Below are 57,671 nucleotides of genomic sequence, written 5' to 3'. Positions count from 1 at the left end.
GGCATTCTCTACAGCATAAGTTTCTAAAGATTGATTCTGCGTCTTTGAATTTCCTTCTGTTCCATTAATGTGTTTATAACGCGTGAGAATACCTTGACTTTTATCCCAATGTTTGCCACGATAATAATCATAATCATCGCTCGCTGGATCTCTCTCTATTTTTTCAAAAGCTTCAGGGCTCAAAACATTTCTCATATGATTTAAGAACGTGTTATGAAATTGAGCTTCCTCGACATTAGAAAGCCCATCCAAACCGACATCTTGGTATACACGGCTTTCATCTGTATTTTCAAATACTGCATTGATTGGTTGTAATCGACTCACATATCCCCAGACAGTTCTGTCTAAAACAGTTTTATCACCATTTGCAGGTATGGCATTTTCTAAAAATTTACGTCCATCTTTGAGAATGTCTTCCGAAAGATTACCCAAATTTATATACAGATCTCCTCCTTCACTATTAGGATTTGTAAGTGTGGGATCCATCATCCAAAGTTCTAAATATTCTATATTATTTGTTTCAAAATCGGTTTGTTCTAGCTTTCTAAATATTCCAGCCCACCGTTGTCTTGGTTGTGATAATGTTCCATCAGTATTAGTCCCTGAAACACTAAAATTATAAGGTCCTCGAATCATTGGATAAAATGCCAGATCTAAAGTCGGTAAAAAAGCATCTGTGCCAGTTTTAATTTCTTTGAAAGGGAAAACTTCTTGTTCAGTAATGCGTCGTGTTCGGTGATCAGCCAAGAATTTTGCTTCAATATTGGGGTTTAAAGAAGAAGATTGGTAGAAAATAGGATCAATATTATAAAAAGCGAGGTGTGCCCTATTGTATCCGTATGCAAGGTCATTACTGAATGTATGTTCGGGAAAATGTTGAGGTGTTGATGAAATTTGCCAGCCTTGCTGGCTTTTGATTGGAATAAAACTGAAGTTATTTTCGAAATCGTCAATATATGCAATTCCCTTTCGATCACTCTCTGCGTTTAAAGCTTTTGCATAACCTGGTCTTGAGTGTGCTACCTCAGCCGAAAAGCTGATCATTGATTCTTCATTCGTCTTATAGAATGGCAATTTATCCACGACTGTGGTTAACCAACTAGATTTTGTGGAATACTGAATGTCTGCACCAACCATTGTATTTGAAATAGATTCAGCACCTATTTGAACTTTTTCTGAATAAGGTCGTTCGCCTAAGTGCATGAATGTCGCTCCAAACGCAAGGTTTTCATTTACATTGTAGTCTAATCTAGCACCTAAAAATGTTTTTTGTTGAGATCCAAAAATCGCACTATCTTCAATCTTAACTCGCAAAGTACTTCCACTCAGCAATAATGCTTGATTTAGCACACTAAGGCTTCCTATTTCATAGTCTACAGTATAATCCACATCTTCCTGAAGTAATAAACTACCAGAATACACTTTTACTGAGTTTGGCTTTAAGTCAAATACGCCTAATTGAAATTCCGAACTGCTATTTGACTGCATAGATCCAGCCAGTCGATACCTATCCTTATTCGGATAGCGTTGAATAGCATCTACTTGAGTCAATTGATACAATTCTGGAAACGTATAATTTTCCTTTAATGAAGATTCAGAAGATTCAAAAAGGTTTTCTAAGTCTTTACCAAAAGGCTCAATTGACGGAAATATCAGTTTGCCTCTAGTATTATCTATTGTTATACCAGGGAAAAAATCTAATATACCGTCTGGCCCACTATTATTGTTGGCGGTTAGTTTATCTAAACCTGTTAAATCCAACCATGACTTATTACGTGTATTGACGCCTTCATACATTATAGGATTTTCAGTTGCATTTTTAGTGTCATTACGAACAATTTGCAGTTGCAAATCTTGCTCACCAAAATTATTTCCACCTAAAGCATAAATGTTTTTCATCATCAGATCCCAGGTAGGAAGATCGGTTTTAAGCACTTCATTTTTCAAAAGTTTCGTGTACAGAGCTTTTGAATTTACCGCATCAAATGCAATATCTGTAGACAAGTCTCCTACTTGATATTCTTTACCATTTGCAATATAACGATACGCCACTGCCAACACTTGATCATCATTTAATGGAAACTGAAGGGAGATATAGCCTAACTGCCTATTGACATGAAAATCTTGACCTTCGATTAGTTTCTGAGCAGCACTCAATTTCGCATAGTTTTCTGTTGAACCGGTACCAGCAAAAAAGGAAGACAAAAAGTTATTGTTTGGATTTCGTCCATTTTCACCTAATAAATCAAGGAGATTGTTTGAAATGTCGTTGGCACGCTGAGTAAAGAATCCTGAATTGGGAAAAGTAGAACTATTATTCCCTGATATAACGGCATTAAAAGGCTTTTTTTCGCCCAAATCCAATAACGCTACGATATCTCGAATTCCTTCTGTCCTATTAGCTCTATTGCTTATCCAAACTTCTATGGTTGTAATTTGAATCGGTGAATTAATAATGGGTGCCGTACGCAAGCTTCTATTGTAATTTTCTCTGAAATAATGTGCCAAAAAATAATGTTGATTTGCTTCATAATTACTTAACGGAAGATTGATTTGGCGCCTGGCTTGACCATTTGAGATAATTATTTCATGGTTCTCAGAGCGCTTTTGTGAAAGAACACTTGTGAGATTCACTTTCCCTATTTGCAATTGCGTTTTGATTCCAAAAAGAGCTTCCGCATTACCCAAGAGTTGTGATCTTGTCACGAAATTGACATTGCCAATTTCAAGTCTTTGCAAAATATCATCGGGTTTACCCACGTAATCAAATTTAATTTGATTTTCAAAATCAAATTCAGCGTCCGAACTGAAATTAGCTAGTACACGACCACGTTCACCGATTTTCCCTATTAGGTTTAAATTAAAATTCTGGTCAAAATCCACTCCCCATAAATTTCGATGGCGTTCATTAAGCAATGGATTTTCATTTCTATTTTTTTGTGCAAAAATAGAAAGATCAACGCTTCCCTTAGGAGTTATTTGAATAGTATTTCCTCCGAAAATTCGTTCGAAAGCAGGACTATTTACTAGTATAGGTTTTATTAATTTTGAAGATGTATCCCTTCTAATCGGACTATTAGATGTATTTGTCCAGTAATTCTGTATTGCAATCTTATTCGCTAACTCATTGGATACTTTGCGTGGAAGATAGTTCCGAAGTGAGTTACTATTTTTAGTGAATTGAAATTCATACAACTGAATATTGGGATTGTATATATAAGGTTCGTAATGAATATTATTAGGAAAAGAAGAAGAAAATTTAAAACTATCACCTAAAGACATAAGTGTTTGACCTTGACTAAAATGACATAGCAAGCAAAGGATAACAATTAGGTTAAAGAATCTAAGATTCGTCAAGGTTAGTGCCAGTTAAGGACTTTGTATCAGATTTATTTATACAATAAGTATACGATTTCTTTTAAAAATAACAAAGCCGCAAAAAATTACTTTTGCGGCTCCATACTATTTAATACTACAATTTGTCGTATTACAATTTTTTAAGTGCCAATTTAATAATTTGTTCGACGGTAAGTGCTTCATTCGTTTGTACGATAGAAGCTAATACTTTCTCCACTTGATTCTTTGCAAAACCCAACATCACCAATGCTGATAATGCCTCGTCAGGTACAGATTGTTTTGCAATAGGCAACGGTAATAAAGCATTATCACCTTGTTTTTTCAATTTGTCCTGCAATTCCAAAATAACACGTTGTGCAGTTTTTGGACCAATACCTTTGATCTTTTGAATTAAAGCCACTTGACCATTAACTATAGCCGATTGAATCTCTTCTGGTGTACTAGATGAAAGCATCATTCGTCCAGTATTTGGCCCTATACCTGAAACTGATATCAAGTGATTAAACAAATGTCTCTCCCCTTCAGTTGCAAAGCCATACAGCGTATGTGAATCTTCACGAACTTGAAAAGAAATAAACAATTTGCAATTTTCAAGATCTTTGATCTGCGAAAATGTTGTTAGAGAAATATGGATATGGTATCCAATACCTCCAACATCCACTATGACATGGGTAGGGGCTTTGAATACCAATTTACCGTTGAAATAATCGTACATTCTTTATTGTTTTTCGTGAGACTGTGCGTCCACAACCGCTATTGTTACCATATTCACTATTTCGCGTACAGAACTATCCAATTGTAATACGTGTACGGGCTTGTTCATTCCTAACAATATAGGTCCTACAGCTTCCGCATTACCAACTTCTTGCAACATTTTGTAAGCAATATTTCCTGACTCTAGATTCGGGAAGATAAGCGTATTGGCAGCTTCACCATTTAAAGAACTGAAAGGAAAGTTTGATTTTAACAAATCACTATTTAATGCAAAGTTGGCCTGTAATTCACCATCCACAACTAATGAAGGGTGATTTTGGTGTAATAATTTTACAGCTTCACGCACTTTTATAGAAGTTGGACCATCATTCGAACCGAAATTAGAGTACGACAATAAAGCTACACGAGGCTTCACATTGAAACGACGGACTGTTTTCTCTATTAAAACTGTAAGGTCTGCTAATTCTTCTGCTGTTGGGTTTTCATTTACGGTAGTATCACCGAAGAATAAAGGACCCTTTTCTGTTAGCATCATATACATACCCGCTATGCGGCTACCTGGTTTTGCGCCGATTACTTGCAAAGCTGGTTTGATGGTAGATGCATAATTACGAGTTAAACCTGAAATCAATGTATCTGCATCACCAAACTCTACCATACTAGCTGCATAGTAATTGCGGTTTGTAATTAATTGAGTAGCATCAAATTTTGACAAACCACGACGTTGACGCTTTTTATATAGATTGTCAACATACTCACCAAAACGGGCTGTTTTTACTTCTTCACGTGGATCAATAATAGTTACATTTCCAAGTTCAAAAGCATATTCTTCAATCAGATTGTTGATCTTTTCTTTATTACCTAATAAAATAGGAATAGCAATACCTTCTTCTTTTACGATTTGAGCCGCACGAAGAGTTTTATAGTTATCAGCTTCTGCAAATACTACACGTTTTGGATTATTCTTCGCAACAGCTGAAAGGTGACGCATAATGCCATCATCTTTTCCTAAGCGCTTACGTAATTCCTCTTTATATAAATCCCAATTTTCAATGGTTTTGCGTGCTATACCCGACTCTATTGCCGCTTTTGCGACAGCCATTGATACTTCTGTGATCAAACGTGGGTCTGTTGGCTTCGGAATCACATAATCTGTACCAAAGCGTAAATTACTTGTATTATACGCTTGATTTACTTCTTCAGGAACAGGTTCTTTGGCTAATTCAGCAATAGCTTTTACAGCAGCAATTTTCATCTCTTCATTTATTGCCGTAGCTCGCACATCTAATGCTCCACGGAATATATAAGGAAAACCTAAAACATTGTTAACTTGGTTAGGATAATCAGAACGTCCTGTACCCATAATAATATCATTACGCGTAGCTACAGCTAGATCGTAGGCAATTTCTGGATTAGGATTTGCCATAGCGAGTACAATAGGCTTTGGAGCCATCGTATTCAACATTTCTGCAGTCAATACATCAGCTGCTGATAAACCTATAAACACATCAGCATCTTTTACTGCATCCGCTAATGTATAAATATCTCTATCCGTCGCCCATTCCGCCTTAGTGGCGTCCAAATTATCTCTGTCTTTACGAATAACACCTTTGCTATCCAACATGACAATATTCTCTTTGCGCGCACCTACAGCCACATACATTGCTGTACATGATATTGCAGCAGCTCCAGCACCATTAACTACGATTTTTACATCAGCAATATTTTTTTCTTGAAGTTCACAAGCATTAATCAAAGCGGCACCTGAAATAATGGCTGTACCATGTTGATCATCGTGCATTACTGGGATATTCATTTCTGCTTTTAGACGTCTTTCGATTTCAAAACATTCTGGCGCTTTAATATCCTCTAAGTTGATCCCACCAAAAGTAGGCTCTAATGCTTTAACGATGTTGACGAATTCGTCAACATTCTTCGTATCTAATTCAATGTCAAATACATCAATGTCCGCAAAAATCTTGAATAAAAGACCTTTACCTTCCATTACTGGCTTGCCTGCCTGCGCGCCAATATCACCAAGACCTAAGACAGCTGTACCATTACTGATAACAGCCACAAGGTTTCCTTTGGCAGTATATTTATAAGCATCTTCTGGATTTTCAGCGATAGCTAAACAAGGCTCTGCTACACCAGGAGAATACGCTAAGGATAAATCTCTTTGAGAATTGTACGGTTTTGTTGGAACGACTGCAATTTTTCCAGGACGACCCATTGCATGATATTTTAGGGCATCCTTTTTTCTGTTTACATTGCTCATAATTGATATTTACTAATCTACTTAATCTACAAAAGTATTATTATATTATAATAAGGACGAAAATATTCACTATTATTTTAATGTATTAAGTAGAGTAAACATCCGTTGTCGCATTTGTGACCCAGATCCGTCATAATTGTATACTAATAGAGAGAATGTGTATTTTTTGCCGTCTTTCGCTGTATGATAGCCTGTATACCCTAATGTTCCATTGATAGTACCACTTTTCATGGTCATCTCATTATAAGTGGGCAGACTATTGTTGAATTCCGCAAACCAAGGTCTTTTGAGCGCATATTGCATGATTTGATTCATTGCTTTCGTAGTTACATTATTTTGAGGAGATAATCCAGAACCATCAACTACATCCAATTCACTACTTCTAATATTTAACTTTTGTTCCCAATATTTTTTCAAATATTTTGCTCCATCAGAAGTTGATATTTTCCCTCCACTGATATTAGCAATACTTCTTAATAACGCTTCGCCATAAAGATTGATGCTACGTCTATTGAACCAATATACAATTTCATGTAAAGCAGGAGATATATGGGTATTTAGGTCTTTAGTAGATTTTGGAACTTGTAACCCTTCTTCAAATAATCTTTGACCAGTCGTGATTCCTTGAGCTACGTCTATACTATCAATGGCTAATACCTTACTCAAATTGTATGCTAAATCGTAAGCAGGATCTGGTAGGGATATTTCAACAGTCTTTTTCAAATCTTGACCATACGTCCCCTTTATAATAATTTTTTCACTATAAGGACCAGAATATGCATATACGTTATCACCTGTACCTTTGCCTCCAACTGTCACATGATTTATCAGTTTTAAATAACTCAAATCTGAAGTGGTATTTTCTATAGGAGCAGGTTTTTGAATATCATTAACTTTGAAGTTTATACCCGAGCTATTTTCTCGCCAATTTAAAGAAGATATACCTGCGCCATAATAATTACCAATATCAGTCCACGGCCATCCTCCTGGAACATCAATACCATTATACATTCGATCGTCAGCAATGATTCTTCCGTTTATTGACTTAATTCCGTAATCCATAATCGCTTTTTTCCATTTTGCCAACACTACATCTTCTTTTGTGTGCTCATAGCGATTACTTCCTAAAGTTGGATCTCCCTCACCATGAATGACCACATCACCATGTAAAACACCAACAGAATCAATTTCACCGGCATAGTATAATTTAGTTTTGTAAGTATAGTCTTTGCCTAATATATCTAATGCGGTAATAGATGTGATCACTTTGAGTGTAGAGGCGGTAGGAAGACCAACAGCAGCATTTTTTTCAAATACTGTTTCTCCAGTCTCTGAATTTATGACATGTAAAGAAGCCATACCATTTGTTAAAGAAGTGTGATTGGAGAAGATCGTGTAATTTTGCTCTAGTTTTTGTTTGATATTTTGCGCTTGAGCTTGGAACATAATTCCCGCACTAAGAAAACTAACTAGTAATAAAGAATGTATTTTCATATTCATGGGTATATTAGCAAAGATAGTTTTTTTAAATATTTGGACACTGTACATAATTTGTAAAATTACCGACTTCTTTGCGTTGAAATTTCAAATTTGGGCTTATAAATGGTTAACTTGCATCACTTATTACATATAAAACTATGTCACATTTAGAAAGATTAGGAAAGATCAGATCGGCTATGAGTAGCCAAGGAATAGATGCATATATCATTCCATCTTCTGATCCTCATATTAGCGAATATCTTCCAGATAGGTATAAATGTATTGCGTGGGTTTCAGGTTTCACAGGATCTGCAGGCACCTTGGTTATTACTCCAGATTTTGCAGGTTTGTGGACTGATGCACGCTATTTTGTTCAAGCTAATGAACAATTAGAAGGAACAGGTTTTGAGTTGGTGAAATTAAAAACACAAGGCGCAGCTGAATATGCAGATTGGTTGGGCGAAAAGTTACCACAAGGTGCGCAAGTAGCTTTTGATGGCAATTTAGCTTCGCTTTTAGTGGCGCAAACAGTTAAAAACACATTGAAACCATTGGGCATTAATGTAAATGGACATGTAGATTTATTATCTGCTATATGGAATGATAGACCTGCCCTTCCACAAGTAAAAGCCTATTTGTTAGATGAAACAATTACTGGTCAATCTACCGAATCGAAATTGGCAGCAGTTCGTCAAATCTTAGCGAAAAGTCGTACAGAAAGTCATTTCATTTCTTCGTTAGATGATGTGGCTTGGCTATTGAATATTCGTGGGCAAGACGTGCCTTGCAATCCAGTAGTGCTGTCTTTTGTATATCTTTCTCAAGAAAAAGCTATTTTGTTTATTGCAGATGGAAAGCTAACTTCTGAAGATATCTTGACTTTAAATAATCAAGGTGTTGAAATCGCAGATTATAATGAAGCGTTTGAATTTGTTAAGAATATTAAGGCAAATTCTATCTTGATTGATCCAAAACGTACTTGCTTTGCAATTTATGACAGTATTCCTTCTGCCGTCAAGATTATAGAAAAAATTAATCCATCTACTTCACTAAAAGCTGTTAAAAATGACATAGAAATCGAACATATTCGTCAGACGATGGTGAATGATGGCGTGGCAATGACAAAGTTTTTCAAATGGTTAGAAGAAACTATCGGACAAGAAGAACTGTCCGAAATTTCGATTGCCAAAAAATTACAAGAATTCCGTGCCGAACAAGAAGGTTTTGTGGACATAAGTTTCAATACCATCGCTGGATACTTGGATCATGGAGCATTGCCACATTATTCCGCTACAGATGAAAGTAATTATACACTGAAACCTGAAGGATTGTTATTAGTGGATTCAGGTGGTCAGTATAAGACTGGCACTACTGATATTACGCGCGTAATTTCTTTAGGGAATATTACACAGGAAGAAAAGGACGATTATACGATTGTGCTGAAAGGTACAATAGAAGGTAGTCAAGCCATTTTTCCAGTAGGATCTAAAGGTTACCAAATTGACGCTATTACACGTAGACCGATGTGGGCAACGTTACGCAATTACGGCCATGGAACAGGTCATGGAATTGGTTTTTTCTTAAATGTGCACGAAGGACCGCATGTGTTTAATCCTACCCCAACAGATATTGCTATCGAAGAAGGCATGATTACTTCGATCGAACCAGGTCTGTATCGTGAAGGAAAACATGGAATTCGTATTGAAAACCTTGTTTTGGCAAAAAAACACGATAACAGTATTTTCGGGGATTTTATGCATTTTGAAACATTGACCATTTGTTATATTGACATTAATTTGGTAAATAAAGATTTATTAGGACAAGAACATATTGATTGGTTGAATGAATATAATCAGTTTGTTTTTGACAAATTAGCACCACTTTTAACTACTGCGGAAGCAAGTTGGTTAGCTAACAAAACAAAAGCAATTTAATTCAAATTACCTAAGTACAATTCATAAAAAAAAGTGCCGTACGAAGATACGGCACTTTTTTATGAATATCACCTCAGTAATGTCTTACTGATGTCTACTTTCTAAATTTTTAGCAATAGTTTCTAACGATAGTCCTTTTTCACGTAATAACACTATCAAGTGAAATAACAAATCCGAAGCCTCGTTAATCAAATCCGTTTCACTTTCTGCAAGCGCTGCGATAACTGTTTCCACACCTTCTTCACCTACTTTTTGTGCAATCTTATTCAGTCCTCTTTGACGCAAACGATTCACGTAAGACTCTTCCGAAGGATGCTCAAAACGATGGTTTACAATACGCTCTAACTCCAACAAAAAGTTTTGGTTGAATTCTGTATTAAAACAACTGCGTGAGCCTGTATGACAAGTAGGACCAACCGGCTCGGCTTTGATTAAAATCGTGTCTTTATCACAATCGATATGATAGCTTTTTACATGCAAAAAGTTACCACTCTCCTCGCCTTTTGTCCATAATCTATCCTTCGTTCTGGAGAAAAACGTAACTTTCTTTTCCTGTTGTGTCTTTTGCCAAGCTTCATCATTCATGTAGCCTAACATCAACACTTCTAATGTTTGAAAATCTTGGACAATTACTGGAACTAATCCATTTCCTTTTTCAAAATCTATCATAGCTTTATTTATTTTTTGTCCTTTATCTGATAAGGACTAAATCTATTTTAACGTAATTTCGACGTAAGGAGAAATCTGTTATTAGATTTCTCACTACACTACGTTGCATTCGCAATGACGTAGTAAACAACGTCTTTGCGAGGAACGAAGCAATCACTTTCTCATTCGACCAAATTGAAGAAATGACGAATATTATCTAACAACAATACCGTTTTTACGTAATGTTTCTTTCAAATCTGGAATCAATATTTCACCGTAATGAAATACCGAAGCCGCCAATGCAGCGTCCACGTTTGCTTGTTGGAATGTATTCACAAAATGTTGCTGATTTCCAGCTCCTCCCGACGCTATCAATGGAATATTGATTGTATCGTTAATTTTCTTTAACAATCCATTATCAAATCCATTCTTCGTGCCATCATGATCCATCGAAGTCAACAAGATTTCGCCAGCACCACGACTTTCAGCTTCTTTAATCCAATTTTCAGTTTCGATATCCGTTTTGTCACGACCACCACGCAGATGCACATAGTTTTTGCCATCTACTAAACGTGTATCTACCGCAACAACCACGAACTGCGTACCGAAAGCTTTCGCTAAATCATCAATCAATTGCGAATTGCGAACAGCCGCTGAATTAATCGAAATTTTGTCTGCACCACTATTCAACAAGATTTCAGCATCGCGCATTTCATTTATTCCACCACCAATGGTGAAAGGAATATTCACTTGACGTGCAACCGCTTTGACCAAATCAATAGTAGTTTTACGCTTTTCGTGTGTAGCCGTAATATCCAAAAACACCAATTCATCAGCGCCTTGTTCCGAATATTGCCAAGCCAACTCCACAGGATCACCCGCGTCACGCAAGTCCACAAAATTGACGCCTTTTACCGTGCGTCCATCTTTGACATCCAAACAAGGAATGATACGTTTTGCTAGCATCTTAGAATTTAATTAATGATTTCAAATTCCAATCTTTGATCTCTTCAATTGAAATTTTATTTTCATAAATCGCTTTTCCTACAACGACAGATTCAATACGACCTAAATCGTTCAAGTCTTCGATATCTTTCATTGAAGAAATACCACCTGAACCGATCAATTTGATAATTGGCGAGTGATCTAATAATTTTTTGTACAATTCCACACCAGCACCACCTAATTTTCCGTCTTTAGAAATATCAGTACACAAGAATCGGAAAAATCCTAGAGCTAGACATTTATCAATGTACTCTACTAATTTGATAGGTGAACTTTCTAACCAACCTGAATATTTGATAACCTCATCCAATACGTCAATCGCAATGACGATGTGGTCAGCATATTTCACAGGACCTTGGTTCAAGGTTGCTAATTCTTCCAAGAAAGAAGGATTAGTAATTGCTTGCGTACCCACGATAACGCGGTATACACCTGCATCCACCAATTCTTTTACTTTCTCAATACTGCGTACACCACCACCGTATTGTACCTTCATATCCGTTTTTTGGATAATTTCAAAGAGGTATTCTTGGTTGGAGAAATCGCCTTTAGCACCGTTCAAATCAATAATATGTACCATTTCAGTACCATTAGCATAGTAATTTTTGATTTGTTCTTGTAAAGATATATCGTAGGTCGTCACGTCTTGGTAATTTCCTTCTCTAAGACGTACTACCTTTTTGTCTAAAACATCAATCGCTGGAATGATATACATAGTAATATTTTTATTTAATTAAAATCTTGAAAAATTTAATAACAACTGCTCGCCAAACTTACCCGATTTCTCTGGGTGGAATTGGACACCATAGAAGTTATTTTTTTGAAATGCTGCCGCAAAATCCAAGTCATACGAACATGTTGCCGCAACCGTAGCTTCATCGCGCTCAATAAAATACGAGTGCACGAAGTAAAAGTAGCTATTATCTGGAATATCTGTAAAAAGTGGACTGTTATTTTCAATTTTGATACTATTCCAACCCATATGAGGCACTTTTGAGCTTATTCTCTTGTCAAAATGTAACGTTTTAACTGGAAAAATGTTCAGCATATCCGCATTTCCTTCTTCCGAGAAAGAAGTCATCAGTTGCATGCCCACACAAATGCCCAATACAGGTTTTTGTAATGCCAAAATGGTATCCACCAAACCCGTATCCTGCAACTTTTTCATCGCAGCACCACCATGTCCCACACCTGGAATAATAACGTGACTATATTTATCGAAGTCTTCTTGGGTATTTATCATGCCATGCGCCACTTGGATTCTATCCAATGCCGCCGTCAATGAAAATATATTCCCCGCTCCGTAATTTACAATTCCAATCATATTATAAAGATATTAGATATTAGTACTTAGTAGTTAGTAGTTAGATTCCCAAAGTCTAAATACTAATATCTAAATAATGAAATACTATTATAACACTCCCTTCGTACTTGGCAACTGCATATTGTCTGCGTCACGGCGTATAGCTTTTTTGATTGACTTCGCAAAAGCTTTGAAAATTGCTTCAATTTTGTGGTGCTCGTTATCGCCTTCAGCTTTGATATTCAAATTCGATTTCGAAGCATCAGAGAATGATTTGAAGAAATGGAAAAACATTTCTGTCGGCATATCTCCGATTTTCTCACGTTTGAATTCTGCATCCCACACAATCCAATTACGTCCACCGAAGTCTAAAGCTACTTGCGCTAGACAATCGTCCATTGGCAAGGTATAAGAATAACGTTCAATTCCTCGTTTATCGCCTAAAACTTTCAAAAATATTTCACCTAAAGCGATACCTGTATCTTCGATAGTATGATGTTCATCAATATGCAAGTCACCCTTCGCTTTCACCGTTAGGTCAATCGAACCGTGACGTGCAATTTGGTCCAACATATGGTCGAAGAAAGGTAAACCTGTATCGATATCCGCTTTACCAGAGCCATCCAAATTCAACTTGATATAAATATCAGTCTCATTCGTTTTGCGGTGGTGTTCGCCTGTGCGAGTACCTAATTTTAAGAATTCGTAAATCGCTTTCCAGTCCGAAGTTTCTAAAGCAATAGCTTCTTCTGAATATTCTACCCCTTCATGCTTACCCAACTCATCATTATTACGCAACCAGATAGCTTTAGCATCTAAATTTTGTGCTAATTTCACATCATTTACGCGGTCACCTATAACGAATGATTCGGCCAGGTTATATTTTGTAGCATCAAAATACTCACCCAACATACCTATTCCTGGCTTACGTGTTGGCGCGTTTTCATGTGGAAAAGTACGGTCTATATGTTCTTTGGCAAAAGTAACCCCTTCGCCTTCTAATACTTCAATAATAAAATTGTGTACGGGCCAAAAGTTTGCCTCAGGATGTGAGTCTGTACCCAAACCATCTTGATTCGACACCAATACCAATTCAAAATCCAGTTCTTTCGCTATACGTGGTAAGTATTGCAAAGCACCTGGATAAAACTTCAATTTTGCAAAAGAATCAATTTGCTGGTCCTCGGGCTCTAAGATTAATGTGCCGTCCCGGTCAATAAATAAAACTCTTTTAATCAAATCTGCCATGGTTAGTTATATATAAAATTGCTTGATAGCCTCTATTAATTTGATATTCTCGTCTGCTGTACCCACAGTGATACGTAGACAGCCTTCGCATAATTCTACTTTTGAACGGTCACGTACAATAATTCCTTGATTCACTAAGAAATTATACAGTTCACGTGGTTCTACTAATTTAGCCAAGATAAAGTTAGCGTCCGAAGGTGTAATGTGATGGATTTGCTCGATTGTCACTAACGCTTCAACCAATTTTTCACGCTCCGCAACCGTATCTTTAATCCATTGATTCACCTGCTCAACATTTCCCAATGCTTCCAAAACTAAATCTTGAGTTGCTTGGTTGATATTGTAAGGTGGTTTTATTTTATTGAAAACAGCGATAATTTCTTTGCTTGCGAATGCCATTCCCAAACGTAATGCCGCTAATCCCCACGCCTTTGACAAAGTTTGCAAAATCACCAAATTCGGAAATTCGTTCAATTCTTGTGTGAACGAACGTTGTTTTGAGAAATTGATATACGCCTCATCAATTACGACGATACCGTCAAAATTGGTCAAAACTGTTTCGATATCTTGACGACGAATGCTATTTCCTGTTGGGTTATTTGGCGAACAAATGAAAATCAATTTTGTATTTGCATCAATGGCTGCCGCAATACCATCCAAATTTAACTGATAATCTGGAGTCAAATTCACTTTACGAATTTCTACATCATTGATATTGGCAGAAACTTCGTACATGCCGTATGTTGGCGGAACCAAAATCACATTGTCCACACCAGGTTTACAAAAAGCTCTGTACAAGATATCAATCGCCTCATCACTGCCATTTCCTAAGAAAATATTGTCTGCAGGAATACCTTTGATGGAAGAAAGTTTGCTTTTAACTTGATGTTGTAATGGGTCAGGATAGCGGTTGTAATGATGCGGTAGTGGAGAGCCAAATGAATTTTCATTGGCATCCAACAATACCGACGCTTCTCCTTTGAACTCATCACGAGCAGAGGAATAAGGGACTAGCCTTTTGATGTTGTCCCGTAAAAGATTCTCTAAGTTAAAAGACATAATTTTAGCCTGTTAAAATTAAGGCGTAAATATGAGGAAAATTATACAAAAACACTATACATTATACCATTTTCCTTCTAAACTCAACTCTGTATTGACAAATTCTAATTTTGCCTCCTCTAAAAGAGCTGTAAGTTCACGGTATCTCGCAGAATAATGTCCAAGCAATAATTTTTTAGCACCAACTTGCTTTGCAACTTGTCCAGCTTCAAGGCAGGTAGAGTGAAATGTTTCTACTGCTCTTGACAACATGTCGTGCATAAATGTGCTTTCATGATACAGCAAATCTACATTTTGTATGCTAGACATATACGACTCAAAAGCCCGTGTATCCGAACAATATGCATAACTTCGTGGTGCTGGAGCTGGTTTTGTGAGCTCAGTAGCTCGATATACAGTGCCATCGACATCCACACAATCCTGTCCTCGTTTCAACAACGGAAGAAAAACTGTTGGAATATTCATATTCGCGATTTTCTCGCGAATAATAGAAGCATTACGTTGCTTTTCATCAAAACGAAACCCTGTTGTAGGAACTCGATGTAGTAACGGAAATGATGTCACCGAAATGGAATTATTCTGAAAAATTAACTCTTCCGCATGTGGATTAGTCGGATGAAATATCAAATTGTATTGTAAAAATGTCTCCGAATATTTGAGTTGCAGATTTATAATTTCAATCAATGGCTCAGGACCATATAAATGAAGATCACTATGGCGACCATGCAGATTCATTGACGACAACAAACCCACAAGACCCAAATAGTGATCCCCATGCAAATGACTGATGAAAATGTGTGATATTTTATTACTCTTGACACCATAGCGGTGCAATTGCATTTGTGTACCCTCACCACAGTCGATTAAGAATATTTGTTCATTGAAATTTATAATTTGGGCTGTCGGATGCCGGTCAAAGATGGGCGTAGCCGAACTATTTCCCAAAATCAAAACTTCAAATTTCATAAAATTATTGTCCTCCTATTAAATCACGTTTTAGTTCATTTCCAAAAATAAAATCTTCAGCCGCAGCCAATGATTTCAAAATGGTAAAATGCTTATCCAAATGTAAGACTTTTAACATCTGTTCTATCTGCGGTTTGATATTAATGATAATAAAATCTCCACCCACAGTATGACACAATCGATGCGCTAATAGTCCCATTCGTAAACCTTCTTCTGTGATCTCATTCACTTGATTTAGATCTAGCACAATATTACGCTGTCCTGCGGTATTTCGTAACATGAATTCGCCTTTCAAATAATTAGCCGCATGACCATCAATTACCTCACGCAATGGTTCGATGACAACATATCGCTCGTGCTTATCAATTGTGTATTTCATAATGTAGTTTTGTATAGTGATTATAATTCTAGCAATGATTTGCTGACATTATTCTCGACTCTTGCTAACACTTCACCCTCTGCTGGATATTGGAATTTTTCGCCAGTAATATGCTCATACAACTCGATATAACGTTCAGAAATGGATTGAACAATCTCATCTGTCATCTCTGGAACTTGCTGACCTTCTTTACCTTGAAAACCATTTTCAATTAACCACTGACGTACAAATTCTTTCGAAAGTTGTTTTTGAGGCTCTCCATTGGCTTGTCTCTCTTCATATCCTTCTAGGTAGAAATAGCGAGATGAATCTGGTGTATGAATTTCATCCATCAAATAGATTTGTCCATCTTTCTTCCCAAACTCATATTTCGTATCTACTAATATCAGTCCTCTTTCCTTAGCAATTTCCGTACCTCTTTGATACAAAGCGTGTGCATATTTTTCTAATTGCTCATAATCTTCTTTACTCACGATGCCTTTCGCAATGATATCTTCTTTTGAAATATCTTCATCGTGCCCCACCGCAGCTTTTGTAGTAGGTGTAATAATAGGTTTTGGGAATTTATCATTTTCTTTTAGTCCTTCAGGCATGGTTACACCACACAATACACGACCGCCATCACGATAAGTACGCCAAGCATGTCCAGACAAATAGCCACGAATCACCATTTCCACTTTGAAAGGCTCGCACATATGCCCAACTGTAGCAGAAGGATCTGGAACAGAAATTACCCAATTAGGAAGAATATCTGCTGTAGCTTTCAAAAATTTTTCTGCAATTTGATTTAACACCTGCCCTTTGTAAGGAATCGGTCGAGGTAATACTACATCAAATGCCGAAATTCGATCCGAAGCCACCATCACCAAATATTCGTCATCTATAGTATATACATCTCTGACTTTACCTCTATAAAATGCCGTTTGTTTATCAAAATTGAAATTCGTTTCTTTTATCGCACTCATACTATCAAAAATGGCACCCCAAGGTGCCGTATTATATTAATTATTATTATTTAAATCTCCGTAAGCTTCTAAAATGCGTTTCACCAATTTGTGACGTACAACATCGCTACCGGTTAAGTATACGATGTCTATCCCTTTGATACCATCCAAGATTTTGATGGCTGTCGCCAATCCTGATTGGTTCTTCTTTGGCAAATCTATTTGTGTCAAATCACCCGTTACAATAAACTTAGCTGTAGGTCCCATACGTGTCAAAAACATTTTCAACTGCATATCGGTAGCATTCTGAGCTTCATCTAAAATCACGAAACAATTGTCCAATGTTCGGCCACGCATAAATGCTAATGGCGCCACTTCAATAGTTCTGTTTTCTAGATAGCCTTTCAGTTTTTCAGCAGGAATCATATCATCCAAGGCATCGTATAAAGGTCTCAAATAAGGGTCAACCTTTTCCTTCAAGTCCCCTGGTAAAAAACCAAGATTTTCTCCAGCCTCTACAGCTGGACGAGTCAGGATAATACGCTTTATTTCTTTGTTGCGTAAGGCACGTACAGCTAGCGCAACAGCTGTATAAGTCTTTCCAGTACCAGCAGGGCCAATAGCAAATAAGATATCATTCTTAATAATACTATCCACCATTTTGCGTTGATTTGGTGTGCGGGCACGAACAATTAGACCATTTGGTCCATAAACAATAGGTTCGCCTTTTAATACTGAAGACGCATCTGATTTCTCCTTTTCGGCACTAGACGCAGACGATAAAGGTATCCCTAACAATTCTTCCAACTGAATAAGTTCCAAATTGTTAAATTTTGAAACATGATCTACAATATTAGTAAAAATTGATTCAAAAACTTTTTGCTCAGACTCTTCACCCAAAACTTTGAGTTCTGAACCTCTAGCAATCAATTTTAATTTTGGAAATCTCTGTTTTACAGCTTCAAAATTTTCATTGTCAGCCCCCCAAAGAGAAGCCAGATTAACACCTTCTAAATTAATTATTAACTCACTCAAATTATTAAATTTTTAGTATAGAAGTTTCGAAGTATTAGTCATCATTTTCACTACTGTGAATAGAATGGTTTCATCTTACCTAACAAAAATACAAACTAATATTCTGACTCTCACCAATTCTAAAAAATATTCATTATTTTACCTTTATTAAAGGGATTAACATGGGTAGTTTTTATACCTTTGTAATCAATTTTTGAAAATATTAAGGAATTTTAAGGAGCGTCAATCTTACGCACTAACAAAATAATGAGTGTAATAACATTAACAACAGATCTTGGGTACCGTGATTTTTATCAAGCGGCGCTTAAAGGAAGCATCATTTCATTGCTTCCCGATGTGAGGTTGATTGATATCACCCATGAAATACCTTCTTTTAATATTCAGAATGCAGCTTTTGTAATTCAAAATGCCTATCATTATTTCCCTAAGAATACTGTTCATCTTATAGGAATTGATACTGTTTTCCAAGAAGGCAGTAGATATATTGCCATGAAGCACAATGGTCACTATTTCGTAGGTGCTGACAATGGTATTTTTAGCATTATTTTAGGCGAGCATACTGCCGAAGAATTGCACGAAATAGAAATAATGCAAGATTTACGATTCTTGCACTTTCCCTTAGCAGATATCTTGGTAAAAGCTGCTTGTCATATTGCTTCTGGCAAAGATATAGCTGAGCTCGGCTCTAAAATTGAGTCACCTTTACAAAAAGTAACTCTATTGCCAATTATAGAAGGCAATATCATCAAAGGGCATGTTTCATACATCGATTCTTTTGGTAATGTGATAAGTAATATCAGCAAAGATTTATTTAACCAAGTACAAAAGGGTCGTAACTTTATCCTGCACTTCAAACGTAATGAAACCATTAACAAAATGAGTTGGCATTATAATGAGGTGTCCGAAGGCGAAAAACTTTGTCTATTTGGAATTTCTAATTACTTGGAAATTGCTATCAACAAAGGAAATGCTAGTACACTTTTGGGGCTTCATCCCGACGAAACCATCATGGTGGAGTTTACAGCTTAATTAAAACCCAAAACCCAACATAATGGACAACCTGTGCAAATGGTATTTACTATCCGTAAAATTATCATAACCCTGCAATGGAGATGAATCCATTTCGTCTTGTATAGGTGTTCCAATTGACCACAAAGAATTGTAATACCGCTTCTCGGCAAATCCTTGATATTTATATCCAAATGATAGCGTAATAAACTCTTGTCTACGTTTTGTATTAAACACAACACCAATTTGAGGCGAGGCAAGCATTCCACCTTTATGGGTGGTTTTTTCAAATTCCGTTTGTTGCTCTTTATTTAGCATGCCCATCCCGTATCCTAGGTCTAATGCCGCAAATAAAGAACTTGACTTTTCAGAATTGAGAACATATTTTCCTTGAACAAAAAGTGGCAATATTTTGAAAGCCTTGCCATCTACTTCGTTCATCATATATTTCTCGTATCCAGTACCCAACCCAACATACAAGTCAGGCAAAACTTTCTTGCTATGTATACCTCTAAATGAAAAGCCTAATTCTTTAGTGGCTACTCCATACGTCAGAAGACCTCCCTCAATAAGTGTAGTCTGCTTTTTATCTTGAGCATTGGCAGCATGCAAACTGAGCGCTAGAAAAAAGCACAGCAAAATTTCCTTCATACTAATCGTGAGTGGAATTAACAGATATGCAACTTAATAATCTCAACTTCGACTTATTAGCATAATCGTATTGGCAAACACCATTTTCACCTATAACAATAAGAGATTTCGGCCCTGGGATTACATCTGTACTATGCAAATCCTTTAGATGCTCTAATTGTAAATCGCCAACTTTTGTCACATCCTTCGCATCGAAACTTTTAAATCCAAATTTTCCTTCGCAGATATACAATACATCGGTTGCTAATCCTAAGCCATGCGGGTTTTGCATTTGAAAAGTCTTTAATAATTTAGGATTTTTTAAATCCTTAATATCGACAATTTCCAACACATTGACCACTCCAGCGCAGGCCGCACCAGTACGTAAAGTCACAAAAGCATAATCATCATTCACGACCACGGGATCACAAGCGCGCAAATGGGAGTACACAGATTCTTGTTTGGGTTCTGCAGCACTATCTATATTATAAATGAACATTCCTGAATTGGATCCAATAAATAGGTTATTTTTATATGGAAAAATCGTCTCAATTCCCCAACCCAACGTGATATTTTTCTTGAAAGAAGGTTTGGTTTTATCTGATACATCAAACAGATTAAGGGATGAATTATCTACGGTATAAAGATGATCATTAGCTAAAGTAAATCGAGCCATCGAGCCTCCTTGTCCATACGAGCCAACTCCAGATCCAGCATCATAATTCACCATTTCAAAGTTATGTTTGATATGAGGATTGTATTTATAAAAATCTTCCCTATTCAAAACTGTATCCACATATTCCACAGCCACATTTGACATAGTCTTGGTTTCAATATCGTAGTAATATAATTGCTTAAAAACATCCTCTATGCGATTCAATAATGTTGGCTTATCAGGATGTGACAAATCAAAAGTGAGCAAGTCAACGAAACTATCTGCATAAAGAACATTATCCTTTACAGCCATATCTACGTTACCAGGTATATTCAAAAATGATATCGGCTTTGGGGTTGCGGGATTACTATTATTATAAATATGTATACCTTTTAAAGGTTCATTGATAAATAAATAATCTTTAAAAATATAAATCTTACCACTTTCCGTTAACGGTTTGGGAGCGACAGTGGTAAGTGATTTAGCCCGAATATCAGCCATTTTCTCTAATACAGGTAGACTTACCTTGTAATAGGTATTTCGCTCTACTTTATCACATCCAGACAGACAGCCTATTGCCAAGCCAAGAAATAAAAAAGATTTTATTAAATTCATAATTTGGTTGTTTAGTATGCACATAGAACGTAAAGGCGCTTTTATTGCTACAATAAAAAAGAAAAAAATTAAACTTAATCAGCATCCAACAGTCATATACCTCAGTCAAACCGTAACACGTAACAAATGAAAAACTGGCTATTCGCACTATTCTTTTTTTTGAGTTCAACTCCTACTTTATTTGCGCAAACACCCTTAGATTCTTCATCTAATTTTGAAGATCAACGTCAAAAGGTAAATAATTTGCTCAATGCACGTGCAAAGAAATTTGGAGAATATGACTCTTCATTGCAACAAAAAACTGGAATTTTTGGATTATTCAAATCCAAAGGAGATATGCAGAAATCCATTGACATTCTTAAACAGATAGTCATTACAGACAATAACATCTTCGTCGAAACGAGAAAACTATTAGACCTGAAGGACAGTGAAAAAGAACGTTATGAGCTTTTAGCTTCTGAATATGACCAACAAGTTACTGCCTACATGAAAACCATTTCTAAGTTGCAAGCTGAGAATGATAAATTGCGTGAGGCAATTAAAAAATTGGAAGAGGAAGATCACAGCTGTAGCACCTATATTTATCTTTTTAGCATAGTGATTATTGGCTTGATTGCAGCTCTAATATACCAATACAAGCTCTTGAAATCAAAAAATGTGACGAAAGTCTGATAGCTTCATTGGGGAATATATGTACATTTGTCGCCATTAAACAAGCGTTGAGTGAATAATAATGGCTAGACAAAGACTGAATAGTGGCAATACCCAAGCTGAAGAACTACCAAAACCAAAGATTAACAAAGAACTTGTAAAAAAAGCTTTAGAAATATTTAGATATCTCAAGCCTTATAAATTCAAGTTTATCATTGGGATGGTATTTTTGGTACTATCTAGCTTAACGATGTTGACATTCCCAGCACTTTTGGGTGCTATGATCGATGCGGCACAAGGTAAGCAAACGTACCCTTGGCTTGAACCAAGTATTTTGTATATCGGCTCTCTATCTATCAGCATATTATTATTTCAATCAATTACATCTTTTTTTCGTATCAGACTTTTTGTCGAAATTGCCGAAAAAGCATTAGCTAATATCCGTCGCGACTCATATCGTAAATTAATCACTCTTCCTGTTGATTTTTTTGCTAATCGTCGTGTGGGTGAATTGAATAGTAGATTATCTGCGGATTTATCACAGATTCAAGATACGCTAACCACAACATTAGCTGAAATAATCAGGCAAACATTAAGTTTAATAATTGGTGTTTTATTATTGGTCTGGGTTTCCCCAAAGTTAGCCTTAATGAATTTGAGCATTCTACCAATATTGGTCGTTACAGCACTATTCTTTGGTAGATTCATACGCAATCTTTCTCGTCAGACACAAGATCAATTAGCAGATTCAAACAGCATTGTTCAAGAAACGCTATTAGGCATATCTAACGTAAAGGCCTTTGTAAACGAATATTACGAATCTCAACGCTACGGTCAAAAATTAGATAACGTAGTCAAGCTGGCCATTAAAGGAGCTACATTTAGGGGCTTGTTCGCTTCTTTTATCATCTTTTGCATATTCGGCGCTATCATAGCCGTTATATGGTATGGTGCTACTTTGGTTTCTACTGGCGAAATAACTGTTGGAGATTTAACAACATACATTCTATATTCTATGTTTGTTGCTGGCTCTATGGGTAGTTTTCCAGAATTGTACGCCGGTATTCAAAAAGCATTAGGCGCTTGCGAAAGAGTTATCGAAATTTTGAATGAAAAAACTGAAGACATTGTTGTCGATAAAAGCAATAAAGAAATTAGCAAACCAATTAAAGGTAAATTGACTTTTTCTTCGGTAAAATTTGCTTATCCATCTCGACCTGACTTAAATATTTTACAAGATATCTCCTTTACAGCTAATGCTGGTGAGAAAATTGCCATAGTAGGTCCGAGTGGCGCAGGTAAATCGACAATAGCATCATTGATTCTACAATTCTATAATCCTTCAGAGGGTCAAATTTTATATGATGATCAGCCATCATCACACTACTCATTAACGGACATTCGTAATCAGGTAGCTATCGTTCCACAAGATGTATTACTCTTCGGCGGTACTATTCGTGAAAATATAAACTATGGCCGTTTGGACGCTGCACCAAATGAAATCATCGAGGCCGCTAAACGTGCTAATGCACATGAATTCATCATGAGTTTTCCAGAAGGATATGATACTGTTGTTGGCGAAAGAGGCGTTAAACTATCAGGTGGACAAAGACAACGCATTGCAATCGCAAGAGCTCTACTAAAGGATCCTTCGATTTTAATTTTGGATGAAGCAACCTCAGCGTTAGATTCTGAGTCTGAAAGATTGGTTCAAGAAGCTTTAGAAGAACTTATGAAAAATAGAACTTCTATTATTATCGCGCACAGACTCTCTACAATCAAAAATGCAGATAATATTGTCGTTGTTGAAAATGGGCATGTTGTTGAATTCGGTAATCACGAACAACTATTGTCAAAAGGCTCAGGACTTTATCATCATTTGTACAGCTTACAGTCAGCACAACGCATTGTTGAAAGTTAAATTTTGTTAATCCTATTTTATAAAAACTTTTTGGAATGATGGTTGTTCTATAAAAACACTAAACGAGTAGTTAAATTTATATACAATCAAAAAATTCAAATATTATGAAAAATAAAAACGGATTAGTAGCATTTGCATTATTAGGACTTGCTGTAGGTACTGCTGCTTATTATTTATTAGCTACAGAAGATGGTAAAAAAACATTAGACAAAGCAAATTGTGGGATAAAAGATTTAACAAAATCAATCAAAGAATTATCTAAAAAAGAATCTAAAAAAGCATCTAAACTTGCTGCAAGCGCGAAAGAAGAGTTAGAAAACTTAAAAGCAAAAGCAAAAGACGCAGGTAAAAATGTATTAGATAAAGTATCAGACAAAGCTTCTACTTGGGCGAATAAGGCTTCTGATGCTGCGCATGGCGTGGCAAATAAAGCAGAAGATATTGCTGATAAAGCTAAATCAGATATTTCAAACGCTTAATCAGGTAATACATTCAATAGACGAATTTCAAATTATGTGTATCTTTGCATCACATGAGTCTTTTGAAAGAAGTCAAAACTTTAGTCCATAAAGATCTTATCTTAGAATGGCGATCAAAGCATGCTATAAATAGCATATTTCTATATGTAGTATCTACAGTTTTCGTTTGTTATCAAGCATTCAAAACTGTAGATAATACGTTAATGTGGAATGCTCTTTTTTGGATTATTCTACTTTTTGCTTCCATCAATGCAATTAGTCGATCTTTTGTACAAGAAAGTCAATATAGACAATTGTATTACTATTCCATTACTGGACCAAAATCAATAATTCTTTCCAAAATTATATATAACACCATTTTGATGGTGTTTCTTTCGATTATTGCCTATTTCACGTATTCTGTCATCTTCAAAAATCCTGTGGGAGACACTTTATTATATTTTGTTGCGGTATTACTTGGTAGTATCAGCTTTGCTACTGTGTTTACTATGGTATCAGGAATCAGCTCAAAAACAGGCAATAACAGTACGATAATGGCTATATTAGCATTCCCAGTTATTATCCCGTTATTAATTGTACTCATTAAGCTTTCCAATAATGCTTTACAAGGTTTAGACAGAGGGATCAGCTATGGCGAAATTGGCGTTTTACTTGCAATTAATATTATAACTATTACAATTTCTTTATTGTTATTTCCTTACCTTTGGAGGGATTAAATTTATACTAAGAATGAGAAAAAATTGGTGGAAAATCCTAGCTGCGTGTATGGTCAGTGCGTCGGTAGTAGCGGGATTAATTGGACCTGTTCCAGAACTTCATATTCTTAATGAAACCATTCGCAATGTGTATTTTCACGTACCGATGTGGTTTACTATGCTTATATTATATCTTATATCTGTAATATATAGCATCAAATATCTCAACACAAATGATATGAGACATGATGTTATGGCTGTGGAAGCCGTAAATGTTGGTATTGTTTTTTGTGGATTTGGTTTGTTGACAGGTATGCTGTGGGCTAACATCACATGGGGTGAGCCATGGCCTAATGATCCAAAGTTAAATGGTTCCGCTATTGCGACGTTAATGTATTTGGCATATTTAGTATTGCGTAATGCATTAGAAGAAGAACAAAAAAGAGCCAAAATATCCGCAGTATACAACATCTTTGCATTCCCTATTATGGTCGTCTTGTTGTATATTTTGCCTAAATTGACAGATTCGCTACATCCAGGAAGCGGCGGAAACTCTACTTTTGGGGATTTAGACATGGACAACTATATGCGTCCGGTATTTTATACAGCTGTCATAGGATGGATACTGACCGGTATTTGGGTATGTACAATCCGTTACAGAGTTCGTTTATTAGAAAATAAAGCAAATAAAATTCAATAGATATTGTAATGAAAAAAATTAGCCTTTTATTGGCATTTATGCTATTCTCAATCTGTTCTACATTTGCTCAAAATGATGTAGAAATGGCTACGGGATTGAGAAGTTCAGGAAAAATTTGGGTAGTCGTGGGTGTTATTCTGACTATTGTTATTGGAATGTATGCATTTTTATTTACTATTGACAGAAAAGTAAAAAAATTGGAAGACAAATAGTCTTTCAATTTTTCTATTTATAAATATGATTATCAATCAACACAGAAAGTTTACTCCACTCAACATCTTTTATGTATGCTTGATTGGCACTTTATTGTGTTTGGGCGCGTTTCTCCATCTACCAGAGGACCTTAAGCCTTTCTTCTTAGAACCGGCAGTTGATAATCTCCTGAATATTGAGTTTGGAAAAAACCTCCAACCTCAATCCAATGTATTATTCACGTTGGTACTTACACTCCTACAAGCATTTCTTCTTAACAAGATAATTAATCATTTCAACTTTTTAGGCAAACCAACATTCCTTACTTCACTGATTTTCATGACATTAGTGAGTTTATTTCTTCCATTTTTAGTGTTGTCTCCAACTTTAATTTGCAATTTCATCACCATTTGGATGATGAGTAAATTATTCAATATATATAAACAAGCTGATGTCAAAACTCTAATGTTTGATTTGGGAATGATTGTGGCGTTAGGAAGTTTGATTTATTTCCCTTTTATTGTTATGCTATTTCTATTATGGATTGCATTAATCATATTTAGACCATTTATTTGGCGAGAATGGGTTACACCTATCTTGGGGTTTGGTGTAATTTATTTTTTGATAGGGGTTGTATATTATTGGATAGATCGATTCGAGGAATTTTTAGAAATATTCAAGCCCTTCACCAATCCTTTACCAATAGGATTAGAGGCTGACTATCATGACTACTTTGCAGCAATTCCAATCGGAATTGCATTATTATTGTTTCTTTTGGTGTTAAAAGATCAATATTTCAGAAGCATTGTACATATTCGTAAGTCATTTCAATTATTGTTTTACATGCTTTTGTTAATCATCGGTTCGTTTTATCTGAGCAGACAGATTACGATTAATCATTTTTTATTGTGCGCACCTCCATTAGCAATATATTTGGCCTATTATTTTGCGTATGCTAAGATTAAATGGCTATATGAAAGTGTTTATGTGGTTATAATTGCGACAATAATCTATTTTCAATTCATGTAAATTATTAATATCTAAATGATTAACCTTTTTTAACAAAATAGACTAAGGTATTCATTTAAAAATAAATAGTTTTGTATCCAATAAAAGTTAGTATTATTATTGACCTAACAGTATAAAAGAGCAATCCGTTTTCGGATTTTATTAAATATATGCATAGACAATCAAACATATTGAGTGCAAAAAAAGCGTTAAAAGTTATGTTCGGAACGGCATTGATGCTGACGGCAACACATACTTTCGCTCAAGAAACGACTTCTCACTCACCCTATTCAAAATTTGGAATTGGGCAGACGCGCGAAGATTTATTACCACAAACTAGATCAATGGGAGGGATCTCCACTGCTGTGAGGTATCAAGCAGGTTTACCAATATTGAATATTGCTAACCCAGCAAGTTATTCTGGACTGAACAGAACAATTTTAGAGGCTGGACTTTATGGCAACATGACCCAATTGACAAAAGGTAGCGCACAAGATAATACCGCCGATTTTGCATTTTCACATTTTGGTTTTGGTTTTGCAGTAGCACGTAATCATGGTGTTGCTTTTGGATTAACGCCCTATTCCGATGTTGGATACAATATTACTGAAATGCGTACTATGGGCACTATTACCACTCGCCAATCCAAAGAAGGCGAAGGCGGTTTAAATAAGGCTTTTGTTGGCTATGGCTTCTCTCCTTTCAAAGGTTTAAGTATTGGTGGTAATGCAGGTTTCCTTTTTGGTGAGCTAAAAGATAATCTAACAGTTACTTTTCCCTATGATTTCAACTCATTAAATGCTAGAAGCCAAACAACTAGATTAGTGAGAGGCTTAATCGTTGATTATGGAGCGCAATACTCATTTCCTGTCAGCAGAAAACACAATATTACTCTAGGGTATTCAGGCTCATTGAATAACACGGTAAAAGAAAAAACATCCCAACTAATAACACGCACACAGCCATCCTCGGAGCTAGATTTCGAGAATGTGGCTTTGGACTCTCTACCTCAAACAGGAGAGCGTACACGTAATATAAATCTTCCAATGAAACACAGTGTTGGTATTACGGTTTCAAAAGGATATGATTGGATGATTGGTGCTGATTTCAAATATGCAGATTGGACAGAATACCAAACTCGTGCAGGTGAAGCCCCGCTTGGTAAAAACTATGGGGTAGCTCTTGGTGGACAATGGAAACCTGACGCAAGTTCAAATAAGTATTGGAATATAGTGGATTACCGCTTAGGTATGCGTTATAACCAAGGACACATTACCGCCAACAATACACGTATTGATGATATGGCCGTGACTTTAGGATTTGGACTCCCATTACCCGAGACGAACTTTGGAAGTACATCATCCAGAATTAACATTTCAGCAGAATTGGGTCAACAAGGTACTCTAAAAAACAATTTAGTACGTGAGCGTTATATAAACATCAATATAGGATTCAACATCAATGACCTTTGGTTCCGTAGAAGAAGTTATGATTAGTAAACTATTCCTAAAGAATTTGACATCCCTATTTGCTTTTTGCGCAATAGGGATTTTCCTATTTACAGCTTGTGAGAATGAAATGAAGGATATCAATGCAATTGAAAATATCCAACAGGAAGAAGCCGTAGATTTGTACAAGGATGTCAAAATAATTTATAGTGATTCTGCTGTCGTAAAAGCACAATTGACTGGTCCTGAAATGAAAATCTACCATGATACGACGCAGGGCAAGAACAACAATTACGAATTCGAAAAGGGATTACAAATTATCTTTTATGATGCTGATGGTAAAGAAACACAACGTATACGTTCGGATTATGGTATACAACGTGCTAAGGAGGGAATAACAGAATTTAGAAAAAATGTTGTCATCAATATGGCTGATGGATCTGTAATCAAATCGGAAGAGATTTTTTACGATGAGAATCAAAAAATTTATTATAATTCTGTACCAATTACCATGGATTTCAAAGATGCGAGAGGTAGCTTGCAGGCGCTCTCATTCAAATCAGATACGGAATTCAAGAATATACAAGGAGAACAAATGACGGGATTTGTGATTCCTTCAAGTAGCAGTAATATTCCAAGTTTCGGTCAATAAAATTCTATAAAACAACAATCAGCAAAAGATGTTTTGAATTAGCATATATTTTATATGCTTTTTTTTTATAAAAATTGTATCTTGCGCCTTGTTTAAAAACAAAGTCAATTAAATAACTAAAGAACACATAAATACAAATAACGGAATATGGGATTAATGGGTAATTTGCGTAACCGTGCGGGATTAGTAATCTTCGTTATCGGTTTAGCAATTGTTGCATTCTTATTAGGTGATATTATTCAATCAGGAACTCCATTTTGGATGCAAAAACAGAATGAAGTAGGTAATATCAATGGTAATGGTATTGATTATCAGCAGTTCAATGCTATGGTTGATCAAACTTCTAATCAGTATCAACAACAAATGGGTGGTGCAGAAACTCCACAAATCAGAAACTTTGCTGTTCAACAAGTATGGAACCAATTGGTATCACAAGAATTGTTGAATGCTGAAATTGAAAAAGTAGGAATTACTTTAGGTAAAAAAGAATTAAATGATTTAATCTCTGGCCCTAACCCAGCTCAACAAATCATCCAAACTTTTACAAATCCTCAAACAGGTCAATTTGATAGAGCTTATTTGGCACAAGTAATTACAGAAGCTAAAAATAATCCACAGATAGCTCAACAATGGGAAGGAATGTTAGAACAAATTCGCTCACAAAGATTAGCAGAAAAATACTCTAACCTAGTCAGTTCTTCAGTTTATGTAACGGCATTGGAAGCACAAGATGAATATACTGCTAAAAACAAATTAGCTAATTTCAAATACGTTCTTTTGGATTATTCTTCAGTAAATGAAAGCGAAATCAAGTTAACAGATGCTGACTACAAAGAATACTACGAAAAAAACAAAAATTTATTCAAAAACGAAGAAGAAACTCGTTCTGTAGAATACATTTTAATTGATGCTAGACCTACTAAACAAGATTCAGCTTCGACATTGGCTTCTATTCAATCATTAAAACAAGAGTTGAGCACATCGGCAAATGATTCTTCTTTCGTAGCGATTAATTCAGAAAACAAAGCTCCAATTACTTATTACAAAAAAGGTCAATTGAGCCCTGCATTGGATTCAGTAGTTTTTAATGTACCAGTAGGCACAACTGTAGGACCTTACGCATCAAATGGCACGTATGAAATAGCAAAAGTATTGGATTCAAAATTCAGTGCCGACTCAGTAAAAGCTAGTCATATATTATTGAATGCAACAGCTGAAGGTGGTATTGACAAAGCTAAAGCTAAGGCTGACTCTATCAAAGGCTTATTAGCAAAAGGTGAGAAATTCGAAACTTTGGCTATCGAATTTAGCCAAGATCCAGGAAGTAAGAATAATGGCGGTGATTTAGGTACATTCACAAGAGGTCAAATGGTTGGCCCATTTGAGGAAGCTGCTTTCAACAACAAACCTGGAGATGTGGTTGTAGTAGAATCACAATTTGGTGTGCACGTATTGAAAATCGAAAAACATATCGGTAATTCTAAAATTGTAAAAGTAGCTGTTGTTGATAAAGCAATTGTTGCTGGTAAAGAAACTACTGATGCAGCTTATACTAAAGCAAATAACATCCTATCTGAAATAAACAGCAAAAACTTTGCTGATGTTGCTAAAAAGCATAATGCAAATATTGAAAAAGCAATTCGTCTACGCGCTATGGACAATACATTAAATGGTGTAGATATTCCTAGAGAGTTGGTAAGATGGGTATATGAATCCAAAGCTGGTGATGTCACAGATAAAATATTTGAAACTGATAATTACTTTATCCTTGCAAAAACAACTGGCGTAAGTCCTAAAGGCATACAGCCATTAGAAGAAATAAAGTCAGAAATTCAACTAGGCGTTACCAACCTTGTAAAAGCACGCATGCTGAAAGAAAAAATGAACAACGCATTAAACGGCGCTTCTAACATTGATCAAGTAGCTCAAAAATTAGGTAAAACAGCTGTTAATGTAGAAAACATTGTATTAGCTAACCCAGTAATTCCAGGAGTGTCTTTCGAAAGTGCAGTTATTGGAACAGTATTCGGTTTGCAACCGAACAAACCTTCGAAAAGTATTGAAGGCTCACAAGGTGTATATGCAGTACAAGTTTCGAGCTTTGTAAATCCTAAAGAAATGGTGGAGACTGAACGTAAAGCACAGCAAAAACAAATGTTGGCAACTAAACAACAACGCTCATGGGGTTCAATCTTCAAAGCCTTGATGGACAATGCTGATATTGATGACAATCGTATTAGATTTTATTAAGATATTATAATTATTTTTATAGCCGACCATCAAAGATGTTCGGCTATTTTATTTTAATAGGTATGGAAATTCAAGAAAACATTGTCAACAAAGTAGCTCAAAGCGGGTTATTAACCATTGATTTGGCAAAGTATTCACCAGATCAAGACGACATTATTGTATACGATATCAAGGATAACTTATTCCATGGACTGATTCTTCGCGAAAAAGAATTTCGTGAATTCATAAAAGAACATGATTGGTCCCAATATCAAGACAAACATGTAGGTATCACTTGTTCTACCGATGCTATCGTACCGACATGGGCGTACATGATTTTAGCGAATAAATTAACACCATATACTAAATCCATTACTTTTGGCACCAAGGAAGACGTAATACGTGAACAGTACACTTTAGCTATCAATGCTATTGAGTATGATCAATATAAAGATCAGCGTGTGGTTGTGAAAGGTTGTGGCGATATATTTATTCCCGAAAGCGCATTTGTTACATTCACTTCTAAGCTAACGCAAGTTGCGAAAAGTATTATGTACGGTGAGCCATGCTCTACAGTACCTGTATTCAAACGCAAAAGTTAAACTTTTCATCTTTCAGATTGTCCTAATTATATGAAAAAATTTTATGTAGCAGTACTACTTCTTTTAGCAGGGTTTTCATTTGGCTATAGTCAAACGTTACCCTATCTCAAAGAACCTACTTTTAAGGAAGGTGAAAAGTTATCTTACAAGCTGAAATACGGTATCCTATCAGCAGCGAATGGTGTACTTTCAGTAAATAAATCCAAACTTCAGTTCAGCAATAAAAATGTTTTTCATTTGAGTGCATATGGACAGACATCATCTGGATTTTCCATCTTTTATACTGTAAAGAATAAATATGATTCATATATTGACGGATCAACTTATCAACCATATTTATATACAGAAGACATCCACGAGAATAGCTATACGCGTAAAGAGTATGCGACATTTGATCACCGTAATCACACAGTTAAAGGCGCTAAAGGAACATTTAAAAGTCCAACCTCGCAATTGTTTGATTTAGTTTCTGCGTATTATTTTGCACGAAATCTTGATTTAGCTTCGTTGAAATCAGGCGACTCATTCAAAATTCCTTATTTCCTAAATGATGAAGTTGCTGAACTAAAAGTTACCTTCGTAGGTACGGAAAAGATCAAAACTGCATTAGGTACATTAGAATGTATTAAGCTAAATCCAGAAATTAAACCTGGTCGAATTTTTAAAAAGGATAGTAAGTTATATCTTTGGGTCACCAATGATGGAAATAGAATTCCTGTTAAAGCGCAGGTAGAAATTTTAATTGGATCTGTAACGATGGAATTGACAAAAGCGGATGGTCTGAAATACGAATTGGGTAAAAAAGTAAGTTATTCTAAATAATTAAGTAATGATTGAGGTTGGAAATGTGCTTGTGCATGAAGATATTGTAAGCAATGATTTTGTTTGCAACATATCGAAATGTAAAGGCATTTGTTGTATAGAAGGTGATGCTGGTGCACCCCTTAAGCAGTCCGAAAAAGCTATTCTCGAAGAAATATATCCTAAAGTAAAGCATTTGATGACGCAAAAGGGTATTGAGGCAGTTGAGGAATTCGGCACTAGCGTAATTGATGCAGATGGAGACTTGACAACTACTTGTGTAGATGGCAATAAAGAGTGCGCTTATGTGACATGGGAAAATGGCATTACAAAGTGCGCTATTGAGAAAGCATATGAACTAGGTGAAGTAAACTGGAAGAAACCTATTTCATGTCATCTATACCCTATTCGAACCACAAATTATCCAGAATTTGATGTCCTACATTACGATCGCTGGCATATCTGCCATGATGCATGTACCTTTGGTAAAGAACTTAAAGTTCCTGTATACAAATTCTTAAAAGACCCACTTATACGCGAATACGGCGAAGATTGGTACGCTGAATTAGAAAAATCTGTTGAATCCATCTAATGTAATTTTACTATATTAGTTAATTAAAATTGATGCTTATTGGTACGTACCATTTTTCATGCGAAATTTAAAAGAAATACAAAAACCCATAGCCACTGAAATAGCAGCTTTTGAAAGAAAGTTTAAGCAATCCATGCAGAGTTCTGTGCCACTATTGGATATTATAACTCAATATCTCTACAAACAAAAGGGCAAACAAATGCGTCCTATGTTTGTTTTTTTTGCGGCTGGACTTTGTGGTACTATTAATGAGTCTACCTACCGAGGAGCTTCTTTAGTTGAGCTATTGCACACTGCGTCACTTGTTCATGATGATGTTGTCGACAATGCTAACGAGCGGAGAGGACTTTTTTCAGTTAATGCTCTTTGGAAAAACAAAGTAGCAGTGTTAGTTGGTGATTTTCTATTAGCAAAAGGTTTATTATTGTCAGTTAATAACAATGAACTTAATTTGCTCAAAATTGTTTCTCACGCGGTAGAACAAATGAGTGAGGGTGAGTTATTACAAATTGAGAAAGCAAGAAAACTTGATATAAAAGAAGAAATATATTACGAGATTATTCGTAAGAAAACAGCTTCTTTAATAGCTTCATGTTGTGCTTCAGGAGCTTCATCGGTTGGCGCAAGCGATGAAGTTGTTGAAAAAATGCGCTTATTCGGCGAAAAAGTAGGTTTAGCTTTCCAAATCAAAGATGATTTATTTGACTTTGGACTGGATGATGTTGGTAAGCCTATAGGTAATGACATCAAAGAGAAAAAGATGACTTTACCATTGATTTACGCACTTAGTGAAACGACAAGCTCGCAAAAACGAAACATAATCAAGTTGGTCAAAAATCATAATGACGATCCGGAAAAAATTGCTGAGGTAATTCAATTTGTCAGAAGCAGTGGTGGGTTGGATTATGCTACACAAAAGATGATTGCTTATCAACAAGAGGCATTTGACATCTTAGCTGAATTTCCTGATAATGAATATAAATTGGGTTTACAACAACTAGTAAAATTTACCACAGAACGTAATAAATAAAATGAGTCACGAACTAATGTTTTTTGGAGGATTTATAATCTTTATAATCCTCATGCTTGCGATTGATTTAGGATTATTTGGCAAAAATGATAAACCAGTATCCTTAAAAACCGCTGCCATCATGTCCATCATTTGGGTTTCCTTTGCTTTAGGGTTTGGCGCCATACTATATTATTGGGGGAATGAGTTACATAATATACATGATCTAGCGAGATTGCAAGAAATCGTTGCTAAGCATCTGCACGATGTAAAAGTAACAGATGACTTGGCTGAAAGTTTACAGGCATATAATAAGGCTCTAACCCTTGAATACCTAACTGGCTATGTCGTTGAGTATGCCTTATCAGTTGATAATATATTTGTAATGGTTTTATTATTCACCTCATTTGGTATACCTGAAAAATACTACCATAAAGTATTAGTATGGGGTATAATAGGGGCTATTGTTATGCGTTGTATATTCATTTTTATAGGTGCTGCGCTAATAGCTAAATTCGGCTGGATATTATATGTTTTCGGTGCATTTTTAGTATACACAGGTATTATGATGTATAAAAACCGAAATCAAGAGGAGGAAGTAGATCCACAAAATCATGCAGTAGTAAAATTTGCCTCCAAATATTTCAAAGTTACACACAAACTAGATAGCGGTAAATTCTTCGTAGTGGAAAACGGAGTGAAATATGTAACACCTTTGTTTTTAGTTTTATTAGTAATTGAGTTTACTGATTTAATATTTGCAGTGGATTCTATTCCAGCGATTTTCTCCGTTACGAAAGATCCTTATATAGTTTTCTTCTCCAACATTTTTGCGGTTTTAGGACTTCGTTCGATGTTCTTCTTACTGGTAAACATTATTGATAAATTCCATTATCTGAAAGTTGGATTATCTTTTTTATTGGTTTTTATCGGTGCAAAAATGCTTTTACACGGTTATCTGAAAGAATGGGGATTCACAACTGCTCACTCATTAATAATCATTATAGGCATCTTAGCAATTAGTGTTGTAGCATCATTGATGTTCCCTAAGAAAGCGAATTACCAATCATAAAAGCTTTATCATTATTAAAACAAAAAAGTATTGAACATATCATTTTGTACAATCCTTTTTGTTTTGGCAAAGTTTCAAAGTAGATTTAAACATAATTATATTAATCACTATCACCACAAATAATAAGTTCTCAATGGAAGATAGGAAACTTAAAAATCTATAGAATAACCTTTAAATACACCCTATAGGTAAGATTTAAATCTTAGAGTAAACAAAAAATCCAATTCTATCGAATTGGATTTTTGTTTGTCCTATATATGACTTAGTAAGATTTAGTATTAGCTTAATTAACTATTTTAAAACTACGCTTGACCTACCCATTATCGCATTATCTGCATATAATAATACAGTGTAAGCCCCCTTTTTAAGTTTTGAGTCACTCCATAAAAATTGATATTCCTCGCCATTATTCGTAAAATTGATGTGCTCTTTTAGAGTATACTGCAATTTGTCTCCATGAACATAAAAAACATCACTACTCGATGCAATTAAATTACCTTGCGGATCTATAATGCGCGCATACACTTCTTTCCTGCCTTTCTTTGCCAATGGATTATCCACAATACTGAATTTAATCTGCAATTTATCAGCACGTTTTGCACGGTTTTCAATTTCCAGCTCCCCATTCCTCTTTTCGGCTACCCCATTAATAATGATATTTGACACCTTTAGTGAAGAGGCAATTAAAACCTTTTCGTTTAATACTGTATTATCATTAGCCAATTGTTGAACTTTGCTAGATGTTTCTTTTACAGTCCCTTGTAGCTCTATATTTTGCTTCTTAAGAATTTCGTTCTGAAGCTTAAGATTATTAGTCTCATCAAGAAGTTTAGATACATTTACTTTTAATGATTCTAATTGAGTATTCGCCAACTGGATCTGACTATCAGACACATTACTCTCTTCGAGAGCTTTACGCAAATCCGCAATCATTTCACGCGCATTTCGCTTTTGCAATTCTACCTCCTCAGGCAACCCCTCAATATTTTGTCTATCGATATTATCGAGCTCCGCTTCAATTCTATCAATCTCAATTTGCAATTTTTCCCTTTGTAGCGTTAAGGTATACAACTTCTCTCCCGATGATTTGTACTTGACATAGAAGTAAACATTTGTAGCTAATAGAGCTATAATGGCAACAATAAAAAAATAAATCTTTGATTTATCTTTATTTACCTTTTGCTCTACTGAACTCTTATGTGTTATATTAGCTACTTTTTCTTCCATAATCCTGCCCCCAAATTATTCATAACTATTATTTGTTATTTAATATAACTTTTTGTTTTTCGTAGATGTTATTCATTATCAAAAACTATTCCAACTTACTTGCCCTTTTTTACAAAATTAGCTTTGTAATCATGCAAATTTGCAAAATCACCATTTAAGACTAACTTAAAAAAAGGGATAAAGTAAACTTTTGATTAAATTCCTTAACTTTTTAAAATCATCTAGTTGTAATTCAGACACATAAGAATTATTGATGTTTTTCGTAATATTTGCAGAGGTAAACGCATAATTACCATCATTTATTTTTATTAAAGTGTTGCCAAGCCTAATTTTCGGAATATCAATATTTCTATCTGTCAAAAAGTCTTCGTCATAATCAACTATTACACCACGTTCATGTTCGCCTTTACCACAGAACTCTAACTCTGCACCTAATTCTTCACAAATAACTTTGAAAATATCCCTTAGACTTATTACATTAGGAATAAACAGATGATTACGCTCGTTATACTTCTCAATAATATCATCTAGAATATTTACGTACTCATTATCGGCACAGAAAATTATATTAAGATCAAGAAGATTAACATATAGGCGTTTATTCTTATCAAGTAAGAAATCTCCAATCCTATTTATTATTCCTTCCATCACTTCCTTATTACAATGGAACGCACGATGCTCCACTATTTCTATATTATTTTCGCTGGCGAAAGAATCTAAGAGAAGTCTAATCTCCTTTTGCTTGATTTCATTTTCAAAGGAATAGGAACTTTCAAAAATAAAAGCGGAGCTTAGCATACTCTTGATATAAATAAATTCAGAAAAATCTTCTTTAGACAAAATTTTGAATAAGTTGCTATCACAACTATTTTTTATATCATAATATTCAAATGATCTGTTATCTAAATCTTCTTCAGCATATCGAGTATTAACATATTCCTGATTGGATAATAACATCACCTGATGACCCTTAGCAATTAAAATTTTCGCTAGATAATATCCACAAGGAGAATATGGATCGTATATAAGGTGTTTATGTGTGATTGATTGCTGCATAGTGCAATATTATTCATTATTAAATAATATTACACCAAAATTTGCTAAGGAATATCCAAACATCCCTTAGCGAATTTTATGCTATTATTATAAAACGCCTAGGGCAGCCTCATAATTAGGCTCATCGGCAGTTTCGGCCACCTGTTCGTGATAGATTACTTTACCTGTCTCGTCGACTACTACTACCGCACGACTTAATAATCCCTCTAGTGGACCATCACTGAAACGGACACCATATGCATCAGAGAATGAAGAATTCTTATATTCAGACAAAGTGATTACATTTTCAAGCCCCTCGCCTGCACAAAATCTAGATTGAGCGAATGGCAAGTCTTTAGAAATGCATAGAACAACTGAATTAGGTAAGGTTGATGCAATCTCATTAAATGCCCGCACCGACGCTGCGCAAGTACCTGTATCTACACTTGGAAAAATATTTAATATAACTCTTTTACCTTCAAAATCTTTTAATGACTTTTGCGACAAATCTCCTGATGTTAGAGAAAAGTCTGGTGCTTGTTCTCCAATGTTAGGTAATGACCCATTCGTGTTTACAGGCGACCCTTTAAATGTTACTTGACTCATGATGTTAAATTAAATTTTGATTGTTAAGTTAATCATTTCTATTAATCAAAAAAAGACAAATAATTATTTTATTTCTAAAAAAAATACTATGTTAGCATATTATTTATAATCAGAGCTAACCTCACATCATATGAGAAAATTACTTTTTGCCTTATTGTTGGCAAGTCCCACACTAACATTTGCTCAAGGTTCACAAGTGAATACCCAAGGCATTAGAGCACTAGGCATGTCTGGTGCAGGCTCCGCATTATTTGTTGACGAGACCAGCATTTTCTATAATCCTGGAGCATTATCAAAAATGGAAAATAACGCCATATCCATTGGCGCCTCAGCTGTAATGTATCGTTCAGCATTCAAAGAATTAGATAGTGATGTGCAACACAACACAAAATTTCAAGTGACCCCTCCATTTTCAGTTTTTGCAACATTCGGTCCCAAAAACAGCTGGTGGAAAGCTGGTATAGGAGTATATACTCCGTTTGGTGGAGCTGTTGACTGGGGCACAGAATGGCCTGGCAGATATGAATTAAATCACCTTTCAATGCGAGCGATTTATATACAACCTACTTTGAGTTTTAAACTTACCGAAAACTTTGGTATAGGTGGTGGATTTGTGTATAATCTAGGATCTGTGGATTTATCACGTTCTATACCAGTTTTTGATCAACATGGAAATGCAGGACGCGCAGAGTTAAGTGGCGTAGGAAAAGGAATGGGGTTTAACGTAGGTGTGCATTATAATTTAGAAGAGGATTTTGCAATCTCCTTAAGTTACCGTTCAAAAGTCAATACTAAACTTGAAGATGGTGATGCTGTATTTACAGTTCCTGCAGCTTTGGGAACATCATTCCCTAACACAAAGTTTTCTGCTGAATTACCACTTCCTTCTTCATTTAACTTAGGAATTACATTCCCTATGGGTGAAAAACTAGATCTAGCTGCTGACGCAACCTTAATTGGGTACAGTATTTACAAAGAATTAGTTTTTGATTACGAAAACAATACTCCTGTTCTTACTGACACAAGACAACCTAAAAAGTATGAAAATGCTTTCTCAGGTAAAGTAGGTTTAAATTACGAAGCTACAGATAAACTAGACCTAAGAATGGGTGCAGGTTATGTATACACACCGGTACGTGGACAATATGTATATGCAGAGACACCTGACAATAATCGTATAATGGGCTCTGTTGGTTTCACATACAATCTATCTGAAAAGTTTGATTTATCAGGTGCTTACACATTCCAACGAATTATGGAACGGACTGTTAAGAACGTAGAAACACAATTACAAGGAACGTACAAAACTAATATTCATGCTCCAGGTATTTCTTTAACCTATAAATGGTAATCACGATGAAAACATTTCAAAAAAACATAAAATTATACTGTGGATTGGCAGCCATTGCGCTGATGGCCTCATGTAAACCAGAAATAACTAGGGAATTTCAACCTGCTCAAAACGCTAATGTTGATTTCTCAAAATATATTGCCGTAGGCAATTCGCTAACTGCTGGTTTTGCAGATGGAGGATTGTACCTGGAAGGACAAAATGTAGCATTCCCTAATCTTGTTGCTGAGAAAATGAAAACCCATGGTGGTGGTACTTTCAACACTCCATTCTTCTCAGAAGCACAATCCAATGGCTCTGGCTATTATAGATTGAAAGCTTTGGTGAATGGTCAACCACAACTAGAATGGGTGAGCGATAAATCTGCTCTAAACAACGGTGTGCTTACAAAATTCGAAGGAACTGAGATTAATAACTTAGGAATCCCAGGTATGCGGTTGGATCATTCGGGTGTAGGATTAGTTAGTGCAGGTAATATGTATTTCGCAAGACTGTTACCAAGTTCTGAAGTCGGAACTAAAAGCTATCAAGACTTTGTTGACAACAGAAATCATACATTTTTCTCGTTCTGGTTAGGCAACAATGATGTATTAGGTTACGCTACAAATGGTGCTGTAAATGATAATCCAGCGGGAACAACTGTATTAACGAATGAACAAACTTTTAGAGCTGTATATACACAATTCATTGGAAAATTGACTGCTAATGGACAGAAAGGAGTTGTAGGAACTATACCTGATGTAACTACTATTCCATTTTTCACGACTGTCACTCGAAAAGCATTGTTGGATGCAGCATCAGCGGCTTCGGGACAAACTATTACTAATTTATTCATAGCCACAAAAACAAACCCTTCGCGACCAGCGACAGACAATGACTTATTTGCATTGCCTTTCTCTAGTTCTGGATTATTGGGCAACACAACTGGCTCACCAGCGCCTTATGGATTACACCCTGATAGACCTATAGAAGATAAGTATGTATTAGATACCGAAGAAGCAGCTGCTATCAAAACCCATATTGGGAAATTAAATGCTATCATAAAAGAAATTGCAAATAGTAAAAACCTTGCAGTTGCCGATGCCAATGCCATGTTGACTAAATTGAAAACTGGTATTAATTACAACGGTGTGGGGGTAAGCTCTGCTTTCATTACAGGAAATGCTTTCTCATTGGATGGTATACATTTGACTCCTATGGGAAATGCGATTATGGCAAATCTTGTAATCGATGCGATAAATTCGAAATATGGCACAAAATTAGAAAAAGTAGATGCTACAGATTTTAGGGGTGTAAAATTGCCTTAAGTCATAGAATCGCTAAAAAAATAGTAAAAGGTCGCTAATACAGCGACCTTTTACTATTTTAGAAGTATAGAATAATTGAAAGAATATGAAAGTAGCATTACAACGTATAAATAAAGCCGTTCATTTTGAAGCATCTAGTGAGTTGTCTTCTGTAAAAGTTAACATAGATGGTTCTGATGCTATCGGCGGTGAAGGAAAAGGTGTAAGACCCATGGAATTGGTTCTTATGGCATTAGGCTCATGTAGCGTCTTCGACTTAACTACAATTCTACAAAAGCAACGTCAAGAAATTGAAGATATTCAAGTGGAAGTATCTGGCGACCGCAGAGAAGAAATCCCGAATATTTTCACTAAAATTCATATTAACTTCATCCTAAAAGGGAATATTGATGAAGTAAAAGCACAAAAGGCAGCAGAATTGGCTGTAAAAAAATATTGTTCTGTACACGATATGCTAGCCGCTGGAGGCGTAGACATCACTTACAGCCTAAAAATCAACTAAAAAGCAAGCTCTTCTATGTAGAAGAGCTTTGCTTTTTCCATATCTTTTCGGACCAACGTCCTACTAACCAAAAGGAAATAGCTAAGATTAAGAAGAAGATTGTTCGATTGATATTATCCCAAAGGTACTCCACAAATCGTGTATATAGATTTATCAAAAAGAATACAAATCCAATATCCCGAATCACCGTATCTCGTTTTTTCAAACCATATAATGCCAAACCTAGAGACAAAAATACAGCTATCAATCCCCAATAGAATATTTCCCATTGCCTAATCTTTGACCACGCTTCGAAATCACTGTAATTACCAAAGATAGACAAGCACCACAGTGCTATCATCGTATACAACAACCCAATCACTATACTTGTCGATTTAAATGGCTCTAATTGTGAAAATCTAGGTTGAACAAACACAGCACATGCGGTAAGAATAATACCAAAAATTGTGAAACGCAACGGATAATTCATTCCCCAGAATTTCCATCCCCAATCGCTATGGTAAGCTGTTTCGGTTGCAAACCAAATCCCCAGAGCAACTAAGGTAAATACCCATATCAACTTTGAACTTAACTTGACGGACAACACGCCGTATATTAAAATAGAAAGAAAAAATAAGATGCTGAAAAAATGATTATCTCGATCTAATATTTGTCCTAGAAATCCAATACAAGCAGCAGTTGAAAATGAGCCTGCTAACATTAAAGTTTCATTAGAAAAAGTCTTATCCGGATATAACTTTTTATTTCTAAATCCTAAAAAGTAAAACAAAAAGGCTAATCCAGCAAAAGCAATGCAAAATATCACATTAGGCGTATCATAGAATTGCTGCACAAACTTTTCCAGAGCATTATCCGAAAACAAGGAAATCACGGAAAAAATCAAAGACGCTAAAGCAACCCAAAAAGCATATCGAGCAAGCACCTTCCACTCAAAACTACGCTCATCAATTGTAGCTTTAAGCTCCTCCGCTTTTTGGCTATCCAAATTTCCATTTGCATTCCAAAAATCAAGTGCTTGCTCTACAGTTTCTTTTTCTTGGCGACTTAAATCTAATTTTTTCAAGGATTAATTGTTTGTCAGAGTAAATTACAAAAACTATTCCATCATCCGAATATAATATTAAGTAATAACACCTTAGACATCAGTTCAAATTCCGCCTAATAATGAGTAACTTTGCAAGTTCGTAAAATATTTAGCTCGATATGTCCAAAACAAAAGTAGTCGATTTAGGTGATCAAAGTGAAGTAGAAGTATATGGTGCGCGTGTACACAATTTAAAAAACATTGATGTTTCTTTTCCGCGCAATGAGCTGGTGGTTATCACAGGACTGAGTGGTTCGGGAAAATCATCATTGGCTTTTGACACCATTTATGCAGAAGGACAACGTCGTTATATGGAAACTTTCTCTGCCTACAGTCGTCAGTTTTTGGGTGGATTAGAACGTCCAGATGTAGACAAAATCTCAGGATTGAGTCCGGTTATTTCTATAGAGCAAAAAACTACGAACAAAAATCCACGTTCTACCGTAGGTACAATTACCGAAATTTACGACTTTTTACGTCTGCTGTATGCACGAGCAAGTGAAGCATTTTCGTATGCAACGGGTAAGAAAATGCAGCGTATGTCCGAAGAGCAGATTGTAGATCAAATCTTAACTGAATTTAAAGACGAAGGAATTAATATTTTGGCTCCTGTTGTCAAAGGTCGTAAAGGGCATTACCGTGAATTGTTTGAGCAAATTCGCAAACAAGGCTATTCTAAAGTACGCGTGGACGGCGACGTCTTGGACATAGAACCAAAAATGCAGGTTGACCGCTACAAAATCCACGATATCGAAATCGTTATTGATAGACTTCAGGCTTCTGAAGGCGACAAAAAACGTTTGTATACATCGGTGCTCCAAGCGATGAAAGCTGCAAAGGGCATCATCAAAATTGTAAATCGCGATAATACGAAAGAACAGTTTTTTAGTAAATATTTGATGGATGCCGAGTCAGGCATTTCATACGATGAACCGCAACCGAATACATTTTCGTTCAACTCACCTTATGGGGCATGTCCCAAATGTGATGGTTTGGGCTATATTTTTGAGATTGACAAAAACATTGTTATTCCAGACAAGAAATTAAGTATTCAAAAAGGTGCAATCGTTCCTTTGGGATCGCTAAAAGAAAGTTGGAATAGTGCGATTATCAAAGCGGTAGCAAAGAAATTTGAGATTTCGCTTACGACTCCTGTCGATAAGTTGACAGAAGAACAAATAGATTTGATGCTTTTCGGTGCGGAAGAACCTATATCACTTACTGTTTCATACGGGTCTTATGGCGCAAGAGAATATAAAGTCACTTTTTCGGGCATCTTCAAAATGCTGGAAGAGCATAGCGGTAAATATTCGGACGATGCGCCTGCATTGGATGACTTTCGTACGCAAGTGGTGTGTCCAGCTTGCCATGGTGACAAATTGCGTAAGGAATCACTACATTTTAAGATAGCCGATAAAAACATTGCAGAATTAGCCGCTATGGACATTTCGGTCTTAGCCACTTGGTTGGAAAATGTAGAAGACAAAATGGATGAGCGTCAAAAAACCATAGCTGTTGAGATTTTGAAAGAAATCAGAACTCGTCTAGGATTTTTATTAGACGTAGGCCTGAACTACCTGACGTTAAACCGTTCTTCGAAAACATTGTCTGGCGGTGAAGCACAGCGTATTCGCTTAGCTACACAAATTGGTTCGCAACTGGTAAATGTCTTGTATATTTTGGATGAGCCAAGTATTGGTTTGCATCAACGTGATAATGAGCGTTTGATTAATTCCTTGAAGAACCTTCGAGACATCGGAAACTCGGTATTAGTTGTGGAGCACGACAAGGACATGATTCTAAATGCGGATTATGTAATCGATATGGGACCTGCAGCAGGTGTGAATGGAGGAGAAATTGTCGCTGAGGGCCTTCCAAAAGATATATTAAAAGCGGATTCACTTACCGCAGCCTATTTGAATGGTAAAAAAGAAGTAGCTATACCTAAAGAACGCAGAAAAGGTACAGGCGAAGTATTATCACTAAAAGGCGCGACAGGCAATAACCTTAAAAATGTTTCTGTTGATTTTCCATTGGGAAAATTAATTTTAGTTACTGGCGTATCGGGTTCTGGAAAATCGAGTTTGATAACAGGTACGCTCTACCCTATTCTGAATAAACATTTTTTCCGAGCTAAAGCAACGCCAATGCCACACAAAAGCATTGAGGGCTTAAAAAATATCGATAAAGTTATCGAAATAGACCAAAGTCCGATTGGAAGAACACCACGTTCGAATCCATCGACCTACACAGGTGTGTTTTCGGATATTAGAACGCTTTACGTACAACTTCCTGAAGCTAAAATCCGTGGTTATAAGCCAGGACAATTCTCTTTCAATGTAAAAGGAGGACGTTGTGAAACTTGTCAAGGGGCTGGAATGAAGATTATCGAAATGAACTTCTTACCAGATGTACAAGTTCCTTGTGAATCGTGTAATGGAAAACGCTATAACCGCGAAACATTAGAAGTTCGCTACAAAGGAAAGTCGATTTCGGATGTATTGAACATGAGTATCAATGAAGCTGTAGATTTCTTCGAACATATTCCATCTATTTATCGCAAGATTAAAACATTACAAGATGTAGGTTTGGGCTATTTGACTTTAGGACAATCGTCCACTACCCTTTCAGGTGGTGAAGCACAACGCGTAAAATTAGCAACAGAATTATCGAAAAAAGATACTGGTAATACATTTTATATCCTTGACGAACCAACCACAGGATTGCATTTTGAAGATGTTAATGTGTTGTTGGGAGTTATAAATCGTTTAGTCGACAGAGGAAATACAGTTTTAATTATTGAACACAATTTGGATGTAATCAAAACAGCGGATTGGATTATTGATATGGGACCAGAAGGAGGTCGCGAAGGTGGAAAATTACTTTTTGCAGGTACACCAGAAGAGTTAATCAAAGTTAAAAACTCTGAAACCGCTCGTTTCTTGAAAGAAGAGATGAAGTAAAACAAAAAAGCTCCATTTGTGATCAAAATGGGGCTTCTGGTTTATACCCTAGCGAACTTTGCATACAACTTCCAAAAAGATTTCTTATTTTCTTCTGTAAAAACAGCTTCCTTCCAATCGTTAAGTTTTAACTTTATTTGTTTGTCAGCTACTTCGTATTTCCCAAAAAACATATCTTCTCCGTCTAAGTAAAAACCAATTTTTGAATCTAGAATATGCAGTATATCAATCTCTACATGCTCAAAAAAAAGAATTGTCCCTTCTTCAAAAGGAAAATCAGCAGGATTTGAAATTATATCCGAATTTTCCACAGCCAACATACTGTGTTTATTATATATTGGAAAATGTATATGAGGCAGTTCTTTTAATTCAACAGCTGAATTCTTTTGTAAATATTCCCGATTCAAAAAAGGTATTTCTGTTAAAGTCTTTGAATCTAATTGAATTGACTTTTCAAAGTGATCCTCAAAATTTAAAATTTCATTAACCGTCAATTGCTTTTCAAGAAGTTCTGCTATGGGAATGCTAAAATATTTTGCAATCTGCAAAATTACTTCTATTCGTGGCTCTGCACGAAATTCCTCATATGAGGAAATATTACCTCTGGTCAAGTTAAATAACTCTGCAAAAGCCTGCTGACTTAACCCTTTCACCTTTCTAAGCTTCTTAATATTATTACCAATTTGACTCATTGTAAAAAATAATTTAAAATTATTTTGCAAAAATATTTTGCATTCACTATCTTTATGCTAACATTATAAGCAAATATATAAAAAAATTAGCCAATGAACTTCAAAACTGTTGAAAAATTTATTCTCGATTTGGATTACACCATTATCAGCAAGAATGAGAATGAAGGTTTTTTTCTGATTGAAAACAATTTTGATGGCATTAAGAATCTGATTATTGGTGTTACACCTCCGATAATCATTTTCGAACAACATCTATTTTCGTTGCATTCGGACAACTTGCATATTTTCAAATCGCTCTTGATTAAAAATAGAGATATCATTCATGGAGCATTTGCACTTACGGAAGATGGGAAGCGTGTGATTTTTAGGTACACTTTACAATTGCACAACCTGGATCAAAATGAATTTGATGCGGCTATTAATTCGCTTTCTTTATTGCTAGGTGAATACAAGGAACAACTTATACAATTTTCAAAGAAATAAATCGTGTGATGAATATTTTTAAAAGACTTTTAAAAATCGGACAAGCAGAAATTCATGCTTTGGTCGATAAGATGGAAAATCCAATTCATTTGATTGAAAAAGGAATTGAAGAAATGAAACAACAGCTATCAGAATTGACAGAAGCTTATATAACGAATAGGGCGCATTTAATACGAAGGGAGATTCTTGCTAAAAATAAGTTGAATGATGCAGCAAATTATGAAGATAAAGCCATGTTGTTATTACAGAAAGCCCATCAACAAGAAATTGACTCAGCAAAAGCAGATCAACTTGCATTGGAAGCACTGAATATTAAGAAAAAATTAACCTCTGAGGCAGCAGAAATCACAAACGAAACGACAATATATTCTAAAAAAAACAATTTACTTAACAGTAAAATTGATATATTAAAGTTCAATATTGCAAAGTGGGAAAAAGAGTTAAGTACGTTGAAAGCGAAACAATTAATAAATAAAGCTTCTGAATTTGCAAATAGACAAATGGCCAATATAGACAACAACAGCACAATTGAGCTTCTGGAAAAGATGAAGACCAAATTGGAACATCAAGAAGCGTATAATGAGGCATTGGAAGGATACAGTCAGCAGCATACAGAGAAAGAAATTGACTATTTGCTCAGCAAATCGGATACAACCAACGAAGAATTAGAAGCATTAAAGCGTAAAATTAACAACACTTAAAGATGAATAATTTAGTATTTATAAATATCGGAACAGCCGAAATGTTTATGCTCGTCATTATGAGTTTCATTGTATTGATTCCATTAATTATGGCTGGTGGAGCACTATGGGATTTGCACAAACGAGATTTTTCACATAAGACTACAGACAAGATATTGATAATACTTTTGATACTTTGTGCGCCCTTCATTGGCACATTAGTCTACATATTAATAATACGAAATCATTATCCAGTAAAATTAGCAGTATGAAAAGATTTGAATATAAAACGGTAAAAGTTGAGCCAAAAGGTTTTTGGGGAACCTTATTAGAACCAGAGGAAATAGACAAAATTCTTAACGAATTTGGCCGACAAGGATGGGAACTGGTAAGTGTGCAAGACCTTACCTTCGGTGGTAATTCTTGGACATTCCACTATACATTTAAAAGAGAAACAATTTAATTTTAACGAACCAAAATTATGGTCGAACTTCTAAACATACTTTTTAATCCTCTGGCAAATGCAATAATGACGCTGTTGACAGGATTGTCGCTATTGTATTGGTTGTTTACTATGCTGATGGGTGATGGCTTTGATTTTGGCGGAACAGATGTTGATGCAAATTTTGAAGGAGCTGACGTCCAAGATATAGAAGGTGACACGACTATAGATGGAGATGCAGAACCATCGTTCATCGCGAAAGCCATGGATTTTATCAATATTGGTAAAGCTCCTTTGATGGTAATCGTTACACTTTTCAAATTTATTGGATGGCTTATCACGATTGCGACATCACTGCTTTTTCATCTTGGCAGTTACGGATGGAAATCAGTATGGATATTAGCCCCAATACTTGTTTTGACCTATTTTTTGATGCATTATGTAACAATACCTGTTGTGAAACTGTACCAAAAAGTAGGTTATACTGGTGAAGAAGCTATAGAATTTTTGGGCAGAACAGGAAAAATGCGTTCGAGCATCAAAGGTGAAAGTATTGGTTCTGTCGAATTATTGATTCAGCAAGATGTCATCCGACTAAATGTAAAAAGTGTGGATGGTTCAGAAATTCGCTATAATGAAGAAGTCACTATTGTGGATGAGGCTGCAGACAAAAAATACTATTATGTTCAGAAAAATATAAACCTAAATAACTATTAGAAAATAAAACTTAAATATATCATGATTACTAATCAATTATTATTTATCGATGGACTAACAGGGATTGTGCTCATAGCAGTTGGTGCTGTAGCCTTTATCATCATCGCATTTTTTGTGGTTCTTAGTATGTTCTACAAAAAAATTCCTCAAGGAAAAGCGATTGTACGTACCGGTGTAGGAGGCTCTAATGTAGCTTTCAACAAAGGGATGTATGTCATTCCGGTATTCCATAAAATGGAAGTAATGGATATTTCTGTCAAGAAAATAGAAATCAACCGTATGCAAGGTGATGGCTTGATTTGTAAAGATAATATCCGTGCAGATATCAAAGTTGCGTTCTTCGTACGTGTCAACAAATCCGTAGACGACGTAATCAACGTAGCGCAAAACTTAGGTTGTGACCGTGCAAGTGAGCCAGAAACATTAAAAAATATTTTCGAGTCTAAATTTTCAGAAGCACTTAAGACTGTAGGTAAAAAATTTGATTTCATCGAATTGTACGAAGCGCGTCGTGAGTTTCGTGATGAGATATTAAATATTATCGGTACGGATTTGAATGGGTATATCTTGGATGACTGTGCTATTGACTATTTGGAACAAACAGAATTGAAATTCTTGAGCCCGGATAATATCTTAGATTCCGAAGGCATCAAAAAAATCACAGAGTTGACGGCAAAGCAGAATATGAATGCGAACTTGATCCGTCGTGAAGAAGAAAAAGTAATCAAAAAACAAGACGTAGAAGCTCGTGAAGCTATTTTGGAATTAGAACGCCAATTGGCAGAAAAAGAAGAAAAGCAGCGTCGTGAGATTGAAAATATCAAATCTCGTGAGGATGCTGAAATCGTTAAAGTACGTGAAGAAGAACGCTTAAAAGCAGAAACTGTTCGCATCTCTACGGAGGAAGCCTTAGCTATTCAAGAAGAAAACAAGATGCGTCAGATCATCATCGCAGAGAAAAACAAACTCCGTACAGATGCAGTAGAAACGGAACGCGTAGAAAAAGACCGCGCGTTGGAAGCAACAGAACGTGAGCGTATTGTTACTTTGGCACAAATCGACAAACAACGTTCGGTGGAGACGGAACAAAAATCAATTCAGAATGTCATCAAAGAGCGCGTTCAATTGGAAAAAGGTGTAATTGAAGAACAACAAGCTGTTAAAGATGTAGAGGTATTCCGTGAAGTTGAGCGTAAGAAACAAGCTGGGGTTATTGCGGCTTCGCAAGAAGCTGAAGAGCGCTTGATTGCAACGGTAAAAGCTGCTGAAGCAGCGAAAATCGCAGCAGAACAAGAGGCGGAGAAAAAAGTAATCGATGCAGAAGCTGCACGTAAAATAGCGGAGAAAAAAGCACAAGAATTATTAATCGAAGCGGAAGCGAAGAAAGAAGCATCTGCAAAAGAAGCGGAAGCACGTAAAATCATTGCGGAAGCGAAAGCAAAAGAAGAAGCGGCTATCGGTTTATCAGAAGCGGAAGTGATGGTAGCGAAAGCTGAAGCTGAGGAAATTCAAGGCACGAAAGAAGCTTCCGTTATTGAGAAAAAAGCAGAAGCGTTACGCAAAGAAGGTCTAGCACAAGCAGAAGTTGTTCGTGAGAAAGCTTTAGCAGAAGCTAAAGGAATTGAGGAAAAAGCTTCGGCAATGAAGCAATTAGATGGTGTGGGCAAAGAACACGAGGAGTTCAAATTGCAATTGCAAAAAGAACGCGACATCGAATTGGCGCATATCAATATTCAGAAAGACATCGCTGGTGCACAATCTGCTGTGTTAGCAGAAGCATTGAAATCTGCGAAAATTGACATCGTGGGCGGTGAAACTTTGTTCTTCGAGAATATTGTACGTCAAGTTTCTAATGCAAAAGGTTTCGACAAATTGATTGACAATTCGCAACATGCTACAGATATAAAGAACTCGTTACTTGGTCCAGATGGAAAAGGTGATTTGGCAGAAAAAGTTCGCGCGTTAGCAGATAAGTATGGTATCTCAACAAATGACATTAAAAACCTTACTGTTTCCGCTGCTTTAATCAAATTGCAACAAGCCGCTTCAGCAGAAGAAAACGAAGAAGACAAAGGCTTTATTAATTCGTTATTCGGCATTGCCAAGAATTTAGGTATTTCGAATAAGAAGTTAAGTTAATTATAATGAATTAAATGGCTAATACCTACACGCAAATGTATGTTCAGCTTGTCTTTGTTGTCAAATTTAGACAAGCGATGATAGCAACTTCTTGGGAAGATAGATTGCATCATTGCGATTGTTCAGAATAATGGACACAAGGTATTAGCCATCAATTCAGCCTATGACCACGTTCATTTATTCATAGGATTAAATCCGAATCAGACAATTTCTGAGTTGATGAGACAAGTAAAGCATGAGTCTTCACAATTTATAAATTAGCATAAACTGACTAAGACACTCTTCCGATTGCAAGAAGGATATGGCGCATTTAGTTATAGTCAATCGCAAATACCAAATGTTATTCGGTATATCGAAAGACAAAAAGAGCATCATAAGAAGGAGACTTTTAGTGAGGAATATCTTAAGCTATTAAAGGCTTTTGAGGTAGAATATAACGATAAGTATATTTTCAAGGAACTAGAATAAAGTTGCATGTTGCGCACCTCACGGCACGCTCGAAGTTTGCAAGCTTAACTTTATACACAGCTTTTACCTCTACGAGGTATAACTGTAGAAACAGAAAAATATCACTCCTTAGATGTGCAAGTTTTTAAGAGTCCAAAGAGACTCAACTACTACCACTCCGTTAAGTATGGAAGAACAGCAAAAAAGTCTTGAACGCACTTAACGGAACGGTTTAGGCTAGGAAGTCCAGCTTTTGATACAGAGTTTTACCTCTGCGAGGTAAGTTCTGTTGACACTAAAAAGTATCATTCCAGAGGAGTGTAAACCTATAAGCAACTATACAAGATAGACTCCGTTAGGAGTCATAGCTCTGTAACATAATAACGAAACTATATATCACTCCGTCAGGAGTGAAAGCTATGTAACCAATGGCAGAAGAAAACAACCAAACAATCCAAAGGATTGAGACACTCGATACAGGCTCGTACGAAATCATTCGCAAGCGCCTATTGACGCAACGTGATGATTTAGCAAAGCGTGTGAATGAGCTTAATTCAGCTCGCAAGGAAGTCTTTAATTCGACAAGCTTTGTATTGAAAGCTAACCAACGCATCACAACTGAGAATAACTGTGTGGCGCGTGGCATTATAGCACTTGACAAGATTTGTATTTTCGGTTATAACGTACATTTTGGCCTTCGTACAGAGATTAAATTGGAGGATGTATTCAGTATTTACGCGTTTGAAGAAAATCATTTCAATCCGTTACCTCTGGATTTAATCAACGATCCTAATTTTATTACGGACTACCAAAATCTTTATAAATATTACCGCGACTCCATATTTTCAAAGTTCCGCAGAACGGAAAATTTTCTATATATGATTTTCCAAACCAGCAAAAATGCGGAAGACAGAAAAGCGTTTAAATGGTTAATAAAAGGCGATAAACTTATCTATCAAGATGACCGTAGTATTCATGAAGTAAAGTTACCTGCGCAGCATGAATTCTCGTGGACGAAAACGACCTTGGAAGACCGTCGGTTGGGTAAATTTCCACACATTTCCATTTTAGACAAAGTCTTCATCGAAGCCTTGCACGGAGATATTACATTCAAAATAGAGAATAACACAGATTCTGGGCAAGGAATTTATGCGGAAAAAGTAGCTAATACAGATCAACAATTGGATGATGCGGATTACTATTATGCCGATTTAGGAAACTTAATCGCAGTCCGCGTAAAGCCTTATCAAGAAGATTTTAGAGCTTACATTTTCAATCAACGCACCAAAGAAGTTGTCAATATTAAATCATTGAATGAATCGGCTATTTTGCTCCCCGACAACCAAGGTATCATATTCTCTAATGGCTATTATTTACAGAACGGCACCTACAAAGTATTTGACAATACTTTGGAAGATGTATCCTTTTTGCGCAGGATTGCTTCACCGAATGGTGAAGACTTCTTGTATGTGTTTACCCAATCAGAAACCAACACCTACATTTTGATGTCTTATAACATCATTCAGCAAGCTGTTGAGACTCCAATTATCTGCAATGGTTTTACCGTATTTGATGATGGTTCGTTGATTTATTTCCGAACTGAGGCTGAGGCAACACGTCATCATCAGGTGCAGATTTGGGAAACGCCATACATGGCTATCTTACAGGAAAACACCGAACGACGCGATGACCCAGTGTACAAAGTAGGCAATAAGCAAATTGTACAAGCTATGGCCGAAGTCCAAGAAGTCGTGCAATTGGTCAACAAAGAAGACAGCTATGAAGGGCTTTATGAAGATATTCTGCGCAAAACCAATGGAATATTAGATAGTTATTTTTGGATTAATGACCCCGCTTTAAAAAGTTTGGGAGAGCCACTAAAGCAGATCTCAGAAGTTGCGAACACTGCAATCGATGAATTTGTGAAAGTACAAGCACTGCGCAAACATGCTTTAGAAGTCGTAGAAAACACACATAAGAAATTAGAACATCTAGTGTTCCAGATCAACAGCACAACTGTTGAAAAGCTGGATCAGTTGGTACATCAATTGGCAGATTCGCGTAAACTTCAAGGTGAAATTATTGATCTGAAAAATATAAAATACACCGACGAAGCACAAATAACTACACTTTCTGCGCAAATTGAAAAAATTACCGTTGACCTTTCGGACAAGACTGTTGCTTTCTTATTGAAAGATGAGGCCCTCCTCTCCTACGAAGAACGTGTCATCGATCAGAAGAAAAAAGTAGAAGAAATTACCAAAGCTTTTGACGCCAAAGAAGTTGAAGAAAACAATACAGCCATTTCTTCTGAATTGGAATTACTGATTGATATTCTCAATAGTCTTAAGATTGAAGATACCACACAAACGACTAAGATTATTGAGAAAATATCGTTGATATTTTCATCATTGAACGAAGTTCGTGCACAACTTACGCGTAAATTAAGTTCTTTGCGAAGTAAAGAAGCAGTAGCGGAATTTTCGGCTCAGTTGACGTTGTTGGAACAGTCGGTGACAAATTATTTGGAACTTTCGACTTCGGCTGATAAGGTAGACGAATATTACACAAAGATTGTTGTTCAGCTTGAAGAATTAGATAGCAAGTTTTCGGAATTTGATGATTTTGCGTTGAAAATCGCGGACAAGCGCGATGAAATTATCAAAGCTTTCACTACGAGACGTGAACAAATTGTAGAGCAGCTCAATAAAAGAAGTTCTTCTTTGGAGCAGATTGGCTTACGCGTCCTCAAAAACATTGAGAATAAATCCAAAACATTCAACACGCGTGAAGAAATTCTAAGTTTCTATGCTTCCGATTTGATGATTAACAAAATTCGTGAACTTATCACCGAATTGAAGTCATTAAACGATGTTTCAAAGGCTGAAAACTTAGAAAATTTACTTAAAAAATCACAGGAAGACGCATTGCGCGTTTTACGCGACAAAACAGAGCTTTATGTTGATGGCGATAATATTATTGCCCTTGGCAAGCACAAATTTACGGTCAATAAACAACCGCTCAATCTGACTTTGCTTCGTCGCAACGAAGAATTGAATTACCATCTGACAGGTACGAGTTTTTACCAAAAGGTAAAAAATCAAGAGATACTCGATTTTCAAGATATTTGGGAGCAAGAATTAGTTTCAGAGAACAAGGCTGTTTACCGTGCTGAATATTTAGCCTTCAAAACATTTTTAGCTTCGATAGATCAAGAAACTTTTAATGCAGAAGAATTTATCACACAAACGGTAGAACAAAGTTATTCGGAAAATTACATCAAAGGTGTTCACAATTACGATGCATTGTTTATTTATCAAGCCATTAAAGCTATGGATGATAAGATGGAGTTCCTTCGCTATGCACCATCATTACGTGCTACAGCCCATCTATTTTGGTTTACTTTAGCTCCAGAAATCAGACAAAAAACGGAAGCGCTCATTCATTCTACAGCAAATGTTTTGCATGCATTTCCGAAAAGTAATCGTTACCAAAGTACGGTGGATGAGATTGCGCGTATTTTCCAATCTTGGATTAATATTGTCGATGGTCAAGAAGAAAGCACGAATCAAATCGCTACGTATATTTTTGAAGCTATCTCGAGACATGGGAAAATGGTTTTGAGTGAGAGTGCAGACCATTTGAAGCAAGATTTTGTACGAGCATTGGAAAGCAAAAAAACGCTCAAATCATTTCAGGAAGATTTAGAAAATTCATATTTCAGCCTTGAAGACAAATACTATTTGACATTGAACTGGCTACATGCTTTTGTCGATGAATATGATAAATACGAATCGTACAGACAACATGTGGAAGAGGCAGCTGTAGAACTGTTGTTCCCGAAAGAAAATTATCATTTGCATTTTTCTCATGACACCGCTTCTTTAGAAGGACTCAAAGGCAATCATGCTGTGCTAGAAGAAGGCAAATTGACGATTCATTACCATGAATTCATACAAAAGCTTCAATCATTTGTACAAAATGAAGTAAAACGCTTTGAATCTTTTGCCGCATTAAAAGAACAATTGGTAAAATCTTATGAGAAAGAGTTAAAAATCCATGAGTTTGAACCGAAAGTATTAACTTCTTTTGTTCGTAATAAATTGATTAACGAAGTTTATTTTCCTCTCATCGGAAACAATTTAGCGAAACAATTGGGTGCAGCAGGCGACAACAAACGTACTGCTCGTATGGGTATGTTGTTGTTGATTTCCCCTCCAGGTTATGGTAAAACAACTTTGATGGAATATCTGGCGAAAACCATGGGTTTACATTTTGTGAAAGTCAATGGTCCTACTATTGGGCATTCTATTACGTCCATTGATCCAGTCGAAGCCAAGACCTCTGGTGAACGCGAGGAGTTGAAGAAAATAAATTTGTCATTTGAAATGGCAGATAATGTAATGCTTTATCTAGATGATATTCAGCACTTGAACCCAGAATTCCTCCAGAAATTCATTTCATTAGCGGATGGACAACGCAAAATAGATGGCATTTTTGATGGGGAAAGTAAAACTTATGACTTACGTGGTAAACGTTTTTGCATCGTGATGGCAGGAAATCCATACACAGAATCGGGTTCTAAGTTTCAAATTCCAGACATGTTGGCGAATCGTGCGGATGTGTACAACTTAGGAGATGTCATTGGAGATACAGAACATCTATTTAACCTAAGCCTCATTGAAAATGCTGCTATTGAAAATCCACATTTAGAAAAAATTGCAAACAAATCGTTTAAAGATTTCTATGCGCTGATTGATTTTGTGCAAAACGATTCCGAGCAATTACCCGATTTAGAAGGTAATTATTTAAAACAAGATGTTGATAATTTCGTAGCGGTACTGAAGCATGTGCTGAAAATTCGGGATGTAGTTATCAAAGTCAACAAAAACTACATTCAATCCGCAGCTATGCAAGATTCGTATCGTACGGAACCTTCATTCAAAATGCAAGGCTCGTATCGTAACATGAGTAAGTTGGTGGCACAAGTTGTGCCGATGATGAATGAAAACGAAATCGAAGACGTCATACGTGCACATTACGAAAGTGAATCACAAACTTTGACAGCTGACACAGAAAGTAATTTATTAAAGTTGAAAGAATTAGCAGGGTTAATAACTTCAGAAGAGCAAAATCGTTGGGAAGATATCAAAGCCATATTCCGTAAAAACAACAAGCATGGCGGCTTAGGAAAAGACGATAAAGTATTTGCGCAGCTTTTAGAATTTAACGAAAACCTCGAAGGAATTATTAAGGCAATAAAAGAAAATAATTAACGTGGGAATTAGATAATTTGAAGATTTGGAAATAACTAAAATAAAAACGATAAAATGAAAAAATTAACATTACTAGTTACATTCCTAGTAGCATTATGTACAATAACTTTTGCGCAAGACAAACCCCTAACTGGGATTTGGGAACTAAAGAAAACGAAGGACGGTCAAGGAAATATACATAATATGACCTTCGGAGCATACAAACTCTTCTCAAATGAAGGTAGATTCACAAATATGCGCGTCACAGAGAAAGGTGCTATTATTTCACATGACGGTATTTTTACATTAAACAATACAGGTAATTACACGGAAAGTATTTTTAATCATACATCGAGAACATATCTTGATGAAATTCGCCTGACGCTCAAGATTTCCGAAGACGGAAATATGCTAACTATAGAAGGAGAATTAAAATTAGGTAACGATAACACCTATAATCTTTATGAGGAATGGAAGAAAGTGAAGGTTGGCAGTTTTTAACCTCATAAATATGATACATAAACACATCTGTCCTAAATAAATTTAGGATGTAAAAAAAACTGGCTTCATCTATGAATTAGGAAAGCTATTTGTGAAAATTCAAATTATATCCTCACTATTTTCTTTAGAAGAGTTTGAATTGCCCAATTTTATCAGGAGGTTTGCCAGAAAAGAATGGATCATTAGCCCATTTCCAAAGATCAATTTTAACAAATATATTTAAACGAATAAAGTTCACCAGATTGGATAAGTTCCATTGATATTTAGCTTTCTTCTGGATGTATTTAAAGAGTAGTATTCCTATTAATGCAGTCCAAATTTGGATGTAGACGGCGTTTTCTGATGTTCCTACAAAACTGGTGACTTTCAGACGCTGTTTTAGATGTTTGAAGAAAGTTTCAATCTCCCATCTTTCCTTATATAAGGCCGCTACTGTTGATGCTTTCCAAGTAAAATTGTTTGTTAAGAACTCATATTCAGCATTATTTATGCTGTCCCAAAAACGAACTAGACGCATCTTCTTTCCTTGATAGTGTTTCTTAGCATCCCCATCAAGCTCAATGAGCTGATCCATAATGATGTTATTTTCCTTGAGGGCTTCACTTTGAAATGATCGAACCACTGTATATTTCATGTTGCTTTTACTGCGTGTGACAAAAAAGCACTGGTTGCTGTCAAAACATTCATCCAAGCATAATCAACGTAGCCTCTATCCACAACAACCACACATCCCTTAGGAAGTGAGATGGTCTTGGCTATCTTGGATTCATGTTGTTTGCCATCGGTGATATGTACAAAGCTCGGCATACAGCCATCATAATCAAGTATAGTATGGAGTTTAACAGCTCCCTTAGCACTGCGGAATTTAGCCCAGTCGAATACACTTAAGCATAAAGGAATAATAGTTGCATCCATGAGAAATACTTTCCGCT

At 35.9% G+C, this 57,671-nt stretch carries 51 protein-coding genes and 1 pseudogene (1 of these 52 running past the window's edge); 30 read left to right on the top strand and 22 right to left on the bottom strand.

Annotated features, from left to right (window positions below):
- The 4 genes from sov to dacB all read right to left on the bottom strand — a co-directional run.
- Positions 1 to 3,282, bottom strand: partial view of a T9SS outer membrane translocon Sov/SprA gene (gene sov, locus GOQ17_RS07500; RefSeq protein ID WP_159636685.1) — the start only. 3,552 nt of this gene lie to the left of the window's left edge; the window shows 3,282 of its 6,834 coding nt (coding positions 1–3,282); the start codon lies at positions 3,280 to 3,282; the stop codon falls past the left edge of the window.
- Between the two features lie 205 nt (positions 3,283 to 3,487).
- Positions 3,488 to 4,072, bottom strand: coding sequence for a Holliday junction branch migration protein RuvA (gene ruvA / locus GOQ17_RS07495; RefSeq protein ID WP_159636683.1), 585 nt, complete (start codon positions 4,070 to 4,072; stop codon positions 3,488 to 3,490).
- Between the two features lie 3 nt (positions 4,073 to 4,075).
- Complete coding sequence (locus GOQ17_RS07490) at positions 4,076 to 6,349, bottom strand: NADP-dependent malic enzyme (protein WP_159636682.1); 2,274 nt, start codon at positions 6,347 to 6,349, stop codon at positions 4,076 to 4,078.
- 72 nt (positions 6,350 to 6,421) lie between these two features.
- On the bottom strand, positions 6,422 to 7,843 hold the full coding sequence (dacB, locus tag GOQ17_RS07485) for a D-alanyl-D-alanine carboxypeptidase/D-alanyl-D-alanine endopeptidase (protein ID WP_236537091.1): 1,422 nt from the start codon (positions 7,841 to 7,843) through the stop codon (positions 6,422 to 6,424).
- 143 nt (positions 7,844 to 7,986) lie between these two features.
- Between dacB and GOQ17_RS07480 the strand changes: the two genes are divergently transcribed.
- Positions 7,987 to 9,762 carry an aminopeptidase P family protein gene (locus GOQ17_RS07480; protein WP_159636681.1) on the top strand — a complete coding sequence of 592 codons (1,776 nt, stop codon included), beginning with the start codon at positions 7,987 to 7,989 and terminating at the stop codon, positions 9,760 to 9,762.
- A gap of 84 nt (positions 9,763 to 9,846) precedes the next feature.
- Here the strand turns inward: GOQ17_RS07480 and hisIE are convergent, their stop codons facing one another.
- The 10 genes from hisIE to GOQ17_RS07430 all read right to left on the bottom strand — a co-directional run bounded on the left by hisIE (position 9,847) and on the right by GOQ17_RS07430 (position 18,349).
- Positions 9,847 to 10,431, bottom strand: a complete 585-nt coding sequence (gene hisIE / locus GOQ17_RS07475) for a bifunctional phosphoribosyl-AMP cyclohydrolase/phosphoribosyl-ATP diphosphatase HisIE (protein WP_159636680.1) — start codon at positions 10,429 to 10,431, stop codon at positions 9,847 to 9,849.
- A gap of 192 nt (positions 10,432 to 10,623) precedes the next feature.
- Positions 10,624 to 11,376, bottom strand: a complete 753-nt coding sequence (gene hisF, locus GOQ17_RS07470) for an imidazole glycerol phosphate synthase subunit HisF (RefSeq protein WP_159636679.1) — start codon at positions 11,374 to 11,376, stop codon at positions 10,624 to 10,626.
- A 1-nt stretch (position 11,377) separates the two neighbouring features.
- Positions 11,378 to 12,130 carry a 1-(5-phosphoribosyl)-5-[(5-phosphoribosylamino)methylideneamino]imidazole-4-carboxamide isomerase gene (locus GOQ17_RS07465; RefSeq protein ID WP_159636678.1) on the bottom strand — a complete coding sequence of 251 codons (753 nt, stop codon included), beginning with the start codon at positions 12,128 to 12,130 and terminating at the stop codon, positions 11,378 to 11,380.
- An 18-nt stretch (positions 12,131 to 12,148) separates the two neighbouring features.
- Positions 12,149 to 12,739 carry an imidazole glycerol phosphate synthase subunit HisH gene (gene hisH, locus GOQ17_RS07460; protein WP_159636677.1) on the bottom strand — a complete coding sequence of 197 codons (591 nt, stop codon included), beginning with the start codon at positions 12,737 to 12,739 and terminating at the stop codon, positions 12,149 to 12,151.
- 87 nt (positions 12,740 to 12,826) lie between these two features.
- The gene (gene hisB, locus GOQ17_RS07455) at positions 12,827 to 13,966 is read right to left on the bottom strand and encodes a bifunctional histidinol-phosphatase/imidazoleglycerol-phosphate dehydratase HisB (RefSeq protein ID WP_159636676.1); all 1,140 of its coding nucleotides are present in this window, start codon (positions 13,964 to 13,966) and stop codon (positions 12,827 to 12,829) included.
- A gap of 6 nt (positions 13,967 to 13,972) precedes the next feature.
- Positions 13,973 to 15,025 carry a histidinol-phosphate transaminase gene (gene hisC, locus GOQ17_RS07450; protein WP_159636675.1) on the bottom strand — a complete coding sequence of 351 codons (1,053 nt, stop codon included), beginning with the start codon at positions 15,023 to 15,025 and terminating at the stop codon, positions 13,973 to 13,975.
- A 54-nt stretch (positions 15,026 to 15,079) separates the two neighbouring features.
- The gene (locus GOQ17_RS07445; protein WP_159636674.1) at positions 15,080 to 15,991 is read right to left on the bottom strand and encodes a ribonuclease Z; all 912 of its coding nucleotides are present in this window, start codon (positions 15,989 to 15,991) and stop codon (positions 15,080 to 15,082) included.
- A gap of 4 nt (positions 15,992 to 15,995) precedes the next feature.
- Complete coding sequence (locus GOQ17_RS07440; protein WP_159636673.1) at positions 15,996 to 16,370, bottom strand: STAS domain-containing protein; 375 nt, start codon at positions 16,368 to 16,370, stop codon at positions 15,996 to 15,998.
- A gap of 20 nt (positions 16,371 to 16,390) precedes the next feature.
- On the bottom strand, positions 16,391 to 17,335 hold the full coding sequence (locus GOQ17_RS07435) for a phosphoribosylaminoimidazolesuccinocarboxamide synthase (protein ID WP_159636672.1): 945 nt from the start codon (positions 17,333 to 17,335) through the stop codon (positions 16,391 to 16,393).
- 36 nt (positions 17,336 to 17,371) lie between these two features.
- Positions 17,372 to 18,349, bottom strand: coding sequence for a PhoH family protein (locus GOQ17_RS07430; protein ID WP_159636671.1), 978 nt, complete (start codon positions 18,347 to 18,349; stop codon positions 17,372 to 17,374).
- A 246-nt stretch (positions 18,350 to 18,595) separates the two neighbouring features.
- Between GOQ17_RS07430 and GOQ17_RS07425 the strand changes: the two genes are divergently transcribed.
- On the top strand, positions 18,596 to 19,378 hold the full coding sequence (locus GOQ17_RS07425) for an SAM hydrolase/SAM-dependent halogenase family protein (RefSeq protein WP_159636670.1): 783 nt from the start codon (positions 18,596 to 18,598) through the stop codon (positions 19,376 to 19,378).
- Here GOQ17_RS07425 and GOQ17_RS07420 read toward each other — a convergent pair whose 3' ends face one another.
- Complete coding sequence (locus tag GOQ17_RS07420) at positions 19,379 to 20,008, bottom strand: hypothetical protein (RefSeq protein WP_159636669.1); 630 nt, start codon at positions 20,006 to 20,008, stop codon at positions 19,379 to 19,381.
- Position 20,009: 1 nt separating this feature from the next.
- Complete coding sequence (locus GOQ17_RS07415; protein WP_201288575.1) at positions 20,010 to 21,257, bottom strand: LVIVD repeat-containing protein; 1,248 nt, start codon at positions 21,255 to 21,257, stop codon at positions 20,010 to 20,012.
- A 126-nt stretch (positions 21,258 to 21,383) separates the two neighbouring features.
- Here GOQ17_RS07415 and GOQ17_RS07410 point away from each other — a divergent pair, with 126 nt between their 5' ends.
- The 15 genes from GOQ17_RS07410 to GOQ17_RS07340 all read left to right on the top strand — a co-directional run bounded on the left by GOQ17_RS07410 (position 21,384) and on the right by GOQ17_RS07340 (position 35,308).
- A complete protein-coding gene (locus tag GOQ17_RS07410; RefSeq protein WP_159636666.1) occupies positions 21,384 to 21,929 on the top strand; it encodes a hypothetical protein in 546 nt (181 codons plus the stop codon).
- 61 nt (positions 21,930 to 21,990) lie between these two features.
- Positions 21,991 to 23,829 (top strand): ABC transporter ATP-binding protein, encoded by a 1,839-nt coding sequence (locus tag GOQ17_RS07405; RefSeq protein WP_159636665.1) that lies wholly within the window; start codon positions 21,991 to 21,993, stop codon positions 23,827 to 23,829.
- A 104-nt stretch (positions 23,830 to 23,933) separates the two neighbouring features.
- Complete coding sequence (locus GOQ17_RS07400; protein ID WP_159636664.1) at positions 23,934 to 24,308, top strand: YtxH domain-containing protein; 375 nt, start codon at positions 23,934 to 23,936, stop codon at positions 24,306 to 24,308.
- Between the two features lie 53 nt (positions 24,309 to 24,361).
- Positions 24,362 to 25,024 carry a heme exporter protein CcmB gene (locus tag GOQ17_RS07395; protein ID WP_159636663.1) on the top strand — a complete coding sequence of 221 codons (663 nt, stop codon included), beginning with the start codon at positions 24,362 to 24,364 and terminating at the stop codon, positions 25,022 to 25,024.
- A gap of 13 nt (positions 25,025 to 25,037) precedes the next feature.
- Positions 25,038 to 25,703 carry a cytochrome c biogenesis protein gene (ccsA, locus tag GOQ17_RS07390; RefSeq protein WP_159636662.1) on the top strand — a complete coding sequence of 222 codons (666 nt, stop codon included), beginning with the start codon at positions 25,038 to 25,040 and terminating at the stop codon, positions 25,701 to 25,703.
- Between the two features lie 8 nt (positions 25,704 to 25,711).
- On the top strand, positions 25,712 to 25,915 hold the full coding sequence (locus tag GOQ17_RS07385) for a CcmD family protein (RefSeq protein ID WP_159636661.1): 204 nt from the start codon (positions 25,712 to 25,714) through the stop codon (positions 25,913 to 25,915).
- 25 nt (positions 25,916 to 25,940) lie between these two features.
- Positions 25,941 to 26,924, top strand: coding sequence for a DUF6427 family protein (locus GOQ17_RS07380; protein WP_159636660.1), 984 nt, complete (start codon positions 25,941 to 25,943; stop codon positions 26,922 to 26,924).
- 149 nt (positions 26,925 to 27,073) lie between these two features.
- Positions 27,074 to 28,399, top strand: coding sequence for a BamG family beta-barrel-assembly machinery protein (bamG, locus tag GOQ17_RS07375; RefSeq protein ID WP_159636659.1), 1,326 nt, complete (start codon positions 27,074 to 27,076; stop codon positions 28,397 to 28,399).
- The gene (gene lptC, locus GOQ17_RS07370; RefSeq protein WP_159636658.1) at positions 28,392 to 29,003 is read left to right on the top strand and encodes an LPS export ABC transporter periplasmic protein LptC; all 612 of its coding nucleotides are present in this window, start codon (positions 28,392 to 28,394) and stop codon (positions 29,001 to 29,003) included. Before bamG ends, lptC begins: the two co-directional genes overlap by 8 nt.
- 147 nt (positions 29,004 to 29,150) lie before the next feature.
- Positions 29,151 to 31,253, top strand: coding sequence for a peptidylprolyl isomerase (locus GOQ17_RS07365; RefSeq protein ID WP_159636657.1), 2,103 nt, complete (start codon positions 29,151 to 29,153; stop codon positions 31,251 to 31,253).
- A gap of 62 nt (positions 31,254 to 31,315) precedes the next feature.
- Positions 31,316 to 31,834: a DUF2480 family protein gene (locus GOQ17_RS07360; protein WP_201288573.1), complete on the top strand. Its 519-nt coding sequence runs from the start codon at positions 31,316 to 31,318 to the stop codon at positions 31,832 to 31,834.
- Between the two features lie 30 nt (positions 31,835 to 31,864).
- The gene (locus GOQ17_RS07355) at positions 31,865 to 32,656 is read left to right on the top strand and encodes a DUF3108 domain-containing protein (RefSeq protein WP_159636656.1); all 792 of its coding nucleotides are present in this window, start codon (positions 31,865 to 31,867) and stop codon (positions 32,654 to 32,656) included.
- Between the two features lie 7 nt (positions 32,657 to 32,663).
- Complete coding sequence (locus GOQ17_RS07350) at positions 32,664 to 33,227, top strand: DUF3109 family protein (RefSeq protein WP_159636655.1); 564 nt, start codon at positions 32,664 to 32,666, stop codon at positions 33,225 to 33,227.
- 58 nt (positions 33,228 to 33,285) lie between these two features.
- Entirely contained in the window at positions 33,286 to 34,257 is a 972-nt protein-coding gene (locus GOQ17_RS07345) for a polyprenyl synthetase family protein (RefSeq protein ID WP_159636654.1), read from the top strand.
- A 1-nt stretch (position 34,258) separates the two neighbouring features.
- The gene (locus GOQ17_RS07340; RefSeq protein ID WP_159636653.1) at positions 34,259 to 35,308 is read left to right on the top strand and encodes a TerC family protein; all 1,050 of its coding nucleotides are present in this window, start codon (positions 34,259 to 34,261) and stop codon (positions 35,306 to 35,308) included.
- 291 nt (positions 35,309 to 35,599) lie between these two features.
- Here GOQ17_RS07340 and GOQ17_RS07335 read toward each other — a convergent pair whose 3' ends face one another.
- The 3 genes from GOQ17_RS07335 to tpx form a co-directional block, all read right to left on the bottom strand.
- A complete protein-coding gene (locus GOQ17_RS07335; RefSeq protein ID WP_159636652.1) occupies positions 35,600 to 36,535 on the bottom strand; it encodes a DUF8428 domain-containing protein in 936 nt (311 codons plus the stop codon).
- A gap of 165 nt (positions 36,536 to 36,700) precedes the next feature.
- Positions 36,701 to 37,591 carry a hypothetical protein gene (locus GOQ17_RS07330; protein WP_159636651.1) on the bottom strand — a complete coding sequence of 297 codons (891 nt, stop codon included), beginning with the start codon at positions 37,589 to 37,591 and terminating at the stop codon, positions 36,701 to 36,703.
- 87 nt (positions 37,592 to 37,678) lie between these two features.
- Entirely contained in the window at positions 37,679 to 38,176 is a 498-nt protein-coding gene (tpx, locus tag GOQ17_RS07325) for a thiol peroxidase (RefSeq protein WP_159636650.1), read from the bottom strand.
- Positions 38,177 to 38,306: 130 nt separating this feature from the next.
- On the opposite strand from tpx, the gene GOQ17_RS07320 reads away from it, so the two are divergent.
- The 3 genes from GOQ17_RS07320 to GOQ17_RS07310 all read left to right on the top strand — a co-directional run bounded on the left by GOQ17_RS07320 (position 38,307) and on the right by GOQ17_RS07310 (position 41,336).
- The gene (locus GOQ17_RS07320) at positions 38,307 to 39,527 is read left to right on the top strand and encodes an OmpP1/FadL family transporter (RefSeq protein ID WP_159636649.1); all 1,221 of its coding nucleotides are present in this window, start codon (positions 38,307 to 38,309) and stop codon (positions 39,525 to 39,527) included.
- 5 nt (positions 39,528 to 39,532) lie between these two features.
- Entirely contained in the window at positions 39,533 to 40,834 is a 1,302-nt protein-coding gene (locus GOQ17_RS07315; RefSeq protein WP_159636647.1) for an SGNH/GDSL hydrolase family protein, read from the top strand.
- Between the two features lie 85 nt (positions 40,835 to 40,919).
- Complete coding sequence (locus GOQ17_RS07310) at positions 40,920 to 41,336, top strand: OsmC family protein (protein ID WP_159636646.1); 417 nt, start codon at positions 40,920 to 40,922, stop codon at positions 41,334 to 41,336.
- Positions 41,337 to 41,349: 13 nt separating this feature from the next.
- Here the strand turns inward: GOQ17_RS07310 and GOQ17_RS07305 are convergent, their stop codons facing one another.
- Positions 41,350 to 42,399 carry a DUF2157 domain-containing protein gene (locus tag GOQ17_RS07305; protein WP_159636645.1) on the bottom strand — a complete coding sequence of 350 codons (1,050 nt, stop codon included), beginning with the start codon at positions 42,397 to 42,399 and terminating at the stop codon, positions 41,350 to 41,352.
- A gap of 140 nt (positions 42,400 to 42,539) precedes the next feature.
- Here GOQ17_RS07305 and uvrA point away from each other — a divergent pair, with 140 nt between their 5' ends.
- Positions 42,540 to 45,383, top strand: coding sequence for an excinuclease ABC subunit UvrA (gene uvrA, locus GOQ17_RS07300; protein ID WP_159636644.1), 2,844 nt, complete (start codon positions 42,540 to 42,542; stop codon positions 45,381 to 45,383).
- A 41-nt stretch (positions 45,384 to 45,424) separates the two neighbouring features.
- On the opposite strand, the gene GOQ17_RS07295 is transcribed toward uvrA, so the two are convergent.
- On the bottom strand, positions 45,425 to 46,105 hold the full coding sequence (locus tag GOQ17_RS07295; RefSeq protein ID WP_201288571.1) for a helix-turn-helix domain-containing protein: 681 nt from the start codon (positions 46,103 to 46,105) through the stop codon (positions 45,425 to 45,427).
- A gap of 63 nt (positions 46,106 to 46,168) precedes the next feature.
- Here GOQ17_RS07295 and GOQ17_RS07290 point away from each other — a divergent pair, with 63 nt between their 5' ends.
- The 9 genes from GOQ17_RS07290 (at position 46,169) to GOQ17_RS07250 (ending at position 56,739) form a co-directional block, all read left to right on the top strand.
- Positions 46,169 to 46,558, top strand: coding sequence for a type III secretion system chaperone family protein (locus tag GOQ17_RS07290; RefSeq protein ID WP_159636643.1), 390 nt, complete (start codon positions 46,169 to 46,171; stop codon positions 46,556 to 46,558).
- A gap of 8 nt (positions 46,559 to 46,566) precedes the next feature.
- Positions 46,567 to 47,259, top strand: coding sequence for a PspA/IM30 family protein (locus GOQ17_RS07285; protein ID WP_159636642.1), 693 nt, complete (start codon positions 46,567 to 46,569; stop codon positions 47,257 to 47,259).
- A 2-nt stretch (positions 47,260 to 47,261) separates the two neighbouring features.
- A complete protein-coding gene (locus GOQ17_RS07280; RefSeq protein ID WP_159636641.1) occupies positions 47,262 to 47,510 on the top strand; it encodes a PLDc N-terminal domain-containing protein in 249 nt (82 codons plus the stop codon).
- Positions 47,507 to 47,701 (top strand): DUF4177 domain-containing protein, encoded by a 195-nt coding sequence (locus tag GOQ17_RS07275; RefSeq protein ID WP_159636640.1) that lies wholly within the window; start codon positions 47,507 to 47,509, stop codon positions 47,699 to 47,701. Before GOQ17_RS07280 ends, GOQ17_RS07275 begins: the two co-directional genes overlap by 4 nt.
- Before the next feature lie 18 nt (positions 47,702 to 47,719).
- A complete protein-coding gene (locus GOQ17_RS07270) occupies positions 47,720 to 48,397 on the top strand; it encodes a hypothetical protein (RefSeq protein ID WP_159636639.1) in 678 nt (225 codons plus the stop codon).
- Positions 48,398 to 48,418: 21 nt separating this feature from the next.
- Positions 48,419 to 50,536: a flotillin family protein gene (locus GOQ17_RS07265; protein ID WP_159636638.1), complete on the top strand. Its 2,118-nt coding sequence runs from the start codon at positions 48,419 to 48,421 to the stop codon at positions 50,534 to 50,536.
- Positions 50,537 to 50,635: 99 nt separating this feature from the next.
- Positions 50,636 to 50,797, top strand: a complete 162-nt coding sequence (locus tag GOQ17_RS16580) for a transposase (RefSeq protein WP_201288582.1) — start codon at positions 50,636 to 50,638, stop codon at positions 50,795 to 50,797.
- A 614-nt stretch (positions 50,798 to 51,411) separates the two neighbouring features.
- Entirely contained in the window at positions 51,412 to 56,259 is a 4,848-nt protein-coding gene (locus tag GOQ17_RS07255; RefSeq protein WP_159636637.1) for a DNA repair ATPase, read from the top strand.
- A gap of 54 nt (positions 56,260 to 56,313) precedes the next feature.
- The gene (locus GOQ17_RS07250; protein WP_159636636.1) at positions 56,314 to 56,739 is read left to right on the top strand and encodes a DUF4488 domain-containing protein; all 426 of its coding nucleotides are present in this window, start codon (positions 56,314 to 56,316) and stop codon (positions 56,737 to 56,739) included.
- Between the two features lie 124 nt (positions 56,740 to 56,863).
- Here the strand turns inward: GOQ17_RS07250 and GOQ17_RS07245 are convergent.
- A pseudogene (locus tag GOQ17_RS07245) lies at positions 56,864 to 57,654 on the bottom strand (IS4 family transposase).
- Positions 57,655 to 57,671 lie beyond the last annotated feature (17 nt).

Origin of the sequence: Sphingobacterium composti, from assembly GCF_009829075.1 — a bacterium.
GTDB classification, from domain to species: Bacteria; Bacteroidota; Bacteroidia; order Sphingobacteriales; family Sphingobacteriaceae; genus Sphingobacterium; species Sphingobacterium composti.
The sequence above is the reverse complement of the archived record's forward strand: the minus strand, read 5'-3'. Positions and strand labels throughout refer to the sequence as shown.

Excerpts from the sequence above, each read along its gene's own strand:
- GOQ17_RS07280 (WP_159636641.1), top strand. The coding sequence starts at position 47,262 with ATGAATAATTTAGTATTTATAAATATCGGAACAGCCGAAATGTTTATG.
- GOQ17_RS07265 (WP_159636638.1), top strand. The coding sequence starts at position 48,419 with ATGATTACTAATCAATTATTATTTATCGATGGACTAACAGGGATTGTG.
- ccsA (WP_159636662.1), top strand. The coding sequence starts at position 25,038 with ATGAGAAAAAATTGGTGGAAAATCCTAGCTGCGTGTATGGTCAGTGCG.
- GOQ17_RS07360 (WP_201288573.1), top strand. The coding sequence starts at position 31,316 with ATGGAAATTCAAGAAAACATTGTCAACAAAGTAGCTCAAAGCGGGTTA.
- hisF (WP_159636679.1), bottom strand. The coding sequence starts at position 11,376 with ATGCTAGCAAAACGTATCATTCCTTGTTTGGATGTCAAAGATGGACGC.
- GOQ17_RS07400 (WP_159636664.1), top strand. The coding sequence starts at position 23,934 with ATGAAAAATAAAAACGGATTAGTAGCATTTGCATTATTAGGACTTGCT.
- GOQ17_RS07335 (WP_159636652.1), bottom strand. The coding sequence starts at position 36,535 with ATGGAAGAAAAAGTAGCTAATATAACACATAAGAGTTCAGTAGAGCAA.
- GOQ17_RS07380 (WP_159636660.1), top strand. The coding sequence starts at position 25,941 with ATGATTATCAATCAACACAGAAAGTTTACTCCACTCAACATCTTTTAT.
- GOQ17_RS07465 (WP_159636678.1), bottom strand. The coding sequence starts at position 12,130 with ATGTATATCATTCCAGCGATTGATGTTTTAGACAAAAAGGTAGTACGT.
- bamG (WP_159636659.1), top strand. The coding sequence starts at position 27,074 with ATGCATAGACAATCAAACATATTGAGTGCAAAAAAAGCGTTAAAAGTT.
- GOQ17_RS07320 (WP_159636649.1), top strand. The coding sequence starts at position 38,307 with ATGAGAAAATTACTTTTTGCCTTATTGTTGGCAAGTCCCACACTAACA.
- GOQ17_RS07385 (WP_159636661.1), top strand. The coding sequence starts at position 25,712 with ATGAAAAAAATTAGCCTTTTATTGGCATTTATGCTATTCTCAATCTGT.
- GOQ17_RS07445 (WP_159636674.1), bottom strand. The coding sequence starts at position 15,991 with ATGAAATTTGAAGTTTTGATTTTGGGAAATAGTTCGGCTACGCCCATC.
- GOQ17_RS07285 (WP_159636642.1), top strand. The coding sequence starts at position 46,567 with ATGAATATTTTTAAAAGACTTTTAAAAATCGGACAAGCAGAAATTCAT.
- GOQ17_RS07355 (WP_159636656.1), top strand. The coding sequence starts at position 31,865 with ATGAAAAAATTTTATGTAGCAGTACTACTTCTTTTAGCAGGGTTTTCA.
- GOQ17_RS07315 (WP_159636647.1), top strand. The coding sequence starts at position 39,533 with ATGAAAACATTTCAAAAAAACATAAAATTATACTGTGGATTGGCAGCC.
- GOQ17_RS07395 (WP_159636663.1), top strand. The coding sequence starts at position 24,362 with ATGAGTCTTTTGAAAGAAGTCAAAACTTTAGTCCATAAAGATCTTATC.
- GOQ17_RS07415 (WP_201288575.1), bottom strand. The coding sequence starts at position 21,257 with ATGAATTTAATAAAATCTTTTTTATTTCTTGGCTTGGCAATAGGCTGT.
- GOQ17_RS07310 (WP_159636646.1), top strand. The coding sequence starts at position 40,920 with ATGAAAGTAGCATTACAACGTATAAATAAAGCCGTTCATTTTGAAGCA.
- GOQ17_RS07440 (WP_159636673.1), bottom strand. The coding sequence starts at position 16,370 with ATGAAATACACAATTGATAAGCACGAGCGATATGTTGTCATCGAACCA.
- GOQ17_RS07330 (WP_159636651.1), bottom strand. The coding sequence starts at position 37,591 with ATGCAGCAATCAATCACACATAAACACCTTATATACGATCCATATTCT.
- GOQ17_RS07255 (WP_159636637.1), top strand. The coding sequence starts at position 51,412 with ATGGCAGAAGAAAACAACCAAACAATCCAAAGGATTGAGACACTCGAT.
- GOQ17_RS07345 (WP_159636654.1), top strand. The coding sequence starts at position 33,286 with ATGCGAAATTTAAAAGAAATACAAAAACCCATAGCCACTGAAATAGCA.
- GOQ17_RS07270 (WP_159636639.1), top strand. The coding sequence starts at position 47,720 with ATGGTCGAACTTCTAAACATACTTTTTAATCCTCTGGCAAATGCAATA.
- GOQ17_RS07480 (WP_159636681.1), top strand. The coding sequence starts at position 7,987 with ATGTCACATTTAGAAAGATTAGGAAAGATCAGATCGGCTATGAGTAGC.
- GOQ17_RS07250 (WP_159636636.1), top strand. The coding sequence starts at position 56,314 with ATGAAAAAATTAACATTACTAGTTACATTCCTAGTAGCATTATGTACA.
- GOQ17_RS07490 (WP_159636682.1), bottom strand. The coding sequence starts at position 6,349 with ATGAGCAATGTAAACAGAAAAAAGGATGCCCTAAAATATCATGCAATG.
- dacB (WP_236537091.1), bottom strand. The coding sequence starts at position 7,843 with ATGAAAATACATTCTTTATTACTAGTTAGTTTTCTTAGTGCGGGAATT.
- GOQ17_RS07435 (WP_159636672.1), bottom strand. The coding sequence starts at position 17,335 with ATGAGTGCGATAAAAGAAACGAATTTCAATTTTGATAAACAAACGGCA.
- lptC (WP_159636658.1), top strand. The coding sequence starts at position 28,392 with ATGATTAGTAAACTATTCCTAAAGAATTTGACATCCCTATTTGCTTTT.
- GOQ17_RS07405 (WP_159636665.1), top strand. The coding sequence starts at position 21,991 with ATGGCTAGACAAAGACTGAATAGTGGCAATACCCAAGCTGAAGAACTA.
- hisH (WP_159636677.1), bottom strand. The coding sequence starts at position 12,739 with ATGATTGGAATTGTAAATTACGGAGCGGGGAATATATTTTCATTGACG.
- GOQ17_RS07350 (WP_159636655.1), top strand. The coding sequence starts at position 32,664 with ATGATTGAGGTTGGAAATGTGCTTGTGCATGAAGATATTGTAAGCAAT.
- uvrA (WP_159636644.1), top strand. The coding sequence starts at position 42,540 with ATGTCCAAAACAAAAGTAGTCGATTTAGGTGATCAAAGTGAAGTAGAA.
- GOQ17_RS07290 (WP_159636643.1), top strand. The coding sequence starts at position 46,169 with ATGAACTTCAAAACTGTTGAAAAATTTATTCTCGATTTGGATTACACC.
- hisIE (WP_159636680.1), bottom strand. The coding sequence starts at position 10,431 with ATGATAGATTTTGAAAAAGGAAATGGATTAGTTCCAGTAATTGTCCAA.
- GOQ17_RS07420 (WP_159636669.1), bottom strand. The coding sequence starts at position 20,008 with ATGAAGGAAATTTTGCTGTGCTTTTTTCTAGCGCTCAGTTTGCATGCT.
- tpx (WP_159636650.1), bottom strand. The coding sequence starts at position 38,176 with ATGAGTCAAGTAACATTTAAAGGGTCGCCTGTAAACACGAATGGGTCA.
- GOQ17_RS07275 (WP_159636640.1), top strand. The coding sequence starts at position 47,507 with ATGAAAAGATTTGAATATAAAACGGTAAAAGTTGAGCCAAAAGGTTTT.
- GOQ17_RS07410 (WP_159636666.1), top strand. The coding sequence starts at position 21,384 with ATGAAAAACTGGCTATTCGCACTATTCTTTTTTTTGAGTTCAACTCCT.
- GOQ17_RS07365 (WP_159636657.1), top strand. The coding sequence starts at position 29,151 with ATGGGATTAATGGGTAATTTGCGTAACCGTGCGGGATTAGTAATCTTC.
- hisB (WP_159636676.1), bottom strand. The coding sequence starts at position 13,966 with ATGGCAGATTTGATTAAAAGAGTTTTATTTATTGACCGGGACGGCACA.
- GOQ17_RS07340 (WP_159636653.1), top strand. The coding sequence starts at position 34,259 with ATGAGTCACGAACTAATGTTTTTTGGAGGATTTATAATCTTTATAATC.
- GOQ17_RS07425 (WP_159636670.1), top strand. The coding sequence starts at position 18,596 with ATGAGTGTAATAACATTAACAACAGATCTTGGGTACCGTGATTTTTAT.
- hisC (WP_159636675.1), bottom strand. The coding sequence starts at position 15,025 with ATGTCTTTTAACTTAGAGAATCTTTTACGGGACAACATCAAAAGGCTA.
- ruvA (WP_159636683.1), bottom strand. The coding sequence starts at position 4,072 with ATGTACGATTATTTCAACGGTAAATTGGTATTCAAAGCCCCTACCCAT.